Below are 44490 nucleotides of genomic sequence, written 5' to 3'. Positions count from 1 at the left end.
ATGGCGGTGAGGGGGGGATTGACTCGCTTCGCTCGCCCTGCGGGCGTCATGGCCTGCGGCCATTCCGTCCAACGGGCTGTGCCCGTTGTCGACCCCCGGTCGGGGATTCTCATCCCCCCTATTGGGGAACATAAAAGAAAAGAGCCGATACATAAGTACCGGCTCTTTTCTGAAAGATGGCGGTGAGGGGGGATTGACTCGCTTCGCTCGCCCTGCGGGCGTCATGGCCTGCGGCCATTCCGTCCAACGGGCTGCGCCCGTTGTCGAACCCCGGTCGGGGATTCTCATCCCCCCTATTGGGGAACATAAAAGAAAAGAGCCGATACATAAGTACCGGCTCTTTTCTGAAAGATGGCGGTGAGGGGGTCTGCCATATTTACGTTCATTATCATTCGCGTTAATCATAATTATTTATTTATATACAATGTGTTGTCATTATTCTTTGTTCGCTGGTGTATTGCTATCTTTTCGTAAATCCGTCATTTTATGCAGTACAGGATGCATTACAGAAGAGTGGGAATTATGCCAAAGAAAGCCAGAGAACTGTCTGCCTTAGCCGTTTCCAGACTTAAAGCGGAAGGTCGCTATGCGGTGGGTGGTGTTGACGGATTGTATCTGCGGATCGCCGGGCGCTCACGCGCATGGGTCCTTTGCGTTGCGATGGGCACCCGAATAAACAGGGCAGGTAAGACCGTTCCCCGGCGACTGAATATGGGTCTTGGCCCGTATCAGGAAGTTTCACTGGCAGAAGCGCGTGATAAGGCGCGTGAACTGCGCAGGCAGATCCGTAATGGCATTGATCCGCTCAAAGAAAAACATGCCCAAAAAGCACATCAGGAAAAAACAGCCCGTAAACAGAAGACGTTCCGTGAATGTGCGGAAGCCGTGCTGGAAATTAAGGGGCGCGAACTGAAGAGCAAAAAGCATGTCGCACAGTGGCGCTCTTCACTGGAGACCTATGCTTATCCGGTTATTGGTCAGAAAAGAGTGGGTGAGATTACCAAGACCGATCTGCTGGCGATACTGGAACCCATCTGGTTAACCAAAAACGAAACCGCCAGCCGCGTGCGTGGTCGTATTGAAACTGTTCTGGATTACGCTAAAGCGAAAGAATACCTTGACGGGGATAACCCCGCTGCGTGGAAGGGGATGCTGAAGCCGCTGTTGCCAATGCCAAGTAAGGTGCAGAACAAAAAACATCATGCTGCGTTGCCGTATGGTGAACTTGGTACGTTTATGACTGAACTTCGCACCCGGACAGGTATATCGGCCAGAGCACTGGAATTTTCTGTTCTGACCGTTGCCCGTTCCGGTGAAATTCGTGGTGCGGTGTGGGATGAAATCGATCTGGCGGCAAAAACATGGACTATTCCGGCAGAAAGGATGAAGGCCAGTAAAGAACATCGTGTTCCGCTGTCTGATGCTGCGGTGGCATTGCTTAAAATGCTGCCCCGGTTTAAGGACAATAATCTTGTTTTCCCTGCTCCGCGCGGCGGGCAACTGTCGGATATGTCATTAACAGCGGTATTAAAGCGCATGGGCCGCAGCGATTTGACCCAGCATGGTTTTCGCTCCACGTTCAGGGAATGGGCCGGGGAAACCACATCCTACCAGCGGGAAGTGATTGAACATGCGCTGGCCCATCAGTTGGCGGATAAAGCAGAAGCAGCCTACCAGCGTGGCACCCTGTGGCCCAAACGTGTTGCGCTGATGGATGACTGGACCGATTATTGCGGATATGAGCCTGTCGATAAGGCAGCATAAACAGAAGGGATGCTAATGAAAGCAAGTGAAGTGATGGTATCGGTAAAACGCTGGTTCAGCCTGCGCAATTATGATCTTTTACAGGAGATCACGGCTGGCGACCTGAGCGATGAAATCAACCGGCGAGCTTCACTGCTACGGTATGATTTCGATTACGGGAATGATACCCGTCGCCTGCGATGTCTGGAGTATGAAGCCCGGATACTGGCGGGCAATCCCCTTCTGGTCAGTTCCACGACAAAAGCACCAACGGCCCGGAAAATCAATCCTCTCACTGACGCCAGCCTTCATGTCCGGCATATCACGGTCGCTGACATTGGTCGCTATGAAGCCCGGCTGAGTGAACTGGATTTACTCCGGCGCGGTGATGGCTCGTCAGGACCCGTCTCGAAAGAGGATGGCAGACGCAGGCTGACTGATATTGATGAGCTGAACGCCGATCACCCGCTGTATCTGTGGCTGAATATCGACTTGCTGACTGATGAGGAAGTGGTGGAGCATGTGAAAAGAATGCTTCCCCGGTGGAGAAAAGAGTATGGCACTGCCGAACCGGCGATTAACACGTCCCGGTTTGGGCTCAGTACGGTGAAGAAGCTGATCCACTACAGGATTATCCCGATGCTGGATCTGATGCTGTGGGAAAAACGCAATGGTGCCCGGATCTCGTATGAACAGATGTCGAGACTGCTCTATCCCGATGACTCGAACGTGATCAGGGGAGGCGCCCAGATTAAGGATACCGACAGACCGCTTGCTGAAAGGGCGCTGACGCGTGAATTTGACCGTCTGTTTAACCTATGGCTGAGCAAAAATGACTACCTTATGGACACGAAAATCGCTGATGTGATGAAGATGGACGAGGAGGAGACAGTCTGAGCTTATCCCACTCCACGACGGGGCTGTAACGAAGGCTGGCCCCGTTTTTCAAACCCAGCGAAATCCACAAAATTTATTTTTCCCCGAAAACCGCACCCCGCTATTTTCCCGAAGAAAAGAGTTATCTGATGTCTGCATCCGGCGATGTCAGTTCTGGCTACCATAGCTCCTGTTGAAACAAAACAGGAGATAAAGATGAAAAACAACACAACGAAGAGATTTATCCGCGTCCCGGAAGTATTAAGACGAGTGGGCTTTGGTCGAACCAAACTGTATGAACTTATCCGGCAGGGCCGCTTTCCTGAGCAGGTGAAGATAGGGCCGAGGACGGTTGCTTTTGTTGAAAGCGAAATCGATGAATGGATGGAAGCTACTATTCGGAAATCACGCCAGAACGCAGCATAAAATATAAATACCGTTTCCGGGCGAATAGATATTTTTCGCTCAGGGACTCTTATTATCTTAAACAATAAAAGGGCAATATATGAAAATAGAACTTAATACGACAGAGCAGTTTATCAGTGAAGCAGGGGATTCGTATAACCGTTATATGAATAAACGACTTCGGAACCAGCCTGTGCATTTCTACCACCTACTGAAAAATAAGGAGGATATGAACGAAGTGATAGAACATATCATCGGTAAAACAAAGAACAGTTTTTATGGGACTGAAGATGAACAAAAAGCGGAACGGATCTCCGGGAGTGTTAACTATGTGAAAGTAAAACAGCATCTTCGACAGATTTGGATTGTGTATAAGTGTGTATACCGCTGATGTTCATACAAATATTTTGCTATTCCAATATTAAACTAAAGAGGAAATAAAAATGAATACATTTAAAAATAAATCTACTGAAATCTTTTATGTTGTGTCTTTGCATATCTATGCGGAGCTTTTTAACTCAAAGGATAAAACGACATCAAATATGATTATAACGCATGTAATGGATCATAAGTTTATCTGTAGGCTAATCGATTTTGCGATGAGAAATGCTGAAAAACACCTTTTGAAAAAAGCATGGAAAAAGAACGCTGCAGAAAAACTGTCTGAGGTGGACTTTAAAGAGGTAAAACAGGCATTAGCCAAAATGCATTACACTGTTCTGGCGGAAACAATATGTTGATGTGTTCTGACGTCTATCTGCCCCTTTATGGGGCTGATAACCGGATGATTGAGGTGTGTTAGCTCAGATGCGAGTTGACCGTTTTCTCATGCCACGCACAATAAAATATTACAGTCTGCTATGAGTGAGGAGCGGAAATTCCCTGTTGTTCTCACAACTAATAATGGCATTACAAACATCGCGATGTATATATCAATGGAGAGTTTGTAATCATTATAAATCAATTGGTTAGTATGTGTGATTAGAGTAGGTGATGGATGATAAAACCATCACCTTGAATGTAGGATTATGGTGGTATTTATAAGTTAATTAATCTCATTCTTGTTGATATATAGGCGTTAGCTATTTGTTTACCAACCGTAGTTAGTACGGTATAATCTACATTTTGTATCCCTATAGCCTTTTCTATTTTTCCTGTGAATGTCGATAGTTTTACTTTTTGTTCACTGTTGTTTAAATCCAATCCTGTTCTTTTCTTTATGTCCTGTATAAATGTTGGTTTACGGAATGGGGATTGAATGATGCACCCTAATGCTATAAGCATGCTATAATCAACCGGGTCAATCTCATGGTCTTTGAATACAACATCTATTTTATTGTTATATAGATCGATATAAAGATCATAAACATGTTGTTTGTTTATTTTTATATCATTTGGGAATGAAAAATCATCGCCAATTTCTTCTGTTGTATCTTTTGCAGGATCTACAACGCAATAAGCACCAGTTTTATTTTGTAATAGTTTTACAATATCTTTAACATAGTATATTAAAGCTATGTGCCTTATTTGTTTTACACTAAGTTTTGTAGCAACGTTGATTGCTAGATCGATAGAGGAAAGCTCCTCATGATCACCATCTAATTCATTTATCTTTTTTACAACTAAATTTAATAGAGTTGATTTTTCTGTTCTTTCCGGGCATTTTGCAAAGCATTTAGCTGATTCAAAAAGAGAATATTGAATGTCAGGTGTTGATAGCTTTTGGTTTAATGTATCTGCATCTGTTTTTTGAGTTACTAACTCAGATATTAAATCTCTAATGTATTCATCTGTTGACTCAATTATCTTCTTTTTGGCTTCTTCTTGGAAGGATGGCATGCTTTCATAAAGCATGGATTTCACAACGTGACCTATAAATTTCTCATCAAAATTATTTATTATTGTTGTGTTGTTATTCCCTTCTGTTTTTACTATGTTTGAGTTGTCTCCTGTGTTAATCCCTTTATCAAACATGGCTATCCTCTCTTTGTTATTTTTGATGTGTTTTTTGAACCATTAATGACAACAATATTTGAGTTGTCACCAGCAGTTATACTACCATTCGGTTTCTTGGTCTTTAGCTCAATTAAACCACATGAGGCAGATAAGAGAGTGCCTATGGCACCAATGATGTAAAATAAATTTTGGGGGGATTGTTGGTATTTATGTATTGAATATACAACGGAAAATAACCCAACAAAAAAAAGCATCCACCGAATAATCTTACCCATTTATACCTCATCTATTATGAATGTCTTCTACGGGGTATTGTTAATCTCTTTTACTTTTTTTGCAAGTGGTGGTGAGCCAAAAACTATAGAGCATGTCAATGTTTCGCTAATATTAGGCGTAATATGTACAGTTTTTTCTATTAGTGGCACATACATTCCCAGTTCGAGCTGCGGCTCTTGACACAGAGTTGCCTGTCAGATTGGCTTTAACCCTGTGCTGTAATAGTGCCAGCTCAAATCTGAGCTAATGTAATTAAGGTGCTATTCTGCGGCGAGATTTGTTTTGCTGCTGCTGTTCGAAGGTTGAGGCTATGGTCGATAGTTGGTCAAGACTCTGTTCAATTGAACGCTGGAACTCAACAGCGGCTTCTGTACGCTGTTTTATGGCTAAGGCAATTATTTCTTCATCACTCTTTTCTGAAATGGCCTTACGATATAACACGCGGTCGTTAAATAGATCAAAATTACCTGATGATTTCGCTGATGTGTTAGCTTTTGAACTGCTGATGGGATTTAACTCGTCAATAAAACATTCAATAAGAGATTCTCTCTTTTTTTCAAGTCTGCGAAGTTCAGTGTGGGCAGATTTGAATTTCTGGGCCTTGACTAATGGAACATCATCAGAACGTAGTCTACGATATTCTTTTCGATATTGTTCAATCGGAATATGATTTTTTAGTTCTTTGACTGTATTTACGTATTCGATTAAATCACTGTTGTCTGTTTTTACTTTTCTCATATAAAACCTCGTCAATAAAATAGGGGATATATTTATATTACGAGGTATAGCGGAAGTGTCAAATTAGCGAGGATAGTTTGCTTATTAGTTTTCAATAACGAATCTTTATATGTTTATTCCTATCCATCATGACGCTAATTATATTGCCAATCAGTGATTGAATGATGTATCATTTTGATGTTTAGATATTGAGTTAAGCCTAATGGAGAAAAGATGGTGTCTATAGATGAAAGATTTCTCGATTTTATTAGATCTAAGAAAAACAATATAGTATTGGACGATATTAAAGATGATTTCAAAAAAAATGACGGTACTAACTCGAAAATGGCGGATTATTTGTTATTTAATAGAGATGTTATTTTAGAGCAAAAATTACTAACAAATGATAGGACTGATTTAATAAATGAAAAACTTAATGAGCTAGCCAAAACTGATGAATGGCTCAAAAGAAGTTGGTTCGGTAGGGTTCATATTGAGGAATTGATTCAAAAACACCCCGATTCAGATGCTTTCAGAAAAAAGATAATGGATTATGCTTATAGAAATATAAAAGATCTTGTAGCGACCTCTAATAGACAGATTAGGGCAACAAAGGAATCTTTAAACATTCCTAGAGCAGTCGGTGGACTTGTTATTCTTAATGAATCGATAATGCCTTATGAATCTGAAAATATAATGACAGAACTTAATTTTCTTGTTGAAAATCCACATTATGAACATGTCGATTTTGTCCTCTATATATCAGAACTACGTAGATCAACACATAATATGATTGATATGTCAGCAATGATAAAAAGTAGGTCTCCAAGATATGAGTTTGTAAACTGGTATATAAAAAACGTGTTCTCATTCGATTTCGCTTCATTTTTTAATCACCCCATACAGTTTTTATAGTAGGGTGGGAGTTTGTGAAAATGCCTTGGCTTTATGGAGCTATCTTTCATATAAGAGCTGCTTGAGTAAACATCTTTCTTGAAACTACGGTGTTTTCCCTTGGCAATTAATTTTATTGCCTCTATCCTTCTATCTTCTTTTTGGTTTTTGCATTTTTGTCCTTCAAGTAATAAGTTTTCATGAAAGTTAAACGATCACCATTAAACATATAGTCTGGATTAATAAAATAATAGTTTTGTATCATGGTCTCAGCAATAAATTTCTTGTCAGCAAGTTCTTTCATACCTTTGAAATAAGTAGTTCTTGATATTTTTACGATATCTTGATCAACGATATCGAATGACATCAATATCGTGTCTGTATCTTTATTATCTCTGATAGCAAGATAAAGTATCTTGAATACTTTCTTACCGGAGGAAGACAAACCTTCAATAGCTGATACGCCATCCACATAAAGCTTCACGAACTGTGTCTTGTCTACTTCCATAGACTGAAAGAAACCACCATTACCAACTTGCTCTCCCGTACTCTCATTAATTAATGCTAATCGATCTTTTCCTGTAGTAATACGTCTGACGCCAGTTTTTGTATGTAGACTTGTATCATTAAGAAATGGGTTTTTAGTATGACGTGGGAGACCTCTTCTTGATTTCTTTACTTCAGTTTGTATCTTATTTTCTATCATGGTATTTACTCCTTTATTTTTTTAGTTATACATTTAAGTAAATACTATATTTTGTGTGCAAGTCAATACTTAAAGTTTAAATTTTTTAAAATAACTAACACTTGATATTTTTACGTATAAAACTTGTAGTGCTACAGAATATATACAAATAACACTTTATTATTTTTATTTGAGAATAGTTATCAACTTAAGTACCGGGATTCGGGACTTTAACTCCCGAGAGTGCGTACTTTGTTTTAAGCTATAGCTGGCTTGAGAGCATTTTTCTTCTTCATTATTCAAATAGCGAAGCTTTGGATGACATTTTAAAGAATGTAATATTGAAAATAGTTCTTCTTTTTAGTTGATTGGTGCCATTTTGATAATGGCACCAGTGGTGTTATCTGTGTTATTTTTCCTACTATGTTATTACAGCGAAGTGATTGTTTTCTACAATCACGAACCGCTGCTACTATCGGGACTGCTTGATTAATTTTACTTTAACTTTATATGCGTCTACGACGAGATCTTTTTTGGATAAATCCAATATTAACAGGGGCAAGCCCTGTTCAGCAGAGTGATTGTTCGCAACAATCACGAAGTGCTGCTACCAAGGATATAGTTTTCCTATGTGTTTAAGAGCAAATGCTATATGTCAGAGGGAAAATGCTATGTTCGAACATAGGATCTGAATTCTAACTTGATAGTGAAAACAGAACTAATAATGAGCGGATAGATTTTTTAAATACCACAATCTCGAAGTCAATGAACAAATGTCAGTGTCAGGGCGTAGACGTGCGTAAGCACAGAGATAAAGATCTTTTCAAAAAGAAGTTTAAAAATATGGATAAAGCAAAAATATATTTGATTTTAAGGCTTACGCTAGAGTACTAAATAGTAATAAATGAAAAATGGAAAAACAAAAATGAACAATATTAAAATGATAACACTCTTCCATTCCCATGACAAAACACCATTTATGATCTGTATTGTAAACAAAGTAGAAGATACAGAACACGGGGTGAAATTAACTCTTGAAAACGGTAATGATATTTGTGTCAATAATTATAGCCATTACCTATTATCAGAGTCTGTAAGTCGTCGCGACGAAGACAGGTTAAAGAATGTTTATATTCGCTTGGTTTCTGAACTCAGCCAGATGAGTGAGGAAACAATAAGAGCGATGATGTCATAAAACAATGCTAATTATGCTTTTATATATTTTACTAAGAGGCTTAAGTGAATTTAAACCTCTTAAAAATATCACTGAATTATTTATATTTTTTTTCCCTGAATTTTTTAATCTTAAAATAAATCATGGTTCTAGAATCATATGTATTGGTCAATGACATTAAATATTTAAAACATAGTAATGCCGATATAATTAATGTTATAGATACCAAGTAGAAAAATATTTGTTGCTCCTTTATGCTTTCGTTTATATATTTAATATCATTTTCGTCAATAAAAGATTTGCAAATAGCTTTGACTTCCTTTTTATCAAAGGATAATGTTTTATTATTGAACACTGTTTTGTTTAAGTTATCTTCTTCAGGAGAACACATTTTTGCGTTAATTACCCACGGTTTTGCAGCTTTATCAAAAAAGCTAAATTCAATAGCATTGTCAGTGTTTATCCAAAACCATCCAGTAGAGTTCATTTTGACTAACAATGCTGGTTTAATTGCAATAGTAAAAGTTTGTAATGTAGTGAATAGAGCAATGAATATACATATAAAGACACCAGTTAAGTAAAGTTTATTTATTTTTCTTACTCTCAATGTATCAATATCGAAATGCCTTTTAAGTTTTGATATCAATCTGAAATCCAGTTCATATTTCCTTACCCACTCTTCAAAACGTGTTATTTGCCTTTTTGATGTGGCATTTGTATTGTAATGGAAATTGAATTTTTCAATGTCAATAATATCATCGATTAGATCATTTTTATTTTTCTTTCTATAGCCAATTAAAAATATAAATAATTTATTGGATATGGAAAATCCAGATTTTGCTTTCCATCTGATATAGTAAAATGCTCCGAATATGATAAATATTAATGCTATAGAATATATTAACTCATTATTAATAAGTCGTGAGGTATAGGATGTAAAGATGTCAAATAAAGTATTCATCATAAATTCCTTTTTGAAAAATGTCATTTATTATACAAGAAAATTAAGTAAGTGAAAAATCTATAAGGCTCGTAGTTTGTTACAGGGTGTTCTTAATATAAGACCAAGATGCATCTAAGATATGTAGAGGTAAAAAGAAAAAGGAGTAAATTATATTTAAATTCTCATATTGAATGCATAGTTTAATTTAAAATGATAAGAGAGAACGATATGATAGGCAGAATATTAAAAGATTAGCGACTACAGCGTTAACATAAATATAAATGTATAGGTGTTGATATCGGTATCGATTCTTTAAACTTTTGATCAGAAAAAATCTAAGTTTTGGAAATATTGTTGTGGTTATATATGAGAAAGACCTTCATGAGATTAATGATTCTCTTTACAAGTTTGCAGAAAGATATAAGCATCTTTAAAAACCATATCAGCTCATATCTCTTGTTTTAGCGTAAAATGCGAAAACAGTTGATGTTCAGGTAAACTCTATTTGTCAAGGTTATCAATTTTGGCAATTAGATTTTCTATATCGTCTGCAGAAAGTTTGTCAAAGTTCATCACGATAGTGGCAAGGTGGTCATTTTCGACATAAAAATATGCTAATGGCACCTTTAGCGTCTCGGCTAACTTTTGTGCTGTTTGTATATCGGCTTCATGGACACCTTTCTCATATCGATTAATGCGGGTACTTGCTACAAATTCATCGATTCCGGCAGCGATACCTAACTTCTTTTGAGAAAAACCAGCAGCCAACCGCGCTTCTTTCAGACGCTTACAGAAAATATCTCTATGGGATTCTCGCTGGGTCATAAGCACTCTCATCATCAAGAGCTACGAGAATCGTAGTTTTCCCTTGTTTTCGATACTACGTTTAACGTAGTATTAGCCAAGAATGATGTATTGGTCTGTTGATGCTTACAGTTTGAACAGTGTTAGATGCCATTTCGGATTAGTGATTGAAATTGTTCAAGGGTTGTCTCTGTCTGTATCAGTACAAGTGCTTAGTCTGTTATCACTGATGGGATATGAAAATGAAAAAGGTCTTTCTTGTGGCAGGTGCTGTGTTAGTTCTGGCGGGATGTGGTGAAAAAGGCGATTTCGAGAAAGCGATCAATGCCAAGATCGGGCAGACCAGATACTGCTTCTCGCTGGATAATAACAACACCAGTTTCCCCATCCGTCTTGCCAAACCACGATTTGATCAGACTGGCACAGGGACAAATTCAGTGATCCTCGATGGATTTATTGAGCAGGGAATGATGGTCTTTGAGCAGGGCTATGATTCGAACGTATTAGGGATAACAGAGGAAGGAGTAAAAGCCAAAGTCTGGAGCACAACAGATGGCGCTTGTGTAGGTCGTCGTGCCGTTGACGAGATTAAGGAATGGACGGAACCGGGTAACGGTAGTCAGAAGGTTGTTCGCGTGTCATATACGTGGAAGCTGGTTGACGTTCCGGGCTGGATTGACAAAAAAGCGTTCGCCAACGTTAAAGGGATGAATGAACCTGCTGATGGTGCAATGAATCTCGTTAAAACCAACAATGGCTGGAAAGCCAATTAAGGACACCATCATGGAAAACAATACCATCAAATGCCCGTTCTGTTTTAAAGAGAGTCAGCGAGGGGTTCATGTCTGTACTGGCTGTTTAGCGACGGTGTTATATGGCACCTTTCCCGGCTGGTATGCGTTTGTTGTTCTCTTCCTGACTTTTGGTTTGTCAGCGGTGATCGGAATGTCTACAGGCATGGCGGGGGCTACTATCAGCCTCCCGTTAATTGCTATTGTTGGATTTGTAGCGGGCAAAGCGATTTTCTCTGATAATGTTGTGTATAGGCGAAGAATGTAATAAAAACTTTCAAAATATTATGAAAAAAGCCACTCCGTTATCATATGAAGTGGCTTTTTTGTTTTGAGCGAGACTCTTATGATAGAACCATATCTGCTGTATGATGGTGCAATCTCTTCATACAGTAGGTTTCCATTATGTACACTCGGTTCTTTAAATTGTTATTTCGTTATATAGTTATTGCGTTTGCTGTATACATCATCTGGTTTTACATACCTGATAATGAGATGAAGTTTAATGATAAGATTACAGCCAGTATTGCACTCATCGCTTTGATAATAGCTTGGGATAGTGCCGTAAGTTCTAAAAGCTCAGGTGATATAGCTCAAAAGACATTTGAAGAAAACCAGAAAAGTGCAAACTTCAATAATTTTGAACAGCGTTATAACTCACTGCTTGCTCTTCATAATGACCTACATAAATCGGTCGGTATTTTCCTTGATTCTCCTGATAAGATGGATGGGAAAGGTGGTATAGTAGCATCTGGCGGTAAGTCATACTTTCAAAATATACGAAAAATGAAAACACTTGAGGAAGCCCATAATACACTAATGGGGCACTCTGTTATCAGTCCCTATATGAGAGTTCTTTACCATCTTTTGAAACACATCTTTACGTATTCAACTAATCCTGATATTTATAAAAAATATACATCCCCATTACGCTCACTTATTCGTAATGATGTTCTTTATCTTGTTGCACTAAATACAGCAATTATCTACAAAGATGGTTCGTTAGATGATAATGGCTATCAAGAGTTTCAGGAGTATCTTCAAAAGAGTGATTTCTTTGAACATACAATATTCACTGCTGATGAGTATAAAAATTTTAATGCTGTTAAAAGTGAAGTAGAATTCAGTTTTGATCAAAACTTTAATACCCCGATTAGGAATTGTATTTTTAATTATGTGAAAACATTGAGGTTCCAAAATGATGTTATTGATTTGCACAAGGATTTAATGCTTTGTGTTATTTTTAAAAATCCGTTTACTCCTCTTGTTAACTCTTATATTGACAATGTTTCACTGGTTGTCAAAGAATCATATAAGTATCACTTAGGTCAGGTTTGTAAATCCGAAAATAGACACTTGGGTCTTCTGAATGATTTATGCGCATATTATGAAATGGAAAATAAAGAAAAGGAACTTACATTGATAAATAATTTCTCTACTCTTCGTGAAATTGCGAATAGTAATAAAGATAAGTATACATTATTCTTCGTAAGACGATCTGATGGATTCTCAGATAATTGCGCCAATGTAGCAAACTGGATTGTTGAGTTTGATAGATATAGAGAAGTATTGCGGCAGCATGAAAATAATAAGTTAAAAGTAGAAAAAGATCTTGACAATATATCAAAATTATTTTCGAGTATGTTTAATGAAAGTAAAGCTAAATATAAACTAAATGGTCTATTTTAGATGTTAGAAAATGGCATCAAATCTATATACCGTTTGCTAATATATTTTTGTTTTTATGTTCTGCCACGATATCCTGATGGTTTCAGTTGTGGGGCGCTATTTTTAAACGAGTGTGGCACGGAAGGGGTGAGATCCAGACTATGATTGCGTTCAAGTAGTTCATCTTTAGGACGGCTTGGGAAACGAACTGTCTCGTCATTATCTGATACGTTTCCACAGAACTCTGCTTCTGATGATTTTTGGTCATTGTTAAATTTGGCGCGTTTTTCAAACTCAGCACGTGAAACACGGATCCCTAACACTTCATCAAACACATAATTTTCAGCAATACGCTTGTCATGATCGGCATCGATGTTATCGGACTTCCTTCTGGCCCATACAAATCTCTCTCTTATATATCCTACTACCAGTAGTGTGAAACGCCTAAAGATACCATTCTGACGCGGTTTAACTTGCTTTCTATTACTTGTAGGAGCACGGTTCATCGCTCTGGTGTTTTGAAGAGATGGGGTTTTCAATTTAGAGGATTTATTCGGTTCAGGAGCAACCAGAACAGGGGATTTCTTCCCTGCGGCACTAACTTTGCTGATCTTATTAGGATCACGGTAAGATTTTACGGCTGGTCTTCTGCTTGTGGTCGATGTCGCTAAAACAGGTTGCTGTTTAGTTGTAGCCGGGAAGTCTGGTAGAACAATCTCTTCGGGTTCAGCAAGATGTGTAATCGTAAAGCTTCTGACATCAACCATGATCTCCAGTGGTAGCTCACTGAATGTCGTATAGACCTTTTTAGCCTCTTCGATTTGACGATTGCGCAGGGCTTGTTCAGCAGATCGTTGTTCCTGTGAATCGGTGTCATTCCATTTGGCACGATGAACACGTTGCATTGCAGGACGATTGGTTTCCGTTGCCTTGGCAAGCCAGAATGCTTTTTCTTCAGCGCTGAATGCTTCTTCTGCTTGGGTAAGGGCATCAGCACATTGAGTTCTGAGAGAACGATGATCGATACGTTCTTCACATCCAGCGGCTTTAAGGTAGCTGTTTGACATGGTGGCCCACGACTCACGCCACTGAACAACCATCTTCTTATCATTCCAGCTTCTGTCTTTTTTGCCGAAGCCAGCAGCGGTGATAGTTTTCAGCGTCAACATAACGTGAGCATGGGGATTCTTACCGTCTAAATCGTGAAAAACGATATCAGCAATCATTCCCTTATCGACAAAGTTTTTCTGGCAGTATTCAGCAACTATTTTTTTCTTGTCATCGTTGTTGAGTTCCACAGGTATAGCGACATCAAAATAACGGGCTGTTTGTCCGTTGTTCTGGCGTTCTACTCTTTCAACTTCGTTCCAGAGAGCTGAGGAGCTTTCAACAATGTGAGCAGGGGCGGAAACAGGTGCTAATATAATATGACCATGAAGATCTGTTCTGTGGCTAAAATCGAAAACCTGTCCAATGCGATCATCTGTAATACGTGTACGGGCATGGTAGGCAGCCTTCGCAACGGAAGTCATACCCTCACTTCGTTTCACAATTTTAAAATCCAGATGAAAAATCGCCATTAATAAATTAACCTCAAATATAAATGCTGCTGTTAGTTTTTCGCCAGAAAAACTTTGGGGTTGACGTTGGTTTTGCTTTTAGCCTGCGGCAGGCAACCGTCGGTAGACCCCACACACTGCTACGCAGTGTATAGGTGGGCATTGTCTTTAAAAAATAAGCCAATGTAAAAACTTCCCCTTAGTTAATTAATACGAAATATACTGATTGTTGTAAAACAAAACGCCGGATTAAGCGGCGCAAACTGGATTAAAGGTGTAGGTTTCACGTCCGTAGGACAAAAAGAGTAAAGAAAAGGCCCGTAAGGGCAAAAGAAGTATTAATTGTTCCCGCCGTAAGGCGGGATAGCTAAAATTGAAGAGAAAAGCTAATAAAACAGAGAGTGTTATGTGTTGCACAATTCACAGGTTAAGAACCGAAAATGGAGTTTAAAATCGACAGGCAAAATTAAAATAACAAACGTACAAAAATAAGTAACGCGGAGAGTGCGGGGCATTTTTAGTCAGTGATTACTATCACATGCGTTGCACAATTTTATTTTTATGGCTTCTAACTTGAGTCTCTACTGCAAAAACATGTTTTTTGGATGGTTTTACTTCTGAGAGCGCAGGTTTCATCTGTAGATATTATTTCATTACATTGACAAACTGATAAAATCACATATTTATTGTGATATGTGTATCTTTAACATGGAGTCTTTGAATGAAAAATATCAGTATAAAAAGCCAAAACCTAATGATGATATTATTTTTATTGCTCATAAATATACTTGCGTTTATGAGCGTTGATACTACGGATAATGAATGGATAATACTATTTGCTTCTTCTATCTTTTTTATGGACTTCGTTATTATAACTATGCTCATTATGTTTTTTATCGTCTATGTTGGTAGTGTCTGGGAGAGACTTTAATTTTTTTAGACGATCTGACACATAAATTTTTGCCTGCTTAAGACTATCTTTCAATGATGTTGTTTTTTCATTTCTACTGAGCTTTACCCACTCATGGAAAGTTATAATTGTTTTAGCAATAGTACAAATAATTATTATATTGAGTTTAATCAGTGTAAAAAAGAATATATTTGGATGCTGCAGTTGTATTTCTAAGCTTGGTAGTTTGGCTAAAAGTAGCCATTCTCCTCCTGTGACGTATGATACTGCAGTAAGGGACGCTGAAATGAACAAAATAAAATCATTGAAATTCTTATAGGAATTTCTTTTCAAATATAAAAAATATATTGGCAGCGAACATACAGTTGAAAGAAGAAGGTAGTATAAGTTAAAGTGATAAGTCGAGAAGTTGGAGTTAAAAAATATAATGCCAACAACAATAACTATGATAGGTGATAATAGAAAAAGTATCAGTAGTATTGCAGTAGATTTTAAACTTTTATTTAGCTTTATGGATGCATCCGTCATTATAAATATTCCTAATAAATAAAAGTTGTCATTTTAGCCACGACTGTTTTTTGATGCAATACTTTTATATCTGCGAAGTTTAACTCAATCTTCCAGAGATACTATAGGTTGTAGGGTGTATTAAAATGAACATTCCACTTAATGCTATAACATTTTATAAATTTGACGTTATTCATCTTTGTGATAATTAAATATGTATAAACAACAAGAGGTAATAACTATGGATAATGAAAGTAAAAGATCAAGAACAGAGAAAACATTAAAGCAAAAAGTGGCATTTGCTCAACTTGAACTTAACCGCCTTAAGTCAATGGAGAAATCAGAGCAAAAGAAAATTGAAACAAGGCTCAAGATTATTCTTGGGGCGGAAGTAGCTAAGGCTATGAATTGTGGTGTCGAAGAAGTGGATAAGGAACTTGTTATGGGTATTTTACTTTCTGCTCCTATGTTGAATGATATTGAACGGATAAAATATATAAAAGCAGGGAGGTGGTTTCTTGCTCAAATGGATGGCAGACAGAAATAAAAAGATTAAATAAATTTCATGACAGGGGTTGATATCTGATTAATATCTGTTATCTATATAAAAGAACAGAACGCTAAATAATCCTTTTGTTAATACTATTTTTTCCTTTTAACTCATGCGTTCTGTTCGACCAGTAAATGTTAATTTTTATGTTGTAAGCGTCATTATTGATTCTTCATCAGATATGATTAATATCCCATGAGGAAGTAATAATGGTAGTAGTGATAACAAATGTTGTTTTTAAATCTCCCAAAAGGCAAAGATCGCTCTTTGCCTTTTTCAATTCATCCGTCTGTCAGATGGAATAATATATATCTTTCTTCACTTATTGCCAGATATGAAAGATGCGTTATAACAGGAGGTATCATTAAAACAAAAAAGGAGATAATAATGGTTCTATTAAATAATAAAAGAAAAAGTAAAAAAGGTTTCTCACTACTCGAACTATTACTTGTTTTGGGGATTATCGCAGCGTTAGTAGTTGCGGCTTTTATTGTGTATCCCAAGGTGCAGGCTTCACAAAGAGCGCAGGCGGAAAGTAATAACATCGCCACCATACAGGCAGGTGTTAAAGCACTCTATACCTCGGCATCCAGTTTCACCGGTCTAACGAATACAGTAGCTGTTCAGGCGAAGATTTTCCCTGACAATATGCTAAGTGGTTCAGGAACGGCAGCTAAACCGATTAACGCTTTCAAAGGGAATGTGACGCTGGCTGCGGCAGCTACAGGTCCGTCATCTGCGGCAGGTTCTTCTTTCACTATCACATACGATAATGTGCCAGCAGCGGAATGTGTGAAAATAGCAACAGCGGCGGCAGGCAACTTTTACACCGCTAAAGTGGGTTCTAAAGTGGTGAAAGCTGCAGATGGAACGCTCGATGTAGCAGCTACCGCAGCAGCATGTAATAACGCCACAAGTAATACATTAGTATTCACGTCTATTTAGTGAAGAGGGCGCTAGCCCTTTTCTGGTCATATTTTTTAAATGGGAGAGATAATTATGATAAAGAAAAAAGGATTTACCTTACTGGAGGTCTCAATCGTTTTAGGTATTGGCACTCTTATTGCTTTTATGAAGTTTCAGGATATGAAAAAAGATCAGGAAACAGTTATGGCTGAAAATGTCGGAACGCAAATAAAACAGCTTGGTGAGGCGGTTAACCGTTATATCAGTATTCGATACGACAAGGTTTCAACGTTATCATCCACTAATAATCAAAGCAGCGATCCGGGGCCAAGAACCTGTACGGCTAATGGCTGTGAAATCACTTACCAGACGTTGATTAATGAAGGTCTGTTGCCTGCAGGCTATACCGGAACAAACGCGCAAAAATCCACGTATAAGATTTTGTTAAAGCGTTCAGGAACAGCGCCGGATTATGTGATCAATGGCCTGATAACAACCAGCAGTCCGTGGAAGGAAGGGAAGAACGTCCGCTATGACCTGCTGGGTAAAGCTGTTCAGGCTGCGGGCGTTGATGGTGGTATGAGCAGAACAACCAAGATAGCTTCTGGCTATGGTGGTCAGTGGAGTGAGAATTCAGGGAACTACAGCAATATTACTGACGGGGGATTATTAGCTTACCGTGTGGGCTACAACTCTTCCATGTATTCTGTTTACCTGCGTCGTGATGGAACATTACCTATGACTGGTGATCTGAATCTTGGCGGTAAGAGCATCAAAAACATTCAAGACATTACGGCATTAGGAACAACAACGACCGGAACACTTAATACAACGGGTAAAGCGTCTGTTGCATCAGATCTTGCTGTAGGTGGAACCTCAACCTTGAACGGGCAGGTGAACATCAACAACACTTTAAAAGTGAAATCCGACACCTATCTCAACATGCTTTCTACAACAGGGCTGGCTAAGTTCGGAGGACGTATCGCCACCAACGGACTCAATCCCAACGATCTACCGTCAGGATGGGCCGGAGGTGTTCGTACTTATGATTTGTATGCGTCTGGAACTGTTGGGGCTGGAACCGCGAAAACGGTTAATGCTTATATGAACAGTGCAGGTAATATTTTCGCGTCAGGCAATCTGACCGCCGGAACGATAAAATCCAATGGGACAATTGAATCAACCGGAAGGGTTAAAGTCGGTGAATATCTTCATCTGAACGGTCAGGCAACGTTAAATGCGAAATGTACGCCTAATGGTCTGGTGGGCCGAGACAGTATGGGTAAGGTTTTATCATGCGTTAGCGGTAAGTGGTCAGAGCTAACACCTTCAGCGGCATCAGGTATTTATGTTCGATATTATAATAGTGTGAAATGGTCCTGTACTGTTCCTAACAGAGCGACAGGTGGTTGTTCTTGTTCATCAGGACTAAACAGTATTTTGATAAATACAGATTCACAACAGTCATGTAGCGGTGGTAAAAACGATCACTGTAGAACATATACCAAATATTTTTATGCTTGTGTTTAAATGTAAAAGGGCCGTGAGGCCCTTTTTATCTAATTGGATTATATAATTAATTTTTATTTTGTATTGCATTGGAGCGGAGTTTGGCGCCAACGGTAGATTCAATTATATTATCTCTTATTTTCTCTATTTTATCACTTTTCATTACAACAACATCTACATGCCGTGCGAATTTTTCATATTCCGATTTGTTATTTAACTCTTTTGTTAAGATTTCTATCCCGTCCTCTCTTGAACCACATTGACTAAGCAATTCAAGTAAATAATCAAATCCTTTATCATTATTTAACTGATTTTTAGCCCCAATGCTACTCTTTTTTCTTGTTAGCTTTAATGTGAATTGATAATCACCGGATATGATTTTTTCAATATCATTATTACTCAACTCAAGAATAGCATCTTGTAGTTCTCGAAAGACTGAGGCGAGTTGTTTCAAGTCACTCATGATTACTCTCCAATCTTTTCAATAAACTCATCGACAAACTCTTCAATTTCTGTGACGATTGATGAATGTGTTGAATTAGAATATAAATTTAAGACAACAGGAATGCCATCTCTGGGTGCATCAGAAAAAATAGTTTTATTTTCTCTGAAAATTGACTCAAATACAGGGACTCTTAATCTTTTTGTCTGTGAAATATACTGCCGCTGAGCTGCGATAGGTTGCTCAGAGTTTATTTGTATCATGGTAAATATTACACCAATTATTTCAGGTGATACTCTCTCATAATCATCATCTTTATCAGCGTAGAAATTATAATCCGTAACAAGTGAATCTACGCTTCGTTTAAGATAATCAATACCTAATGTTGATAAATAGTCAGGTTTGGCAGGAATAAGTATTTTATCTGATGCTATTAAGGCATTTTTTGTGACGATATTAAAATTTGGTGGGCAATCGATCAGTACAATATCATAATTCATCTCATCGCCAAGTATTTGAAGCTCTTCCCTAAGTTTACCATGAGCTTTCAAATATTTCTTCTGCGTTTGACTCGGACTTGCTCCACCAAGTAAAGTTGCTAATTCTAGATCTACATTTATTAAACCAAGATGAGATGATATTAAATCAACACATCCGCCTCTATTCGTAAAACGACTATTAATTGACTCTGGTCTAACTCTGAGTGCTGCCAGTGGCATAGTTTGTTCACCTTGGCTAATACAGTCGAACCAATTTTTTATGGTCCTTTCATTTTTAAGATTTTTGTCCCAAAAATCAGGTGTCAAGAGCGAGAACGTCAAACTTGCCTGAGCATCCATATCCAAAACTAATACTTTTTTCCCTCGCCATGCTAATTCGGCAGCCAAGTTGGATGTGACGGTTGTTTTACCAACGCCACCTTTATAATTTATAACTGAAACTATTTGCATGATTAATCAATGACCTCTTGGATTTATTCGAATTCTTAACTTTAATCCTAAGTCAAGTTGATGGCTATAGGCCAGAGGGCTATTGACCAGTTTACCGACCGCAACTTCACTGCCAAAAGAAGAAAATATGAAACACAAATACCAATCTCAATTTATTGATTTTTCTATAATAATATAAATGAGCGGATACGCCTGAGCTAACGCATGTTCAATAACCTCACGCGGGTAGTTGGTCGTTTCACCAGCCCAATCACGAAATGTCGATCTGAACCCATGCTGAGTTAAGTCGGTATACCCCATTCGCCTTAACACTGCCAGCAAAGCAGTATCAGAATTCTCCACGTAATGAGAACACGGCCTTCAATCCTGATTTTCAGAAGACAACCATTTCAGGATGATAGTAATCTTTTAGCGTATCTTGTTCCGATTAGACAAAATATTTTTATAAATAAAATCAATTAACTACATTTATACTGTGATTTTATACAGCAACCTTGTTGTCTTTAGTGGAATTAAGGCTTATAAAGAACATGGTTATCACTGCATGTAGTGATTTTTTTTGATGAAAACACTACATAAGTGATGTTCATGACTTTTGGGGATTCGTTTCATGAGTAAAAACGTAAAACAGACTTCTGAAAATGTGGCTTCTACTGCTGCAAAAACGCTGACTGATCCTAATGCCTCAGCCATCCAGAAAAGCCTTGCTGGTTCTGCGCTTTCTCAACGTGGGACGTCAAACCAGACCAGTGGCAAGATGGAGCATAAGGCATCCTCAGCACTTGATAACCCACGCTCCAGCGAGTTAACGAAGCAACTTGCCGCTTCGGTATTGGCACAATCAAACAAAGGGCGTAAGTGACAAGTTATAGGGAGAGTAAAACCTCCCTGTTTTTTTATTTACTGCGATTGTTTGCTTGTAGGAAGGCGATTATTGTTTCTGAGCAAACTCAAAGGGCCTGACCATGCCATCCCTATTCGCATCGAGAAAATCAGCCCACCACTGGAGCATCAGGCGGCGTTGGTCAAGGTGCTTGGCCTTATGGGTATAGGCAGCGCGAACGCTGTTGCTTTCCTTATGGCTCATCTGAAGCTCTACAGCATCTTCTGACCATAGACCAGACTCAATTAAGGCGCTACACGCCAGAGTGCTAAAACCATGACAGCAAATGTGCTGTGTCATAGACCATCTTACGAAGTACCTTGTTGATGGTGTTTTCAAACAGAGCAGTTAAACGACAAAACAATATCGCGTCCAATCATCCATCAGCGCCACACGCTGAGGCCACAACGTCCTATGTTGATATTATGTAGTTTTGCCTGCCCGATCACGAAATGTTGATCTGAACCCATGCTGCGTTAAGTCGGTATATCTCATGCGTTTCAACACCGACAGTTAAGCTGCATTAGGAGGCATTTCATCTCTTGTAAGACATCACTGTATCATCGAAGACGTTATTTGAGCTTGCATCTTTTTACAATCTTAACGATATATTAGGTATAGCGTTGGTATACGTTGATAGAAAATGTTAATTATTGCATGTAATGGGGTTGTTTATTATCTAACTATATTGATGTATAATGACATACTATTCAATTGTATGTCATCATTTAATGGCTTGTAAAGAAGAGAAGATTAATGAAAATACAAAAAATTGATATCAAAGATGTTGGTGGTATAAAAAGAGCAATAATTAATTTTGATGCGAGCATGAATATTATTTGCGGACCAAATGGGATAGGAAAAACCACAATTTTAGATTCCGTAGCACATAGTTTTATTAATACAAACAGCTATGTCCTTAAAAGACATGCTCAGTCTACTGATGGTCAGATAAATACCGTATTAAATGATTGTGACAATATTAGAGAAAGTCATATTTCTCTTGAACAGTTCAATCCTAAGGATTACTCATATATTAGTGGCTTAAGAGAGTCAGGAAGGAAAGTGATTTATTTGAATATTTCTAGAATGTTCAAATATGTATCTTTATCTAATATCTCTAAAGATGAGGAGAGACAAGAACATAGCATATACACACTTTTGACTGACGGAATTTCGGTTGCGGATATGAAAAATTGGTTCGCAAAACGCTGTCTCTTCGTTAATACACCAGAAGCATTAAGTGAAAATAATAAGGCTAATTTGGAGTTGGCAAAAAAATGCTTTTCACTGCTTAATGCTGAATATAAATTTTCTCGCGTAGATGCGAAAAAATTTGATGTTTTCGTATCTACTCCAAATGGAGAAATTTGGTATGAATATTTGTCATCAGGATTTAAATCATGTCTGAGTATTTTATTCGGCATAATAAAAGAGATTGAACTAAGAATGCCTGATGAGGAATGTTTAGCACAGCATTTTGATGGCATTGTATTGATTGATGAGCTGGAAATGCATCTTCATCCTGAATGGCAGTCCAAAATTGTTTCTGTTTTGCGAGACACATTTCCTGCAACACAATTTATAGTTACTACTCATAGTCCTCACATTATACAAAATGCTGAACCTAATCAGATAATTGCATTAGGGACAGATAGTAATGGATATACATACGTCAGAGAACTTCCGAGTAATGAGTTTGGTTATACTGGATGGACATTAGATGAGGTACTCAAAGATGTAATGGGAATGGAAGACACAAGAAGTCAGAAATTACAAAGTATGCTTGCTGCATTTGATCAAGCTATTGATGAGGAGAATAAAATTGAAGCAGAGCGTATTTATAAAGAATTAGATAGGGCACTTCATCCAGCAAATGTGCTTAGAAAAATGCTTAGTATTGATCTTTCCTCAGTAATCGAGGAGGGCAGTAAATAAATGATTAAGCTGGAAAGAAATTTTACACCTCTATTCTTTTCTCCTCAGAATGTTAGTCGTTTAACTGAAAAATTTAAGAGCAGCGGTACTCATGTATGGCATCATGATGATGTAAAAAATTCGTTGATGGAGTTAAGTGATAAAAAATGTGCATACTGTGAGGTTAAGCTTGGTGAAAAAAGCACATATCATGAGGTGGAGCATTTTAAAGATAAGAATGATTACCCTGATGATGTAATAGAGTGGAATAACCTATTACCTTCATGTCGGCATTGTAATGGTTCTAAAGGGACACATGATGTTGTCCAAGAACCAATAGTTAATCCTTTTGAGGAACTCCCGGCAGAGTTTTTTTATATTAAAAATTTCAGAATGAAAGGGAGGAATGAGAAAGGTATTCTGACTATAGATGTTTTAAATCTTAACGATAGAGAACATTTGGTTAAGCCAAGATGTGAAACAGGAGCTATAATTGCGGAAAAAATAGAGGATTCTTTAACTTTATTTGAGGGATATCTTTCAAATCCAATAAGCAAAAATAAAAGAAAATTAATCGGTACTGTTAGAGGGATACTGAAAGAATGTCAAAGAAGTACCATATTTTCTGCAGTATCGGCTACTGTATTACATACGAGCGAGGATTATCTGACTTTGCGGGGTAATATGATGGCCCATAAGTTATGGGATGAAGATATGGAGAACCTTCACATAATGTCAAGTAATATACAATTACCAACAACAGCTTAATATAACAAATATCATTCTGCTATATGAGTAAACGGCATTAATTATTCTGTGTTACTCACATATTTTGATTATCTATGACAGGCTGAGAACATCCAAGCCTGTCATAACATAGTAACATCACTTAGTGGGGTTAATATGTTTGCAAAACAAAACCCCGCCCAATCATCCATCAGCGCCACCCGCTTAGGCCATAACGTCCCACGTTGATACGCTGCCTCGGCCTTATCTGCCAACTGGTGCGCCAAAGCATGTTCAATAACCTCACGTTGATAGTCCGTCGTTTCACCAGCCCACTCACGGAAAGTAGAACGGAAGCCATGCTGCGTTAACCCACTATGGCCCATTCGTTTCAATACAGCCAATAACGACATATGAGAAAGGGTTTCAGCGCGAGGGGCAGGGAATACAAAATTGATACCCTTAAAGCGTGGTAAAGCCTTTAACAGGGCAACAGCAGCATCAGACAGAGGAACTCGGTGCTTTTTACTACCGAGAGATAACTTATGCAAACGCTTCTAAAGCGTTTCAAGTAGGGAAGGAGAGTCGTTTTTACACAATCTATAGTAAGTTTGGTGTAGCAACCAAAGGTCCAAAAACAAACCTTTCATCAGGAAAATCACAGTAAAAACAAGAACTTTAGATACAAAAAAAGCCCGTTTACACGAGCTTCTTTATGCAGCATTTTATGCAGGACAAAACCAAATATGTATTGTAACTAATTGATTTTGTATCAAATATGGCGGTGAGGGGGGGATTCGAACCCCCGATACGTTGCCGTATACACACTTTCCAGGCGTGCTCCTTCAGCCACTCGGACACCTCACCATATTGTATTGCTGCCTGACCACTTGGGGGGCAACGGGGCGCTACTATAGGGAGTTGCACTAAAACGGTCAAGCAGTATTTACGCTTTACTTCTCGTTTGGTTACGCATTGTACATCTTCCCCAACGTAAGCCGTCGGGGAAGCGATTTAGCGTTGTGAATCCACTTTTCGCGGCTCTTCACGACCTTCTCACGCTCAGAGTTGACCAAAGCGGCCCGCGTTAAAATCGCGAACGGCTTCTGCGATTTCTTGTCTGGTATTCATGACAAACGGACCGTAGCCGACGATCGGTTCATTCAGCGGCTCCCCCGACAGTAACAACACGCTGGCATCGTGGGTGGCTTCCAGATGCAGTGCGTCCCCTTGCTGGCTTAATACCACCAGTTGCGCCTCGCTTGCTGTTGTCGATCCATTTACCGTGATTGAGCCTTTCAGGACGACCAGCGCGGTACTCCACCCTTCAGGCTGCGAAAGCGTCACCGGGCGCGCCTGTTGTAACCGCATATCCCAGACGTTCAGCGGTGAGAACGTGTGTGCCGGACCGGTCGTCTGCTGATACTGACCGGCAATAATTCGCGCTGTCCCGGCATCGTCCGGCAGCTCAACGGTCGGGATGAAATCCTGGGTGATGCTCTGATAACCCGGAGCCGTCATTTTGTTTTTTGCTGGCAGGTTCACCCACAGTTGCACCATCTCCAGTTCTCCTCCCTTGTGGGTGAAGGCTTCAGAGTGAAATTCTTCATGCAGAATGCCCGCACCCGCGGTCATCCATTGCACGTCGCCGGGGCCGATAATGCCGCCTCGACCGGTTGAGTCGCGATGCTCAACCTCACCGCGGTACACAATTGTCACCGTTTCAAAACCACGGTGGGGATGTTCACCCACGCCGCGCTTTTCCGTTCCCGGCGCGAAGGTATGGGGACCGGCATAGTCAAGCAGCAAAAATGGGCTCAACTGTTCTGCATGGGACTGGTACGAAAACAGTGAACGAACCGGAAATCCATCGCCAACCCAGTGCGGACGAGGTGCGGTATAGACGCCTGTAACTTGTTTCATCATTCTCTCCTCAATGGCTTGTTTCGTTATGAATAAGCTTATATTCATGACAGCGAGGTGAGTAGTGGCTAAAATGGACCTCATCGTTCTGAAAATGGAACAATAAATGGTAAAGCCAGATCTCAATGATTTTGCGTGGTTTGTTCATGTCGTGGAGCAGGGCGGGTTTGCTGCTGCAGGTCGTGCACTCGATGAACCGAAATCAAAGCTCAGCCGGCGCATTGCACAACTGGAAGAGCAACTGGGGGTGCGGCTCATCCAGCGGACGACACGGCAGTTTAACGTCACGGAAGTGGGACATACGTTCTATGAGCACTGTAAAGCCATGCTGGTAGAAGCACAGGCAGCGCAGGATGCGATTGCCGCATTGCAGGTTGAGCCTCGGGGCGTGGTTAAGCTAACGTGTCCGGTGACGCTGCTTCATGTCCACGTGGGGCCAATGCTGGCGAAATTTATGGCGCGTTACCCCGACGTAACGTTGCAACTCGAAGCCACGAACCGTCGCGTTGATGTAGTAGGGGAAGGCGTTGATATTGCGATCAGAGTGCGTCCGCGCCCGATTGAGGACAGCGATCTGGTGATGCGGGTGCTTGCCGACCGCGCCCATCGGTTGTTTGCCAGCCCGGCGCTGATCGCACGCATGGGTACCCCTACGGCGCCGTCGGAATTAAGCCGTTGGCCCGGACTGAGTCTCTCGGCAGGCAAACATATTCATCGCTGGGAACTGTATGGTCCACAAGGGGCCAGAGCGGAAGTGCACTTTACCCCGCGATTTATCACGACCGACATGCTGGCATTGCGCGAGGCGGCCATCGCCGGCGTCGGTGCCGTGCAACTTCCCATCTTAATGGCGAAAGAACAGCTTGCGGCGGGGGAACTGGTTGCGTTACTGGAAGGTTGGGAACCACGAAGAGAGGTCATTCACGCGGTTTTTCCTTCACGCAGGGGATTACTGCCATCGGTCAGAGCGCTGGTGGATTTTCTGACGGATGAGTATGCGCGAATGGCGGAGGAGTAAGGGATTTTCATGCAACAAAAAAGGCCGGCTTAACCGACCTTTTATCATCTGGACGCCATTCGGGCGTGAAAACAATCAGCGACTACGGAAGACAATGCGGCCTTTGCTCAGGTCGTACGGGGTCAGCTCAACAGTCACTTTGTCGCCCGTCAGGATGCGGATGTAGTTTTTACGCATTTTACCGGAGATGTGTGCAGTAACCACGTGACCGTTTTCTAACTCTACGCGGAACATGGTATTAGGTAACGTTTCGAGAACGGTACCCTGCATTTCAATATTGTCTTCTTTGGCCATCTAATCCTCTGGGGTATCACTACCGTAATTTGAACCGGCAAGATAATGCCGAAGTTCTTTTAATAAGTAAAGATTTGCACGTTTAAAACGCAGCAAACAAAATTTGGCGCATTACTCCGATTCGCTTCAAAAACACACGACAAAGCCGCACGTGAAGCGCAACGTATAAGGGAGCGATGAGATAAACGATGGCGTTACCTGACGCGAACGGATCCTTAACGGCAGCGGGGTAATGGGCTAAACCAACTCTGCGACCGCAATTATAACACCCTGATAAAAAATGTGCCGAAAACATTCACCCCTGGGGCAAAAATAACGTGCGAGGGACCCAAAAATCGCGAGGTAAACGTTGCTGGCGTAATGCATCGAGGTGTTCCAGATACACCCGACGCGGAATTTCGACCGCGCCTAACGATTCGGTATGACTATTGAGCACCTGACAATCCATTAATTTACCGCCTTGCCGAACAAATTCTGCGCAAAAAACCAGCAGTGCGGTTTTTGACGCATTCTCTTGTCGGCTGAACATCGATTCGCCGCAAAACAGCGCCCCCTGGGAAACGCCATACATCCCGCCAACCAGCGTATTTTCACGCCAGACCTCAATGGAATGCGCATGTCCCAGTTCGTGCAGTCGATGATAGGCCTCCACCACGCCCTGGGTGATCCATGTCCCTTCATCGCGATCGTTGGCGCACCCTTCGATGACCTGGCCAAACGCATAATTCAGTGTGACGCAATACGGAGAACGCTTATGAAAGCGCTTCATGCTGCGGCTGACATGAAACGCGTCAGGCCACAGAATGGCGCGGGGATCCGGTGACCACCAAAGAATAGGGTCGCCAGGCGAAAACCACGGAAAAATACCGCGTTGATAGGCCATCAGCAGGCGCGCAGGGCTGAGATCGCCTCCAAGCGCCAGCAGGCCGTTTGGCTCGCGTAAAGCGCCCTCCGGCGAAGGGAAGGCGATAGAGTGTCGGGAAAGCTGAACCAGGCGCATGACAGCAGAACTCCAGTACGCGAGTCGGATCGTTCAATAATAGCTTACAGACCTTGCTTAAACTGGTAATAACGACCCTGCTGCGCTAACAGATCTGCGTGATTACCTTGCTCAATAATTTGGCCGTTGTCCATCACTATTATTTGATCAAAACGCGCGAGCCCGCGCAGGCGATGCGTCACCATCAGTAACGTTTTATCGCGCATCACCTCTGCCAGCAATTCAAGCATTTGGCTTTCGGTCGTCGCATCCAGGCCTTCCGTCGGTTCATCAAGCAGCATCAGCGGCGCATCGTGCAAAAGCGCACGGGCGATCGCCAGACGACGCAGTTCGCCACCGGATAGCTGACGACCGCCTTCGCCCAGCCAACTGTTGAGGCCAGCATCGTCCAGGAGTTTCTCCAGCCCGACGCGGCGCAGCGTGTCTGTCAGCTGGTCGTCACTGGCGTCAGGCGCCGCAAGCAGCAGGTTGTCGCGCAGGGTGGCGCTGAATAAGTGCACGCGCTGCGGCACAACGCTGATGGTCTTGCGCAGCGTCGCTTCATTCAGGGTTGCAATCGAACAACCATTGAGCAGGATCTCGCCCTGCTGCGGATCCCACGCGCGCGTGAGCAGTTGGAGTAATGTCGATTTACCGCACCCGGTGCGCCCAAGAATGGCGATATGCTCGCCTGGATTCACCTGCAGGGAGAGCGAATCCAGCGCCTTTTGCGCCTGTTCGGGGTAGCTGAATGAAACGTCACGCAGCGTCAGAGTGACCTGAACCGGGACGTCGGATACGTCAGTCGGGAAAGTGACTTCCGGCTTCTGTTCGGTCAGTTCGGTGATCCGCATGGCGGAGGCGATGACCTGTCCCAGATGCTGGAATGCGCCGGTAACCGGAGCCAGCGCTTCAAATGCTGCCAGCGCGCAAAAGACAAACAGGGCAATCAGCGCGCCAGGCTGAGCGTTATCCCCTACGCCGCCTGCCGCCATCCACAACATCAGCAAAATGGCAATGGCACCGATGAGCAACATCAGCGCCTGTGACAGTGCCGTCAGTTCAGACTGGCGGCGCTGCGCTTCGTGCCACTGTAACTCGGTGGCCTCCATCTGTGCGCGGTAGCGGTCGCTGGCGCCGAAAATGGTCAGTTCAGCCTGACCCTGTAACCATGAGGTCAACTGCTGGCGATACTGTCCGCGCAGGTGCGTCAGGTTTTGTCCGGTGGTTTTCCCGGCGCGATAAAACACCGGCGGCATAATAAACAGCGTCAGCAGCATCACGCCGCCGAGGGTGCAGGCGAGGGTGACATCCAGCACGCTCAGACCGATCGTCACAACCATAATCACCACGAAGGCTCCCACCAGGGGGGAGATGACGCGCAGGTAGAGGTGATCCAGCGTATCCACATCCGCCACAATGCGGTTCAACAGTTCACCCTGACGATAACGAGCCAGCCCGGCAGGGGAGAGCGGCAGCAGCTTGCTGAAGGTGTGAATACGTAAATGTTGCAGCACGCGGAAGGTGGCATCATGGCTGACCAGCCGCTCAAAATAGCGTCCGGCAGTCCGGGTAATAGCCGCACCGCGCACGCCTGCGGCAGGCAGCATATAGTTAAAACTGTAGATACCGGCAAAGCCCGCGACGGCTGACGCAGAGAGGAACCAGCCGGACAGCGTCAGCAGGCCAATGCTGGCGAGCAGGGTGATGATCGCCAGCACGATGCCCAGCGTTAACATCCATTTGTGACGTTTATAGAGCGTCAGATAAGGCAGTAGCGCGCGCATTAGATTTCCTCCTGACGATGGGCCAACAGCGTCGCAAATGCGCCATTGGCGGTACTCAGTTCGGCCCAGGAGCCCTGTTCGATAATCTGTCCGTCCTGCATCACCCAAATCGTGTCCCAGTCAGCCAGATCTTCAAGCTGGTGCGTGACCATCAGGGTGGTCTGGCGTTTTGAGGCCGCTTTCAGCGCCTGCATGACCCGCTGTTCGCTATGGGCATCCAGGCTGGCAGCCGGCTCATCCAGCAGCAGCAACTTGCAGGGATTAAGGAGCGCACGGGCTACTGCCACGCGTTGCGCCTGACCAACGGACAGACGTCCGGCCTGATCGCCAACGGGCGTATCCACGCCCTGTGGTAACAGCGGCAGGAATTCACTGACCCAGGCGCTGTCGAGCGCGGCACGCAACTCTTGCTCACTGGCATTCGGGCGAGCCAGAAGAACGTTTTCCCGTATCGTCGCCGCGGGCAACTGCGGGTTTTGCCCCACCCAAGAGAGATGCTTACGCCAGGACTCTGGCGACAAATCGCGAAGTTCAACCCCGTTAATGCGCAGCGATCCCTGATAAGAGAGGAAGCCGGAAAGCGCATTCAGCAGAGAACTCTTACCCGAACCGCTGCGACCGACCAGCACGACACGCTGCCCGGCAGCGAGGGAGAAGTTCAGTGGTCCCGCCAGGGTCTTACCTTCTGGCGATGTAATGATGAGATCGACAGCGTCAATGGAAACAGGTTCTTGCGTGGATAGTTCCACATCACCTTGTTCAGGATGGGCGAGCGGCGTTTCCATAAAAGTCTTCAGGCTGTCTGCCGCGCCAACCGCCTGTGCTTTAGCGTGATAAAACGTCCCCAAATCGCGCAGCGGCTGGAAAAACTCAGGGGCCAGAATAAGGGCGAGGAAGCCTGCTGCCAGCGTGACGCCCGTGCCGTAGTGGCCGAAATTAAGTTCGCCGAGGTAGGAAAAACCAAAGTAAACCGCGACCAGCGCAATGGAAAGCGAGGTAAAAAACTCCAGTACGCCCGAGGATAAAAAGGCAAGGCGCAAGACTTCCATCGTACGCTGGCGGAAATCTTGCGAGGCGACGCGAATGCTTTCGGTTTCAGCTTCACCACGGCCAAAAATGCGCAGGGTCTCCATTCCGCGTAAGCGATCGAGGAAATGTCCGCTCAGACGCGACAGGGCGAGGAAATTACGCCGGTTAGCATCAGCAGCGCCCATACCGACCATCGCCATGAACAGAGGGATCAGCGGCGCGGTGCCGAGAAGGATCAACGCGGCGGCCCAGTTTGACGGAAAAATAGCCGCGACAATCAGGATGGGCACACACACCGCCAGCGCCATCTGCGGCAGATAACGAGCGTAGTAGTCGTGCATATCGTCAATCTGTTCCAGCACCAGCGTGGCCCAGCTTCCTGCGGGTTTTCCCTGGATCCACGCCGGACCGGCCTGTTGCAGGCGGTCGAGCACCTGGCGGCGGATCTCAAACCGGATGTGTTGGCCCGCATGGAATCCGACGCGTTCGCGTAACCAGACGACCCAGGCACGGAGGATAAAGATCAGCACCAGCACGACAAATGGCAACAGCAACGCCTCGCGCGGGATATTCTCCATGATCATATGTTGCAGAATGCGAGCCATGATCCAGGCCTGAGCGACAATCAGTACTCCACTCACAAACCCCAGCAGACGGGAAATCATAAGCCAGCGTTGGGAAATGACACTTTGCTGTTTTAACCAGCGGGTTAGCTCTTGTTGACGAGTTTTATTCATTGCGCGCTTTGCAGGTGAGTTATCAGAATTTTTTGCCAGGGCAATGTTACAACGGGGCAAAAATAAAGGCGACTTATAGTCGCCTTATTTACTTTTGTTACTGATTTGTAAAAACTATTTGCACGCGTCGGCTAAACCGTCGAGGTAGCGTTCAGCATCCAGCGCAGCCATACAACCGGTGCCTGCGGAGGTGATAGCCTGACGGTAAATGTGGTCCATCACGTCGCCCGCAGCAAAGACGCCCGGGATGCTGGTCTGGGTCGCGTTACCGTGACTCCCGGACTGCACTTTAATGTAGCCGTTTTCCAGCTCAAGCTGTCCTTCGAAAATCGCCGTGTTCGGGCTGTGGCCGATGGCAACAAACAGCCCTGCGACATCCAGCGACTCAATGTTGTCCGCATTCTGCGTATCACGCAGGCGCAGACCCGTGACGCCCATCTGATCGCCAGTCACTTCTTCCAGCGTGCGGTGGGTGTGCAACACGATGTTGCCGTTCTCCACTTTGTCCATCAGACGCTTAATCAGAATTTTTTCCGCGCGGAAACCGTCACGACGGTGAATCAGGTGAACTTCAGAGGCGATGTTTGCCAGATACAGCGCTTCTTCGACGGCTGTGTTACCGCCACCGATAACCGCGACTTTCTGGTTACGATAGAAAAAACCGTCGCAGGTAGCGCAGGCAGAAACGCCACGGCCTTTGAATGCCTCTTCTGACGGCAGACCGAGATAGCGAGCGGACGCACCGGTAGCGATGATTAGCGCATCACAGGTGTACTCTGCACTGTCACCGATCAGACGGAACGGACGGTTTTGCAGGTCCACTTTATTGATGTGATCGAAGATGATCTCGGTTTCAAACTTAGTCGCATGCTCGTGCATACGTTCCATCAGCAGTGGTCCGGTCAGATCATTCGGATCGCCCGGCCAGTTTTCAACTTCTGTGGTGGTGGTCAGTTGACCGCCTTTTTCCATACCGGTAATCAGTACCGGCTGCAGGTTTGCGCGCGCAGCATAGACCGCTGCGGTATATCCCGCCGGGCCGGAACCCAGGATAAGCAGTTTACTGTGTTTGGTCGTGCCCATGAGATCCTCATTGTTGTTGGCAGGCAATGGGCTGGATTGTAGGGAATTTGACGGCGTAAAAAAAGGGTATAGCGATTTTGTTAACAATTTGTGGAATAGACGAGGCCAATGAGTGAACAAATCTGCCGTCACGCCATAACGAATTCTACTTAAAATCCCTCAGTTATAAGGTGATAAAATGATGAATCATCTTAACGCCTAATGAATAACTGGCATGTTGTACTAAAAATCGATGTTTTGCTTTGACAATCACCTGCTGTTTTGCGAAAACATTCGAGGAAGAAAAAAACAGTGTTGTGTGTGTGCCGCATAATCATGCATATAAATACCATGTTTACCGGGCTAGCGAAATCTACGCATGGTGTGGACAGACGCCATTCGTGATGTCGATAGCTGCCGTCAGGCAACGGTCTTCTCACTATAGACCCAGGCATTGCGCGCCGCTAATCCTCTTGGGTTCGGTCTATTGTGATGGGCATCGACTCTCGACAATGATGTTTGATGAGTCAGGCAGGAGTAGGGAAGGAATACAGAGAGACAATAATAATGGTAGATAGCAAGAAGCGCCCTGGCAAAGATCTCGACCGTATTGATCGTAACATTCTTAATGAGCTGCAAAAGGATGGGCGTATTTCTAACGTCGAGCTTTCTAAACGAGTGGGACTTTCCCCGACGCCCTGCCTTGAGCGTGTGCGTCGTCTGGAAAGACAGGGTTTCATTCAGGGCTATACAGCGCTGTTAAACCCGCATTATCTGGATGCATCACTTCTGGTATTTGTTGAGATTACTCTGAATCGTGGCGCTCCGGATGTGTTTGAACAATTCAACGCCGCAGTACAAAAACTTGAAGAAATTCAAGAGTGTCATTTGGTGTCTGGCGATTTCGACTACCTGTTGAAAACACGTGTGCCGGACATGTCAGCCTACCGTAAGCTGCTGGGGGAAACCCTGCTGCGTCTGCCTGGCGTCAATGACACCCGTACTTACGTGGTAATGGAAGAAGTCAAACAGAGTAATCGTCTGGTTATTAAGACGCGCTAATACGGAACAGGTGCAAAATCGGCGTATTTTGATTACACTCCTGTTAATCCATACAGCAACAGTGCCGGGGTAACCCGGTGCTGTTGTCCGTTTTAGCATCGGGCAGGAAAAGCCCGAAACCTGGAGAGCCTTTTTTGAGCCAGGAATACACTGAAGACAAAGAAGTCACATTGACAAAGTTAAGCAGCGGGCGCCGACTTCTGGAGGCGTTGCTGATTCTTATTGCCCTTTTTGCCGTCTGGCTGATGGCAGCCTTACTGAGCTTTAATCCTTCTGATCCCAGTTGGTCGCAAACGGCCTGGCATGAGCCTATCCATAATTTGGGCGGGGCGCCGGGGGCATGGCTGGCGGATACCCTGTTCTTTATCTTTGGGATAATGGCGTACACCATTCCTGTCATCATTGTGGGCGGCTGCTGGTTTGCCTGGCGTCACCAGGCGACCGATGACTATATCGACTATTTTGCCGTCTCGCTGCGCATCATTGGCGTGCTGGCGCTTATCCTTACCTCCTGTGGTCTGGCCGCTATTAATGCCGATGACATCTGGTACTTCGCCTCCGGCGGGGTGATTGGCAGTCTGTTGAGTACCACGCTGCAACCGTTGCTGCACAGCAGTGGTGGCACCATTACGCTTCTGTGCGTGTGGGCGGCAGGGCTGACGCTCTTTACCGGCTGGTCCTGGGTTAGCATCGCCGAAAAACTTGGCGGCTGGCTGCTCAATATTCTGACCTTTGCCAGCAACCGTACCCGTCGTGATGATACCTGGGTAGAAGACGACGAATACGAAGACGATGAAGAGTATGAAGATGAAGTCGAGGGCGGGAAACGTGAATCCCGTCGGGCGCGTATTCTTCGCGGTGCGCTGGCGCGCCGTAAACGTCTGGCTGAAAAATTTATCAATCCGCATGGCCGTCAGACGGATGCGGCGCTCTTCTCCGGCAGACGCATGGATGATGACGATGAGATAGCCTACAGCGCGCGCGGCGTCGCGGCCGATCCTGGCGATGTGCTGTTCTCCGGGCATCGTGCGACACAGCCGGAATATGATGAATACGATCCGCTGTTAAACGGTCATTCGGTGACCGAACCCGTCGCCGCTGCGGCGGCAGCAACGGCTGCGACTCAGGCCTGGGCTGCGCCGGTCGATCCGATTATGCAAACGCCGCCCGTACCAGGCGCAGAAACCGTTCCTGTACAACCTGCGGTTGCATGGCAACCCGTACCAGGCCCGCAAACCGGCGAGCCGGTGATTGCTCCTGCGCCGGAAGGCTATCCGTCGCACAACCCGTACGCGCAGCCGCAGCAGGCGCAGTATGAGACATGGCAACAGCCTGTTCCGACTGAACCGCAAAATGCTGCGTCTGTGGCTCCTGAAGCTGGTTATCCGCAGCCAGGCGTACCGCAACAACCGTGGCAGCAACCGCAAGCTACGGTAGAGCAACCCTGGCAGCCCGAGCCGGTTTATCAACCCGAGCCTGTCCAGCAGCCGGTTTATCATCAGCCAGCGTATCAGCCGGAGCCTTTATCGCCACAGGAACCTGTGGTTCCGCAGGCTCCGATTACTGAGCCTGAGCCGGTAGTCGAAGAGACAAAACCTGCGCGCCCGCCGCTGTACTACTTTGAAGAAGTGGAAGAGAAGCGTGCGCGTGAACGTGAGCAACTGGCCGCGTGGTATCAGCCGATTCCTGAACCTGTTAACGCGCCGGAACCGGTGGTTCCTGCACCGTCAACTGCGCCTTCTATACCGCCTGTTGACACCGCTGCGACCATTGCGCCGATCGCTGCAAGCGTGAAGGATGCGACCTTATCAGCCGGTGCGACTGCGGCAGCTGCAGCGCCAGTCTTCAGCCTCGCGAATGGCGGAGCGCCGCGTCCGCAGGTGAAAGAAGGGATTGGCCCGCAACTGCCTCGTCCCAATCGCGTACGTGTACCGACACGCCGTGAGCTGGCATCGTATGGTATTAAATTGCCTTCTCAGCGTATGGCTGAGGAGAGAGCGCGTGAAGCCGGTCAACACGATCCGCAGTATAGCGATGATGAAATCGACGCCATGCAACAGGACGAACTGGCTCGTCAGTTTGCTCAGTCACAGCAAAGTCGTTATGGCGACGAGTATCAGCATGAGGCGACGCAGGCCGACGATGAAGATGCCGCTGCGGAAGCTGAACTGGCGCGCCAGTTTGCCTCTTCACAGCAACAGCGCTACGCCGGTGAGCAACCTGCCGGAGCGAATCCATTCTCGCTGGATGATTTTGAGTTTTCACCCATGAAAACGCTGGTCGATAACGGCCCGCATGAGCCGCTGTTTACACCGGGCGTAATGCCGGAGTCTGCGCCTGTTCAGCCACCCACAACGCCGCAGTATCAGCAGCCGCAACAGCCAGTAGCGCCGCAGTCGCAGTATCAGCAGCCACAACAGCCGGTAGCGCCGCAGCCGCACTATCAACAACCACAACAGCCGGTAGCGCCGCAGCCACAGTATCAGCAACCGCATCAGCCGATAGTGACGCAGCAACCTGCTGCACCCCAGCCGCAGGAAAGCCTGATTCACCCGCTGCTGATGCGCAATGGTGACAGCCGTCCGCTGCAAAAACCGACGACGCCACTGCCTTCGCTGGATCTGCTGACGCAGCCACCGAGTGAAGTGGAGCCGGTTGATACCTTCGCGCTGGAACAAATGGCGCGCCTGGTTGAAGCTCGCCTGGCTGATTTCCGCATCAAGGCTGATGTGGTGAATTACTCGCCAGGTCCGGTGATCACCCGTTTTGAACTGAATCTGGCGCCGGGTGTGAAAGCGGCGCGTATTTCCAACCTTTCTCGTGACCTGGCGCGTTCGTTGTCGACTGTCGCGGTGCGCGTGGTGGAAGTGATTCCGGGTAAACCATACGTAGGCCTGGAATTGCCGAACAAAAAACGGCAGACCGTTTACCTGCGTGAAGTGCTGGATAACGCGAAGTTCCGTGAAAACCCGTCGCCGCTGACCGTCGTGTTGGGTAAAGATATTGCCGGCGATCCGGTGGTAGCCGATCTGGCGAAAATGCCGCACCTGCTGGTGGCGGGAACAACCGGTTCGGGTAAATCGGTTGGGGTGAACGCCATGATCCTCAGCATGCTTTACAAGGCGCAGCCGGAAGACGTTCGTTTCATCATGATCGACCCGAAAATGCTGGAGCTGTCGGTTTACGAAGGCATTCCGCATCTGCTGACGGAAGTCGTCACGGATATGAAAGACGCCGCCAACGCCCTGCGCTGGAGCGTTAACGAGATGGAACGCCGTTACAAGCTGATGTCTGCGCTGGGCGTGCGTAATCTTGCGGGTTACAACGAGAAGATAGCCGAAGCCGCGCGGATGGGACGTCCAATTCCGGACCCGTACTGGAAACCGGGCGACAGTATGGATGCGCAGCATCCGGTACTGGAAAAACTGCCGTATATCGTTGTGCTGGTTGACGAATTTGCCGACCTGATGATGACCGTCGGTAAGAAAGTTGAAGAGCTGATTGCCCGACTGGCGCAAAAAGCCCGTGCGGCCGGGATCCACCTGGTGCTGGCGACACAGCGTCCATCGGTTGACGTCATTACCGGTCTTATTAAAGCCAACATACCGACACGTATTGCCTTCACCGTGTCCAGTAAGATTGACTCGCGTACTATCCTCGATCAGGGCGGTGCAGAATCGCTGCTGGGGATGGGGGATATGCTTTACTCCGGGCCAAACTCCACCATGCCGGTGCGTGTTCACGGCGCATTTGTCCGTGACCAGGAAGTGCATGCGGTGGTGCAGGACTGGAAGGCGCGTGGGCGTCCGCAGTATGTGGATGGCATCACCTCCGACAGCGAAAGCGAAGGCGGCGGCGGTGGCTTTGACGGTGGCGAAGAGCTGGATCCGTTATTCGATCAGGCTGTCAACTTTGTGACAGAGAAACGTAAAGCGTCCATCTCCGGCGTACAGCGCCAGTTCCGTATTGGCTACAACCGTGCGGCGCGCATTATCGAACAGATGGAAGCGCAGGGAATCGTCAGCGAACAAGGCCATAACGGCAATCGTGAAGTGCTGGCGCCACCACCGTTTGACTAAGTGCAAAGTTACGTAATTCAGTATTGTCTTCTTTCCTCACGCTGATTTTTGGCCTGGAATGGATAGCAGAGGGATCTCCCGGTCGGGAGTGACGTATTTTGAGGAATAACAATGAAAAAAATCGCAATCACCTGTGCATTACTCTCAGGATTCGTGGTAAGCAGCGTTTGGGCGGATGCCGCCAGCGATCTGAAAAGTCGTCTGGATAAAGTAAGCAGCTTCCACGCCAGCTTCACACAGAAAGTGACTGATGGCAGCGGCGCTGCTGTTCAGGAAGGTCAGGGTGATTTGTGGGTGAAGCGTCCGAACCTGTTTAACTGGCACATGACGCAGCCTGATGAAAGCATTCTGGTTTCTGATGGGAAAACGCTGTGGTTCTTCAACCCGTTTGTTGAGCAGGCCACCGCGACCTGGCTGAAAGACGCCACTGGCAACACGCCGTTTATGCTGATTGCCCGCAACCAGTCCAGCGACTGGCAACAGTACAATATCAAGCAGAACGGTGACGACTTCGTCCTGACGCCGAAAACCAGCAACGGTAACCTGAAACAGTTCACCATCAATGTGGGCCGTGACGGGACTATTCATCAGTTCAGCGCCGTGGAGCAGGATGACCAGCGCAGCAGCTATCAGCTGAAATCACAGCAGAATGGCGCCGTTGACGCATCGAAGTTCACCTTTACTCCACCGCAAGGCGTAACGGTAGACGACCAACGTAAGTAGAGGCCTGCGTGAGCAACCTGTCGCTCGATTTTTCTGATAATACCTTTCAGCCACTGGCCGCGCGGATGCGGCCAGAAAATTTAGCGCAGTATATTGGTCAGCAGCACCTGCTGGCTGCGGGTAAACCGTTGCCGCGTGCGATTGAAGCCGGACATCTGCACTCCATGATCTTGTGGGGACCGCCGGGAACCGGGAAAACGACACTCGCTGAAGTGATTGCCCGCTACGCCGATGCCGACGTTGAGCGGATATCGGCGGTCACCTCCGGCGTGAAAGAGATCCGCGAAGCCATCGAACGCGCCCGTCAGAATCGTCATGCCGGGCGTCGCACTATTCTTTTTGTTGACGAAGTTCATCGCTTTAATAAAAGCCAACAGGATGCGTTCTTACCGCATATTGAAGACGGCACGATCACCTTTATCGGGGCAACCACCGAAAACCCGTCGTTTGAACTGAATTCTGCGCTGTTGTCGCGGGCGCGCGTCTATTTGCTCAAATCGCTGACCACGGAAGATATCGAACAGGTTCTCCGTCAGGCGATGGAAGACAAGGCGCGGGGCTATGGTGGCCAGGATATCGTTCTGCCGGATGATACCCGCAAAGCTATCGCGGAACTGGTCAATGGTGATGCGCGCCGCGCATTGAACACCCTGGAAATGATGGCTGATATGGCCGAAGTGGATGATAGCGGCAAGCGAGTACTGCTTCCCGCGTTGTTGACCGAAATCGCCGGTGAGCGCAGCGCGCGTTTTGATAACAAAGGCGACCGCTTCTACGATCTCATTTCCGCATTGCATAAATCAGTTCGCGGCAGCGCGCCGGATGCGGCACTTTACTGGTATGCGCGAATCATTACGGCAGGGGGGGATCCGCTGTATGTCGCGCGCCGTTGCCTGGCGATTGCTTCCGAAGATGTGGGCAATGCCGATCCGCGTGCGATGCAGGTGGCGATTTCCGCCTGGGACTGCTTCACGCGTGTGGGGCCTGCTGAAGGCGAGCGCGCCATCGCCCAGGCGATTGTTTATCTGGCCTGTGCACCGAAAAGCAATGCGGTGTATACCGCCTTTAAAGCGGCGCTCTCCGATGCCCGCGAACGTCCTGACTATGACGTACCTGTTCATCTGCGCAATGCGCCGACGAAGTTGATGAAAGAGATGGGTTACGGCCAGGAATATCGTTATGCACATGACGAACCGAATGCTTATGCCGCGGGCGAGGAATATTTCCCGCCGGAGATGGCACAAACACGCTATTATCACCCCACAAACAGAGGTCTTGAGGGCAAGATTGGCGAAAAGCTCGCCTGGCTCGCCGGACAGGATCAAAATAGCCCTATAAAACGCTACCGTTAGCGCAGGCGTTGCGGTAATGTTGGCACTGTATCCCTGTGACCGCAGGCTGTGGTCACATTTTCCCATTTCAATTCGATAAGCACAGGATAAGCATGCTCGATCCCAATCTGCTGCGTAATGAGCCAGACGCAGTCGCTGAAAAACTGGCACGCCGGGGCTTTAAGCTGGATGTAGATAAGCTGCGCGCTCTTGAAGAGCGTCGTAAAGTTTTGCAGGTCAATACTGAAAACCTGCAGGCAGAGCGTAACTCTCGATCGAAATCCATCGGCCAGGCGAAAGCGCGCGGGGAAGATATCGAGCCTTTACGTCTGGAAGTGAACAAACTGGGCGAAGAGCTGGATGCCGCAAAAGCGGAGCTGGATGTTTTACAGGCTGAGATTCGTGATATCGCGCTGGCCATTCCTAACCTGCCTGCAGACGAAGTGCCGGTCGGTAAAGACGAAAACGATAACGTTGAAGTCAGCCGCTGGGGTACCCCGCGCGAGTTCGACTTTGAGGTTCGCGATCACGTCACGCTGGGCGAAATGCATTCCGGTCTGGATTTCGCTGCTGCCGTTAAGCTGACGGGTTCCCGCTTCGTGGTGATGAAAGGGCAGATTGCCCGTATGCACCGTGCGCTCTCGCAATTTATGCTCGATCTGCATACCGAACAGCATGGCTACAGCGAAAACTATGTGCCGTATCTGGTCAACCATGACACCCTGTACGGCACGGGGCAGTTGCCGAAATTTGCCGGCGATCTGTTCCACACGCGTCCGCTGGAAGAAGAGGCTGACAGCAGCAACTACGCGTTGATTCCGACGGCAGAAGTGCCGCTGACCAACCTGGTGCGTGATGAGATCATCGACGAAGACCAACTGCCGATCAAAATAACGGCGCACACACCGTGCTTCCGCTCTGAAGCGGGTTCCTACGGTCGTGATACTCGTGGCCTGATCCGTATGCACCAGTTCGACAAAGTTGAAATGGTACAGATCGTTCGCCCGGAAGATTCAATGGCAGCGCTGGAAGAGATGACCGGTCATGCGGAAAAAGTGCTGCAACTGCTGGGTCTGCCCTATCGCAAAATCATTCTTTGCACCGGCGACATGGGCTTTGGCGCATGCAAAACCTACGATCTGGAAGTGTGGGTACCGGCGCAGAATACCTACCGCGAGATTTCATCCTGCTCTAACGTCTGGGATTTCCAGGCGCGCCGTATGCAGGCTCGCTGTCGCAGCAAGTCCGACAAAAAGACCCGTCTGGTGCATACTCTGAACGGTTCTGGTCTGGCGGTTGGTCGTACGCTGGTGGCGGTGATGGAAAACTACCAGCAGGCTGATGGCCGTATCGAAGTGCCGGAAGTGTTGCGTCCGTACATGAACGGACTGGAATATATCGGTTAATCCTCGCTTCACTCTTTCTAAAAAGCGCCTTTGGGCGCTTTTTTTATGCCTGTTTGACGCCGGACAATAATCATTACCCCCTTAGGGGTAATATTACTTTCGAATGAAATTCAGCATTTTGCACTGTTATCCTGTAAATACGTTGTATGTAGAACTATATAACGTTGCTTAACTACTCAAATAATAATATCAATTTCTGTTTTTTTACTGTAAGCAAGCAGAGTGAGCCTTTATGAAAACGAAGATCCCTGATGCCGTGATGGCAGCGGAGGTGAGTCGTCGCGGTTTGGTCAAAACGACGGCGATTGGCGGACTGGCGATGGCCAGCAGCGCGTTTACCCTGCCATTTACCCGTATCGCTAATGCTGCCGAAGCCCTGAGTCCGGCACAAGCCAGCGAAAAAGTCGTCTGGAGCGCCTGTACCGTAAACTGCGGGAGTCGTTGCCCGTTGCGCATGCATGTTGTGGATGGCGAAATCAAATACGTTGAAACCGACAACACCGGTGATGACAACTACGACGGTTTGCATCAGGTGCGTGCCTGTCTGCGTGGACGTTCCATGCGTCGTCGCGTCTATAACCCGGATCGTCTGAAATACCCGATGAAACGCGTCGGTAAACGCGGAGAAGGCAAATTCGAGCGCATCACCTGGGATGAGGCTTACGACATCATCGCCAACAACATGCAGCGTCTGATTAAAGACTACGGTAACGAGTCTATCTATCTGAACTACGGCACCGGTACGCTGGGCGGTACGATGACCCGTTCCTGGCCGCCGGGAAATACCCTGGTGGCGCGTCTGATGAACTGCTGCGGCGGTTATTTGAACCACTACGGCGACTACTCTTCCGCACAAATCGCGGCGGGTCTGAACTACACCTATGGCGGTTGGGCGGATGGTAACAGCCCATCGGACATCGAAAACAGTAAGCTGGTAGTGCTGTTCGGTAACAACCCTGGCGAAACCCGTATGAGCGGCGGTGGGGTGACCTACTATCTGGAACAGGCGCGACAGAAATCGAATGCCCGGATGATTATTATCGATCCGCGCTATACCGATACCGGGGCCGGTCGTGAAGATGAATGGATCCCGATTCGTCCGGGTACCGATGCGGCGCTGGTGAATGCGCTGGCTTATGTGCTGATTACTGAGAATATGGTCGATCAGCCGTTCCTCGATAAGTACTGTGTGGGCTACGACGAGAAAACGTTGCCAGCCAGCGCGCCGAAGAATGGCCACTATAAGGCTTATATTCTCGGGCAGGGGACTGACGATACGCCAAAAACGCCTGAGTGGGCAGCGCAAATTACCGGCATTCCGGCAGACCGTATTATCAAACTGGCGCGAGAAATCGGCAGCGCAAAACCAGCCTATATCAGCCAGGGATGGGGACCACAGCGCCATGCGAACGGTGAAATCGCCACCCGTGCCATTTCAATGCTGGCCATTTTAACCGGTAACGTCGGGATCAACGGTGGCAACAGCGGTGCACGTGAAGGCTCTTACGGTCTGCCGTTTGTACGGATGCCAACGCTGGAAAACCCGGTAGAAACCAGTATCTCAATGTTTATGTGGACCGACGCGATTGAACGTGGTCCGGAAATGACTGCGCTGCGTGATGGCGTGCGCGGCAAAGATAAACTCGACGTGCCGATTAAGATGATCTGGAACTACGCCGGTAACTGTCTTATCAACCAGCACTCAGAGATCAACCGCACGCACGACATCCTGCAGGATGACAAGAAGTGCGAAATGATTGTCGTCATCGACTGCCACATGACGTCGTCAGCGAAGTATGCCGATATCCTGCTGCCGGACTGCACGGCTTCTGAACAGATGGACTTCGCGCTGGATGCTTCCTGCGGGAATATGTCTTATGTGATTTTCGCCGATCAGGCCATTAAGCCGCGTTTTGAATGCAAAACCATCTATGAAATGACCAGCGAGCTGGCGAAGCGTCTGGGCGTCGAGCAGCAGTTTACCGAAGGACGCACTCAGGAAGAATGGATGCGTCATCTGTACGAACAGTCGCGTAAAGCTATTCCGGCGCTGCCGACCTTTGAGGAATTCCGTAAGCAGGGTCTGTTCAAGCAGCGCGATCCGGAAGGACATCACGTGGCCTATAAGGCGTTCCGTGACGATCCGCAGGCCAATCCGTTGACCACGCCGTCAGGTAAAATCGAGATCTACTCGCAGGAACTGGCTAAGATTGCCGCCACCTGGGAACTACCGGAAGGCGATGTCATCGATCCATTGCCGATCTACACGCCAGGTTTTGAGAACTACAACGATCCGTTGACCAAAGATTATCCATTGCAGCTCACGGGCTTCCACTATAAATCTCGCGTTCACTCCACCTATGGCAACGTGGATGTCCTGAAGGCGTCGTGCCGCCAGGAGATGTGGATCAACCCGCTGGACGCGCAAAAACGCGGTATCCGTAATGGCGACAAGGTCCGCATCTTCAATGGTCGCGGAGAGCTACATATTGAGGCGAAAGTGACGCCGCGGATGATGCCGGGTGTGGTTGCGCTAGGGGAAGGGGCCTGGTATGACCCGGATGCCAAACGCATTGACCAGGGGGGCTGTATCAATGTATTGACCACCCAGCGCCCGTCTCCTCTGGCGAAGGGGAACCCGTCACATACGAACCTTGTTCAGGTTGAGAAGGTGTAAGGAGTAACCGATGACAACCCAGTATGGATTTTTTATTGATTCCAGCCGTTGCACCGGTTGTAAAACCTGCGAACTGGCCTGTAAAGATTACAAAGACTTAACCCCGGATGTCAGCTTCCGCCGCATTTATGAATATGCGGGCGGAGACTGGCAGGAAGACAACGGCGTCTGGCACCAGAACGTGTTTGCCTATTATCTCTCTATTGCCTGTAACCACTGTGAAGATCCGGCCTGTACCAAGGTCTGTCCGAGCGGGGCGATGCACAAACGGGAAGACGGCTTTGTGGTGGTGGATGAAGATGTCTGCATCGGCTGTCGTTATTGCCATATGGCCTGTCCGTACGGCGCGCCGCAGTACAACGCCGCCAAAGGCCACATGACCAAATGCGACGGCTGTCATGACCGGGTGGCGGAAGGCAAGAAACCGATCTGTGTCGAGTCTTGTCCGCTACGTGCGCTGGATTTCGGTCCTGTTGACGAACTGCGTCAGAAACACGGCGATCTGGCGGCGGTTGCTCCGCTGCCTGGCGCACACTTTACGAAGCCGAGTATTGTGATCAAACCGAATGCCAACAGCCGCCCGACCGGGGAT

At 45.8% G+C, this 44490-nt stretch carries 40 protein-coding genes, 1 tRNA gene, 1 other RNA gene and 4 pseudogenes; 24 read left to right on the top strand and 22 right to left on the bottom strand.

Translation table 11 applies throughout. From position 1 onward, the window contains the following. Positions 1-177 precede the first annotated feature (177 nt). A non-coding RNA gene (locus tag OGW13_RS18955) (RtT sRNA) lies at positions 178-308 on the bottom strand. Positions 309-522: 214 nt separating this feature from the next. Between OGW13_RS18955 and OGW13_RS18950 the strand changes: the two genes are divergently transcribed. The 5 genes from OGW13_RS18950 (at position 523) to OGW13_RS18930 (ending at position 3764) form a co-directional block, all read left to right on the top strand. Next, complete coding sequence (locus tag OGW13_RS18950; RefSeq protein WP_287116379.1) at positions 523-1764, top strand: tyrosine-type recombinase/integrase; 1242 nt, start codon at positions 523-525, stop codon at positions 1762-1764. Between the two features lie 15 nt (positions 1765-1779). Beyond that, positions 1780-2640: a DUF6387 family protein gene (locus tag OGW13_RS18945; RefSeq protein WP_287116378.1), complete on the top strand. Its 861-nt coding sequence runs from the start codon at positions 1780-1782 to the stop codon at positions 2638-2640. A 195-nt stretch (positions 2641-2835) separates the two neighbouring features. Further along, a complete protein-coding gene (locus tag OGW13_RS18940) occupies positions 2836-3045 on the top strand; it encodes a helix-turn-helix transcriptional regulator (RefSeq protein ID WP_287116377.1) in 210 nt (69 codons plus the stop codon). A 79-nt stretch (positions 3046-3124) separates the two neighbouring features. Next, positions 3125-3415, top strand: a complete 291-nt coding sequence (locus OGW13_RS18935) for a hypothetical protein (RefSeq protein WP_287116376.1) — start codon at positions 3125-3127, stop codon at positions 3413-3415. Positions 3416-3467: 52 nt separating this feature from the next. Continuing rightward, on the top strand, positions 3468-3764 hold the full coding sequence (locus OGW13_RS18930; RefSeq protein WP_287116375.1) for a hypothetical protein: 297 nt from the start codon (positions 3468-3470) through the stop codon (positions 3762-3764). Positions 3765-4062: 298 nt separating this feature from the next. On the opposite strand, the gene OGW13_RS18925 is transcribed toward OGW13_RS18930, so the two are convergent. The 3 genes from OGW13_RS18925 to OGW13_RS18915 form a co-directional block, all read right to left on the bottom strand. Continuing rightward, complete coding sequence (locus tag OGW13_RS18925; RefSeq protein ID WP_287116374.1) at positions 4063-4998, bottom strand: LPO_1073/Vpar_1526 family protein; 936 nt, start codon at positions 4996-4998, stop codon at positions 4063-4065. Positions 4999-5000: 2 nt separating this feature from the next. Then, a complete protein-coding gene (locus OGW13_RS18920; RefSeq protein WP_287116373.1) occupies positions 5001-5255 on the bottom strand; it encodes a hypothetical protein in 255 nt (84 codons plus the stop codon). Between the two features lie 253 nt (positions 5256-5508). After that, positions 5509-5994 (bottom strand): DUF4756 family protein, encoded by a 486-nt coding sequence (locus OGW13_RS18915; RefSeq protein WP_287116372.1) that lies wholly within the window; start codon positions 5992-5994, stop codon positions 5509-5511. 213 nt (positions 5995-6207) lie between these two features. Between OGW13_RS18915 and OGW13_RS18910 the strand changes: the two genes are divergently transcribed. Continuing rightward, on the top strand, positions 6208-6888 hold the full coding sequence (locus tag OGW13_RS18910) for a hypothetical protein (RefSeq protein WP_287116371.1): 681 nt from the start codon (positions 6208-6210) through the stop codon (positions 6886-6888). 121 nt (positions 6889-7009) lie between these two features. Here OGW13_RS18910 and OGW13_RS18905 read toward each other — a convergent pair whose 3' ends face one another. Then, the gene (locus OGW13_RS18905; RefSeq protein ID WP_287116370.1) at positions 7010-7573 is read right to left on the bottom strand and encodes a replication/maintenance protein RepL; all 564 of its coding nucleotides are present in this window, start codon (positions 7571-7573) and stop codon (positions 7010-7012) included. Positions 7574-8477: 904 nt separating this feature from the next. Between OGW13_RS18905 and OGW13_RS18900 the strand changes: the two genes are divergently transcribed. Beyond that, positions 8478-8747: a hypothetical protein gene (locus OGW13_RS18900; protein ID WP_287116369.1), complete on the top strand. Its 270-nt coding sequence runs from the start codon at positions 8478-8480 to the stop codon at positions 8745-8747. Positions 8748-8823: 76 nt separating this feature from the next. On the opposite strand, the gene OGW13_RS18895 is transcribed toward OGW13_RS18900, so the two are convergent. Beyond that, a complete protein-coding gene (locus OGW13_RS18895; protein ID WP_287116368.1) occupies positions 8824-9690 on the bottom strand; it encodes a DUF6216 family protein in 867 nt (288 codons plus the stop codon). 480 nt (positions 9691-10170) lie between these two features. Continuing rightward, positions 10171-10494 (bottom strand): helix-turn-helix domain-containing protein, encoded by a 324-nt coding sequence (locus OGW13_RS18890; RefSeq protein WP_287116367.1) that lies wholly within the window; start codon positions 10492-10494, stop codon positions 10171-10173. Between the two features lie 221 nt (positions 10495-10715). Between OGW13_RS18890 and OGW13_RS18885 the strand changes: the two genes are divergently transcribed. The 3 genes from OGW13_RS18885 (at position 10716) to OGW13_RS18875 (ending at position 12953) form a co-directional block, all read left to right on the top strand. After that, positions 10716-11246 carry a membrane lipoprotein lipid attachment site-containing protein gene (locus OGW13_RS18885; RefSeq protein ID WP_287116366.1) on the top strand — a complete coding sequence of 177 codons (531 nt, stop codon included), beginning with the start codon at positions 10716-10718 and terminating at the stop codon, positions 11244-11246. A gap of 10 nt (positions 11247-11256) precedes the next feature. Then, a complete protein-coding gene (locus tag OGW13_RS18880; RefSeq protein ID WP_287116365.1) occupies positions 11257-11532 on the top strand; it encodes a hypothetical protein in 276 nt (91 codons plus the stop codon). 227 nt (positions 11533-11759) lie between these two features. Beyond that, a complete protein-coding gene (locus tag OGW13_RS18875; RefSeq protein ID WP_287116364.1) occupies positions 11760-12953 on the top strand; it encodes a putative phage abortive infection protein in 1194 nt (397 codons plus the stop codon). Positions 12954-13006: 53 nt separating this feature from the next. On the opposite strand, the gene mobQ is transcribed toward OGW13_RS18875, so the two are convergent. Beyond that, the gene (mobQ, locus tag OGW13_RS18870) at positions 13007-14512 is read right to left on the bottom strand and encodes a MobQ family relaxase (RefSeq protein ID WP_287116363.1); all 1506 of its coding nucleotides are present in this window, start codon (positions 14510-14512) and stop codon (positions 13007-13009) included. 811 nt (positions 14513-15323) lie between these two features. Next, positions 15324-15929 (bottom strand): hypothetical protein, encoded by a 606-nt coding sequence (locus OGW13_RS18865; protein ID WP_287116362.1) that lies wholly within the window; start codon positions 15927-15929, stop codon positions 15324-15326. A gap of 220 nt (positions 15930-16149) precedes the next feature. Here OGW13_RS18865 and OGW13_RS18860 point away from each other — a divergent pair, with 220 nt between their 5' ends. The 3 genes from OGW13_RS18860 to pilV all read left to right on the top strand — a co-directional run bounded on the left by OGW13_RS18860 (position 16150) and on the right by pilV (position 18894). Then, on the top strand, positions 16150-16455 hold the full coding sequence (locus OGW13_RS18860; RefSeq protein ID WP_287116361.1) for a conjugal transfer protein TraD: 306 nt from the start codon (positions 16150-16152) through the stop codon (positions 16453-16455). A gap of 390 nt (positions 16456-16845) precedes the next feature. Continuing rightward, positions 16846-17403 carry a type IV pilus major subunit protein BfpA gene (bfpA, locus tag OGW13_RS18855; protein WP_287116428.1) on the top strand — a complete coding sequence of 186 codons (558 nt, stop codon included), beginning with the start codon at positions 16846-16848 and terminating at the stop codon, positions 17401-17403. Positions 17404-17457: 54 nt separating this feature from the next. Further along, positions 17458-18894, top strand: a complete 1437-nt coding sequence (gene pilV, locus OGW13_RS18850) for a shufflon system plasmid conjugative transfer pilus tip adhesin PilV (protein ID WP_287116360.1) — start codon at positions 17458-17460, stop codon at positions 18892-18894. A 46-nt stretch (positions 18895-18940) separates the two neighbouring features. Here the strand turns inward: pilV and OGW13_RS18845 are convergent, their stop codons facing one another. The 3 genes and pseudogenes from OGW13_RS18845 to OGW13_RS18835 all read right to left on the bottom strand — a co-directional run. Next, positions 18941-19336: a hypothetical protein gene (locus OGW13_RS18845; RefSeq protein ID WP_287116359.1), complete on the bottom strand. Its 396-nt coding sequence runs from the start codon at positions 19334-19336 to the stop codon at positions 18941-18943. Positions 19337-19338: 2 nt separating this feature from the next. Further along, the gene (locus tag OGW13_RS18840; RefSeq protein WP_287116358.1) at positions 19339-20265 is read right to left on the bottom strand and encodes a ParA family protein; all 927 of its coding nucleotides are present in this window, start codon (positions 20263-20265) and stop codon (positions 19339-19341) included. A 195-nt stretch (positions 20266-20460) separates the two neighbouring features. Beyond that, positions 20461-20601 (bottom strand): annotated as a pseudogene (locus tag OGW13_RS18835) (integrase); the annotation flags it as partial. 274 nt (positions 20602-20875) lie between these two features. Here OGW13_RS18835 and OGW13_RS18830 point away from each other — a divergent pair. Next, on the top strand, positions 20876-21127 hold the full coding sequence (locus OGW13_RS18830) for a hypothetical protein (protein WP_000042271.1): 252 nt from the start codon (positions 20876-20878) through the stop codon (positions 21125-21127). 69 nt (positions 21128-21196) lie between these two features. On the opposite strand, the pseudogene OGW13_RS18825 reads toward OGW13_RS18830, so the two are convergent. Continuing rightward, a pseudogene (locus OGW13_RS18825) lies at positions 21197-21485 on the bottom strand (tyrosine-type recombinase/integrase); the annotation flags it as partial. 11 nt (positions 21486-21496) lie between these two features. Next, positions 21497-21661 (bottom strand): annotated as a pseudogene (locus tag OGW13_RS18820) (integrase); the annotation flags it as partial. A 243-nt stretch (positions 21662-21904) separates the two neighbouring features. Here OGW13_RS18820 and OGW13_RS18815 point away from each other — a divergent pair. Together OGW13_RS18815 and OGW13_RS18810 are read left to right on the top strand one after the other, a co-directional pair. After that, on the top strand, positions 21905-23086 hold the full coding sequence (locus OGW13_RS18815; protein ID WP_287116357.1) for an AAA family ATPase: 1182 nt from the start codon (positions 21905-21907) through the stop codon (positions 23084-23086). Then, on the top strand, positions 23087-23833 hold the full coding sequence (locus OGW13_RS18810; protein WP_287116356.1) for an HNH endonuclease: 747 nt from the start codon (positions 23087-23089) through the stop codon (positions 23831-23833). It abuts the gene before it with no gap. Between the two features lie 101 nt (positions 23834-23934). Here OGW13_RS18810 and OGW13_RS18805 read toward each other — a convergent pair. From OGW13_RS18805 to OGW13_RS18795, 3 genes and pseudogenes are all read right to left on the bottom strand, one after another. Continuing rightward, a pseudogene (locus OGW13_RS18805) lies at positions 23935-24321 on the bottom strand (tyrosine-type recombinase/integrase); the annotation flags it as partial. A gap of 249 nt (positions 24322-24570) precedes the next feature. Next, positions 24571-24658, bottom strand: a tRNA-Ser gene (locus OGW13_RS18800). A gap of 195 nt (positions 24659-24853) precedes the next feature. Then, on the bottom strand, positions 24854-25714 hold the full coding sequence (locus OGW13_RS18795) for a pirin family protein (protein WP_287116427.1): 861 nt from the start codon (positions 25712-25714) through the stop codon (positions 24854-24856). A gap of 106 nt (positions 25715-25820) precedes the next feature. Here OGW13_RS18795 and OGW13_RS18790 point away from each other — a divergent pair, with 106 nt between their 5' ends. Further along, positions 25821-26732, top strand: coding sequence for a LysR family transcriptional regulator (locus tag OGW13_RS18790; RefSeq protein WP_192502742.1), 912 nt, complete (start codon positions 25821-25823; stop codon positions 26730-26732). Positions 26733-26807: 75 nt separating this feature from the next. Here OGW13_RS18790 and infA read toward each other — a convergent pair whose 3' ends face one another. The 5 genes from infA to trxB form a co-directional block, all read right to left on the bottom strand. Next, on the bottom strand, positions 26808-27026 hold the full coding sequence (gene infA, locus OGW13_RS18785) for a translation initiation factor IF-1 (RefSeq protein WP_001040187.1): 219 nt from the start codon (positions 27024-27026) through the stop codon (positions 26808-26810). A 295-nt stretch (positions 27027-27321) separates the two neighbouring features. Then, positions 27322-28026, bottom strand: a complete 705-nt coding sequence (gene aat, locus OGW13_RS18775) for a leucyl/phenylalanyl-tRNA--protein transferase (RefSeq protein WP_109740092.1) — start codon at positions 28024-28026, stop codon at positions 27322-27324. Between the two features lie 44 nt (positions 28027-28070). Beyond that, entirely contained in the window at positions 28071-29792 is a 1722-nt protein-coding gene (cydC, locus tag OGW13_RS18770; protein ID WP_287116355.1) for a heme ABC transporter ATP-binding protein/permease CydC, read from the bottom strand. Beyond that, the gene (gene cydD / locus OGW13_RS18765) at positions 29792-31558 is read right to left on the bottom strand and encodes a heme ABC transporter permease/ATP-binding protein CydD (RefSeq protein WP_287116354.1); all 1767 of its coding nucleotides are present in this window, start codon (positions 31556-31558) and stop codon (positions 29792-29794) included. The genes cydC and cydD overlap by 1 nt, the downstream gene beginning before the upstream one ends. A 114-nt stretch (positions 31559-31672) precedes the next feature. Continuing rightward, positions 31673-32641, bottom strand: coding sequence for a thioredoxin-disulfide reductase (trxB, locus tag OGW13_RS18760; protein ID WP_043001206.1), 969 nt, complete (start codon positions 32639-32641; stop codon positions 31673-31675). Between the two features lie 546 nt (positions 32642-33187). Between trxB and lrp the strand changes: the two genes are divergently transcribed. From lrp to OGW13_RS18725, 7 genes are all read left to right on the top strand, one after another. Next, positions 33188-33682 carry a leucine-responsive transcriptional regulator Lrp gene (gene lrp, locus OGW13_RS18755; protein ID WP_000228469.1) on the top strand — a complete coding sequence of 165 codons (495 nt, stop codon included), beginning with the start codon at positions 33188-33190 and terminating at the stop codon, positions 33680-33682. A gap of 134 nt (positions 33683-33816) precedes the next feature. Further along, complete coding sequence (gene ftsK / locus OGW13_RS18750; protein WP_287116353.1) at positions 33817-37761, top strand: DNA translocase FtsK; 3945 nt, start codon at positions 33817-33819, stop codon at positions 37759-37761. 111 nt (positions 37762-37872) lie between these two features. Beyond that, on the top strand, positions 37873-38484 hold the full coding sequence (gene lolA, locus OGW13_RS18745; RefSeq protein WP_044256345.1) for an outer membrane lipoprotein periplasmic chaperone LolA: 612 nt from the start codon (positions 37873-37875) through the stop codon (positions 38482-38484). 8 nt (positions 38485-38492) lie between these two features. Beyond that, a complete protein-coding gene (gene rarA / locus OGW13_RS18740) occupies positions 38493-39836 on the top strand; it encodes a replication-associated recombination protein RarA (RefSeq protein ID WP_043001204.1) in 1344 nt (447 codons plus the stop codon). Between the two features lie 92 nt (positions 39837-39928). Next, positions 39929-41221 (top strand): serine--tRNA ligase, encoded by a 1293-nt coding sequence (serS, locus tag OGW13_RS18735; RefSeq protein ID WP_287116352.1) that lies wholly within the window; start codon positions 39929-39931, stop codon positions 41219-41221. A gap of 232 nt (positions 41222-41453) precedes the next feature. After that, positions 41454-43898 carry a dimethylsulfoxide reductase subunit A gene (dmsA, locus tag OGW13_RS18730; RefSeq protein WP_287116351.1) on the top strand — a complete coding sequence of 815 codons (2445 nt, stop codon included), beginning with the start codon at positions 41454-41456 and terminating at the stop codon, positions 43896-43898. Between the two features lie 10 nt (positions 43899-43908). After that, a partial coding sequence (locus tag OGW13_RS18725) for a DMSO/selenate family reductase complex B subunit (protein WP_287115586.1) occupies positions 43909-44490 on the top strand: 582 nt, incomplete at its 3' end.

The sequence above is a fragment of the Citrobacter sp. Ca225 genome, from assembly GCF_030337175.1.
Lineage (GTDB): Bacteria > Pseudomonadota > Gammaproteobacteria > Enterobacterales > Enterobacteriaceae > Citrobacter_A > Citrobacter_A amalonaticus.
This window is presented reverse-complemented; position numbering and strand designations above follow the sequence as displayed.

Bases quoted from the DNA above. Each gene is read 5' to 3' on its own strand.
- OGW13_RS18790 (WP_192502742.1), top strand. From the start codon at position 25,821: ATGGTAAAGCCAGATCTCAATGATTTTGCGTGGTTTGTTCATGTCGTG.
- infA (WP_001040187.1), bottom strand. From the start codon at position 27,026: ATGGCCAAAGAAGACAATATTGAAATGCAGGGTACCGTTCTCGAAACG.
- OGW13_RS18940 (WP_287116377.1), top strand. From the start codon at position 2,836: ATGAAAAACAACACAACGAAGAGATTTATCCGCGTCCCGGAAGTATTA.
- OGW13_RS18865 (WP_287116362.1), bottom strand. From the start codon at position 15,929: ATGACGGATGCATCCATAAAGCTAAATAAAAGTTTAAAATCTACTGCA.
- OGW13_RS18815 (WP_287116357.1), top strand. From the start codon at position 21,905: ATGAAAATACAAAAAATTGATATCAAAGATGTTGGTGGTATAAAAAGA.
- OGW13_RS18830 (WP_000042271.1), top strand. From the start codon at position 20,876: ATGAGTAAAAACGTAAAACAGACTTCTGAAAATGTGGCTTCTACTGCT.
- lrp (WP_000228469.1), top strand. From the start codon at position 33,188: ATGGTAGATAGCAAGAAGCGCCCTGGCAAAGATCTCGACCGTATTGAT.
- OGW13_RS18950 (WP_287116379.1), top strand. From the start codon at position 523: ATGCCAAAGAAAGCCAGAGAACTGTCTGCCTTAGCCGTTTCCAGACTT.
- serS (WP_287116352.1), top strand. From the start codon at position 39,929: ATGCTCGATCCCAATCTGCTGCGTAATGAGCCAGACGCAGTCGCTGAA.
- pilV (WP_287116360.1), top strand. From the start codon at position 17,458: ATGATAAAGAAAAAAGGATTTACCTTACTGGAGGTCTCAATCGTTTTA.
- OGW13_RS18885 (WP_287116366.1), top strand. From the start codon at position 10,716: ATGAAAAAGGTCTTTCTTGTGGCAGGTGCTGTGTTAGTTCTGGCGGGA.
- dmsA (WP_287116351.1), top strand. From the start codon at position 41,454: ATGAAAACGAAGATCCCTGATGCCGTGATGGCAGCGGAGGTGAGTCGT.
- OGW13_RS18900 (WP_287116369.1), top strand. From the start codon at position 8,478: ATGAACAATATTAAAATGATAACACTCTTCCATTCCCATGACAAAACA.
- mobQ (WP_287116363.1), bottom strand. From the start codon at position 14,512: ATGGCGATTTTTCATCTGGATTTTAAAATTGTGAAACGAAGTGAGGGT.
- trxB (WP_043001206.1), bottom strand. From the start codon at position 32,641: ATGGGCACGACCAAACACAGTAAACTGCTTATCCTGGGTTCCGGCCCG.
- OGW13_RS18930 (WP_287116375.1), top strand. From the start codon at position 3,468: ATGAATACATTTAAAAATAAATCTACTGAAATCTTTTATGTTGTGTCT.
- OGW13_RS18795 (WP_287116427.1), bottom strand. From the start codon at position 25,714: ATGAAACAAGTTACAGGCGTCTATACCGCACCTCGTCCGCACTGGGTT.
- OGW13_RS18840 (WP_287116358.1), bottom strand. From the start codon at position 20,265: ATGCAAATAGTTTCAGTTATAAATTATAAAGGTGGCGTTGGTAAAACA.
- OGW13_RS18910 (WP_287116371.1), top strand. From the start codon at position 6,208: ATGGTGTCTATAGATGAAAGATTTCTCGATTTTATTAGATCTAAGAAA.
- OGW13_RS18875 (WP_287116364.1), top strand. From the start codon at position 11,760: ATGAAGTTTAATGATAAGATTACAGCCAGTATTGCACTCATCGCTTTG.
- cydD (WP_287116354.1), bottom strand. From the start codon at position 31,558: ATGAATAAAACTCGTCAACAAGAGCTAACCCGCTGGTTAAAACAGCAA.
- OGW13_RS18905 (WP_287116370.1), bottom strand. From the start codon at position 7,573: ATGATAGAAAATAAGATACAAACTGAAGTAAAGAAATCAAGAAGAGGT.
- OGW13_RS18890 (WP_287116367.1), bottom strand. From the start codon at position 10,494: ATGACCCAGCGAGAATCCCATAGAGATATTTTCTGTAAGCGTCTGAAA.
- cydC (WP_287116355.1), bottom strand. From the start codon at position 29,792: ATGCGCGCGCTACTGCCTTATCTGACGCTCTATAAACGTCACAAATGG.
- OGW13_RS18920 (WP_287116373.1), bottom strand. From the start codon at position 5,255: ATGGGTAAGATTATTCGGTGGATGCTTTTTTTTGTTGGGTTATTTTCC.
- OGW13_RS18945 (WP_287116378.1), top strand. From the start codon at position 1,780: ATGAAAGCAAGTGAAGTGATGGTATCGGTAAAACGCTGGTTCAGCCTG.
- bfpA (WP_287116428.1), top strand. From the start codon at position 16,846: ATGGTTCTATTAAATAATAAAAGAAAAAGTAAAAAAGGTTTCTCACTA.
- lolA (WP_044256345.1), top strand. From the start codon at position 37,873: ATGAAAAAAATCGCAATCACCTGTGCATTACTCTCAGGATTCGTGGTA.
- OGW13_RS18845 (WP_287116359.1), bottom strand. From the start codon at position 19,336: ATGAGTGACTTGAAACAACTCGCCTCAGTCTTTCGAGAACTACAAGAT.
- aat (WP_109740092.1), bottom strand. From the start codon at position 28,026: ATGCGCCTGGTTCAGCTTTCCCGACACTCTATCGCCTTCCCTTCGCCG.
- OGW13_RS18925 (WP_287116374.1), bottom strand. From the start codon at position 4,998: ATGTTTGATAAAGGGATTAACACAGGAGACAACTCAAACATAGTAAAA.
- OGW13_RS18935 (WP_287116376.1), top strand. From the start codon at position 3,125: ATGAAAATAGAACTTAATACGACAGAGCAGTTTATCAGTGAAGCAGGG.
- OGW13_RS18895 (WP_287116368.1), bottom strand. From the start codon at position 9,690: ATGATGAATACTTTATTTGACATCTTTACATCCTATACCTCACGACTT.
- OGW13_RS18860 (WP_287116361.1), top strand. From the start codon at position 16,150: ATGGATAATGAAAGTAAAAGATCAAGAACAGAGAAAACATTAAAGCAA.
- OGW13_RS18915 (WP_287116372.1), bottom strand. From the start codon at position 5,994: ATGAGAAAAGTAAAAACAGACAACAGTGATTTAATCGAATACGTAAAT.
- OGW13_RS18880 (WP_287116365.1), top strand. From the start codon at position 11,257: ATGGAAAACAATACCATCAAATGCCCGTTCTGTTTTAAAGAGAGTCAG.
- OGW13_RS18810 (WP_287116356.1), top strand. From the start codon at position 23,087: ATGATTAAGCTGGAAAGAAATTTTACACCTCTATTCTTTTCTCCTCAG.